55 protein-coding genes (1 of these 55 running past the window's edge) are annotated in these 56306 nt (G+C 70.6%); 31 read left to right on the forward strand and 24 right to left on the reverse strand.

Translation table 11 applies throughout. From position 1 onward, the window contains the following. Positions 1-78: 78 nt before the first annotated feature. From ACFVV1_RS00305 to ACFVV1_RS00320, 4 genes are all read left to right on the forward strand, one after another. Positions 79-708, forward strand: coding sequence for an RNA polymerase sigma factor (locus ACFVV1_RS00305; protein ID WP_389983840.1), 630 nt, complete (start codon positions 79-81; stop codon positions 706-708). Next, positions 705-1496 carry a hypothetical protein gene (locus ACFVV1_RS00310; protein WP_389982179.1) on the forward strand — a complete coding sequence of 264 codons (792 nt, stop codon included), beginning with the start codon at positions 705-707 and terminating at the stop codon, positions 1494-1496. Before ACFVV1_RS00305 ends, ACFVV1_RS00310 begins: the two co-directional genes overlap by 4 nt. Before the next feature lie 344 nt (positions 1497-1840). After that, positions 1841-2695 (forward strand): RNA polymerase sigma factor, encoded by an 855-nt coding sequence (locus ACFVV1_RS00315; protein WP_389983843.1) that lies wholly within the window; start codon positions 1841-1843, stop codon positions 2693-2695. After that, entirely contained in the window at positions 2695-4005 is a 1311-nt protein-coding gene (locus ACFVV1_RS00320; protein ID WP_389982181.1) for a hypothetical protein, read from the forward strand. The genes ACFVV1_RS00315 and ACFVV1_RS00320 overlap by 1 nt, the downstream gene beginning before the upstream one ends. Positions 4006-4235: 230 nt before the next feature. On the opposite strand, the gene ACFVV1_RS00325 is transcribed toward ACFVV1_RS00320, so the two are convergent. Next, complete coding sequence (locus ACFVV1_RS00325) at positions 4236-5162, reverse strand: L,D-transpeptidase family protein (RefSeq protein WP_389982184.1); 927 nt, start codon at positions 5160-5162, stop codon at positions 4236-4238. Between the two features lie 331 nt (positions 5163-5493). On the opposite strand from ACFVV1_RS00325, the gene ACFVV1_RS00330 reads away from it, so the two are divergent. The 3 genes from ACFVV1_RS00330 to leuE are packed head-to-tail and all read left to right on the forward strand — an operon-like array spanning position 5494 to position 8093. Continuing rightward, positions 5494-7074, forward strand: a complete 1581-nt coding sequence (locus ACFVV1_RS00330) for a methylmalonyl-CoA mutase (RefSeq protein WP_389982186.1) — start codon at positions 5494-5496, stop codon at positions 7072-7074. Positions 7075-7109: 35 nt separating this feature from the next. After that, entirely contained in the window at positions 7110-7367 is a 258-nt protein-coding gene (locus ACFVV1_RS00335) for a Uma2 family endonuclease (RefSeq protein WP_389983846.1), read from the forward strand. Positions 7368-7427: 60 nt separating this feature from the next. Then, positions 7428-8093 carry a leucine efflux protein LeuE gene (leuE, locus tag ACFVV1_RS00340; RefSeq protein ID WP_389982189.1) on the forward strand — a complete coding sequence of 222 codons (666 nt, stop codon included), beginning with the start codon at positions 7428-7430 and terminating at the stop codon, positions 8091-8093. Between the two features lie 93 nt (positions 8094-8186). Here leuE and ACFVV1_RS00345 read toward each other — a convergent pair whose 3' ends face one another. From ACFVV1_RS00345 to ACFVV1_RS00360, 4 genes are all read right to left on the reverse strand, one after another. Then, entirely contained in the window at positions 8187-8489 is a 303-nt protein-coding gene (locus tag ACFVV1_RS00345) for a hypothetical protein (protein ID WP_389982192.1), read from the reverse strand. A gap of 16 nt (positions 8490-8505) precedes the next feature. After that, positions 8506-9579 (reverse strand): acyltransferase family protein, encoded by a 1074-nt coding sequence (locus ACFVV1_RS00350; RefSeq protein WP_389983849.1) that lies wholly within the window; start codon positions 9577-9579, stop codon positions 8506-8508. Between the two features lie 285 nt (positions 9580-9864). Continuing rightward, positions 9865-11250: a polysialyltransferase family glycosyltransferase gene (locus ACFVV1_RS00355; protein ID WP_389982195.1), complete on the reverse strand. Its 1386-nt coding sequence runs from the start codon at positions 11248-11250 to the stop codon at positions 9865-9867. Next, positions 11250-12227, reverse strand: a complete 978-nt coding sequence (locus ACFVV1_RS00360) for a glycosyltransferase family 2 protein (RefSeq protein ID WP_389982198.1) — start codon at positions 12225-12227, stop codon at positions 11250-11252. Before ACFVV1_RS00360 ends, ACFVV1_RS00355 begins: the two co-directional genes overlap by 1 nt. 208 nt (positions 12228-12435) lie before the next feature. Between ACFVV1_RS00360 and ACFVV1_RS00365 the strand changes: the two genes are divergently transcribed. The 4 genes from ACFVV1_RS00365 (at position 12436) to ACFVV1_RS00380 (ending at position 17167) form a co-directional block, all read left to right on the forward strand. Further along, complete coding sequence (locus ACFVV1_RS00365) at positions 12436-13785, forward strand: DUF6716 putative glycosyltransferase (RefSeq protein WP_389982199.1); 1350 nt, start codon at positions 12436-12438, stop codon at positions 13783-13785. A 20-nt stretch (positions 13786-13805) separates the two neighbouring features. Continuing rightward, positions 13806-15041, forward strand: coding sequence for a cytidylyltransferase domain-containing protein (locus ACFVV1_RS00370; RefSeq protein ID WP_389982202.1), 1236 nt, complete (start codon positions 13806-13808; stop codon positions 15039-15041). A gap of 105 nt (positions 15042-15146) precedes the next feature. Then, the gene (locus tag ACFVV1_RS00375; RefSeq protein WP_389982205.1) at positions 15147-16100 is read left to right on the forward strand and encodes an N-acetylneuraminate synthase family protein; all 954 of its coding nucleotides are present in this window, start codon (positions 15147-15149) and stop codon (positions 16098-16100) included. An 11-nt stretch (positions 16101-16111) separates the two neighbouring features. Further along, positions 16112-17167, forward strand: a complete 1056-nt coding sequence (locus ACFVV1_RS00380) for a hypothetical protein (protein WP_389982208.1) — start codon at positions 16112-16114, stop codon at positions 17165-17167. Positions 17168-17201: 34 nt separating this feature from the next. Here the strand turns inward: ACFVV1_RS00380 and ACFVV1_RS00385 are convergent, their stop codons facing one another. Both ACFVV1_RS00385 and ACFVV1_RS00390 read right to left on the reverse strand, forming a co-directional pair. Beyond that, positions 17202-17576, reverse strand: a complete 375-nt coding sequence (locus ACFVV1_RS00385; RefSeq protein ID WP_389982211.1) for a type II toxin-antitoxin system VapC family toxin — start codon at positions 17574-17576, stop codon at positions 17202-17204. Next, positions 17576-17818: a type II toxin-antitoxin system Phd/YefM family antitoxin gene (locus ACFVV1_RS00390; protein WP_266748107.1), complete on the reverse strand. Its 243-nt coding sequence runs from the start codon at positions 17816-17818 to the stop codon at positions 17576-17578. The genes ACFVV1_RS00385 and ACFVV1_RS00390 overlap by 1 nt, the downstream gene beginning before the upstream one ends. 132 nt (positions 17819-17950) lie before the next feature. On the opposite strand from ACFVV1_RS00390, the gene ACFVV1_RS00395 reads away from it, so the two are divergent. The 8 genes from ACFVV1_RS00395 (at position 17951) to ACFVV1_RS00430 (ending at position 26883) form a co-directional block, all read left to right on the forward strand. Then, positions 17951-18079: a hypothetical protein gene (locus ACFVV1_RS00395; RefSeq protein ID WP_389982214.1), complete on the forward strand. Its 129-nt coding sequence runs from the start codon at positions 17951-17953 to the stop codon at positions 18077-18079. 186 nt (positions 18080-18265) lie between these two features. Beyond that, positions 18266-19492 carry an amidohydrolase gene (locus ACFVV1_RS00400; protein ID WP_389982217.1) on the forward strand — a complete coding sequence of 409 codons (1227 nt, stop codon included), beginning with the start codon at positions 18266-18268 and terminating at the stop codon, positions 19490-19492. A 138-nt stretch (positions 19493-19630) separates the two neighbouring features. Continuing rightward, the gene (locus ACFVV1_RS00405; protein WP_389982220.1) at positions 19631-20680 is read left to right on the forward strand and encodes a BMP family protein; all 1050 of its coding nucleotides are present in this window, start codon (positions 19631-19633) and stop codon (positions 20678-20680) included. A gap of 418 nt (positions 20681-21098) precedes the next feature. Beyond that, positions 21099-22682 (forward strand): ABC transporter ATP-binding protein, encoded by a 1584-nt coding sequence (locus ACFVV1_RS00410; protein WP_389983852.1) that lies wholly within the window; start codon positions 21099-21101, stop codon positions 22680-22682. After that, a complete protein-coding gene (locus tag ACFVV1_RS00415) occupies positions 22682-23800 on the forward strand; it encodes an ABC transporter permease (protein WP_389982223.1) in 1119 nt (372 codons plus the stop codon). Before ACFVV1_RS00410 ends, ACFVV1_RS00415 begins: the two co-directional genes overlap by 1 nt. Further along, positions 23797-25062 (forward strand): ABC transporter permease, encoded by a 1266-nt coding sequence (locus ACFVV1_RS00420; protein ID WP_389982226.1) that lies wholly within the window; start codon positions 23797-23799, stop codon positions 25060-25062. The genes ACFVV1_RS00415 and ACFVV1_RS00420 overlap by 4 nt, the downstream gene beginning before the upstream one ends. Beyond that, positions 25059-25472, forward strand: a complete 414-nt coding sequence (locus ACFVV1_RS00425) for a cytidine deaminase (RefSeq protein WP_389982229.1) — start codon at positions 25059-25061, stop codon at positions 25470-25472. Before ACFVV1_RS00420 ends, ACFVV1_RS00425 begins: the two co-directional genes overlap by 4 nt. Positions 25473-25605: 133 nt before the next feature. After that, positions 25606-26883 carry a thymidine phosphorylase gene (locus ACFVV1_RS00430; protein WP_389982232.1) on the forward strand — a complete coding sequence of 426 codons (1278 nt, stop codon included), beginning with the start codon at positions 25606-25608 and terminating at the stop codon, positions 26881-26883. An 81-nt stretch (positions 26884-26964) separates the two neighbouring features. Here the strand turns inward: ACFVV1_RS00430 and ACFVV1_RS00435 are convergent, their stop codons facing one another. Further along, positions 26965-30306, reverse strand: coding sequence for a S8 family serine peptidase (locus ACFVV1_RS00435; RefSeq protein ID WP_389982235.1), 3342 nt, complete (start codon positions 30304-30306; stop codon positions 26965-26967). A gap of 185 nt (positions 30307-30491) precedes the next feature. Between ACFVV1_RS00435 and ACFVV1_RS00440 the strand changes: the two genes are divergently transcribed. Further along, positions 30492-30884 carry an STAS domain-containing protein gene (locus ACFVV1_RS00440; protein ID WP_389982238.1) on the forward strand — a complete coding sequence of 131 codons (393 nt, stop codon included), beginning with the start codon at positions 30492-30494 and terminating at the stop codon, positions 30882-30884. 99 nt (positions 30885-30983) lie between these two features. On the opposite strand, the gene ACFVV1_RS00445 is transcribed toward ACFVV1_RS00440, so the two are convergent. From ACFVV1_RS00445 to ACFVV1_RS00455, 3 genes are all read right to left on the reverse strand, one after another. After that, the gene (locus tag ACFVV1_RS00445) at positions 30984-31970 is read right to left on the reverse strand and encodes a sigma-70 family RNA polymerase sigma factor (protein ID WP_389982241.1); all 987 of its coding nucleotides are present in this window, start codon (positions 31968-31970) and stop codon (positions 30984-30986) included. Between the two features lie 105 nt (positions 31971-32075). Beyond that, a complete protein-coding gene (locus tag ACFVV1_RS00450) occupies positions 32076-32792 on the reverse strand; it encodes a L,D-transpeptidase family protein (RefSeq protein WP_389982243.1) in 717 nt (238 codons plus the stop codon). Positions 32793-32902: 110 nt separating this feature from the next. Next, a complete protein-coding gene (locus ACFVV1_RS00455) occupies positions 32903-34225 on the reverse strand; it encodes an MFS transporter (protein ID WP_389982245.1) in 1323 nt (440 codons plus the stop codon). Between the two features lie 62 nt (positions 34226-34287). Between ACFVV1_RS00455 and ACFVV1_RS00460 the strand changes: the two genes are divergently transcribed. Then, on the forward strand, positions 34288-35241 hold the full coding sequence (locus ACFVV1_RS00460; protein ID WP_389982248.1) for a LysR family transcriptional regulator: 954 nt from the start codon (positions 34288-34290) through the stop codon (positions 35239-35241). Positions 35242-35345: 104 nt separating this feature from the next. On the opposite strand, the gene ACFVV1_RS00465 is transcribed toward ACFVV1_RS00460, so the two are convergent. Genes ACFVV1_RS00465 through ACFVV1_RS00475 form a run of 3 tightly spaced genes read right to left on the reverse strand, consistent with a single transcriptional unit; the run spans position 35346 to position 38040 of the window. After that, positions 35346-35843 (reverse strand): hypothetical protein, encoded by a 498-nt coding sequence (locus ACFVV1_RS00465; protein WP_389982251.1) that lies wholly within the window; start codon positions 35841-35843, stop codon positions 35346-35348. Next, positions 35840-37351: an ATP-binding protein gene (locus tag ACFVV1_RS00470; protein ID WP_389982254.1), complete on the reverse strand. Its 1512-nt coding sequence runs from the start codon at positions 37349-37351 to the stop codon at positions 35840-35842. Before ACFVV1_RS00470 ends, ACFVV1_RS00465 begins: the two co-directional genes overlap by 4 nt. After that, a complete protein-coding gene (locus ACFVV1_RS00475; protein ID WP_389982257.1) occupies positions 37348-38040 on the reverse strand; it encodes a response regulator in 693 nt (230 codons plus the stop codon). The genes ACFVV1_RS00470 and ACFVV1_RS00475 overlap by 4 nt, the downstream gene beginning before the upstream one ends. Positions 38041-38136: 96 nt before the next feature. Between ACFVV1_RS00475 and ACFVV1_RS00480 the strand changes: the two genes are divergently transcribed. The 4 genes from ACFVV1_RS00480 to ACFVV1_RS00495 are packed head-to-tail and all read left to right on the forward strand — an operon-like array spanning position 38137 to position 41808. Then, a complete protein-coding gene (locus tag ACFVV1_RS00480) occupies positions 38137-38829 on the forward strand; it encodes a hypothetical protein (protein WP_389982260.1) in 693 nt (230 codons plus the stop codon). After that, positions 38826-39902, forward strand: a complete 1077-nt coding sequence (locus tag ACFVV1_RS00485) for a peptidoglycan-binding protein (protein WP_389982263.1) — start codon at positions 38826-38828, stop codon at positions 39900-39902. Before ACFVV1_RS00480 ends, ACFVV1_RS00485 begins: the two co-directional genes overlap by 4 nt. Next, positions 39899-40618 (forward strand): ABC transporter ATP-binding protein, encoded by a 720-nt coding sequence (locus ACFVV1_RS00490; protein ID WP_389982266.1) that lies wholly within the window; start codon positions 39899-39901, stop codon positions 40616-40618. The genes ACFVV1_RS00485 and ACFVV1_RS00490 overlap by 4 nt, the downstream gene beginning before the upstream one ends. Continuing rightward, positions 40615-41808: an ABC transporter permease gene (locus ACFVV1_RS00495; protein WP_389982269.1), complete on the forward strand. Its 1194-nt coding sequence runs from the start codon at positions 40615-40617 to the stop codon at positions 41806-41808. Before ACFVV1_RS00490 ends, ACFVV1_RS00495 begins: the two co-directional genes overlap by 4 nt. A gap of 343 nt (positions 41809-42151) precedes the next feature. Here ACFVV1_RS00495 and ACFVV1_RS00500 read toward each other — a convergent pair whose 3' ends face one another. The 4 genes from ACFVV1_RS00500 to ACFVV1_RS00515 form a co-directional block, all read right to left on the reverse strand. Continuing rightward, positions 42152-42697, reverse strand: coding sequence for a hypothetical protein (locus ACFVV1_RS00500; RefSeq protein WP_389982272.1), 546 nt, complete (start codon positions 42695-42697; stop codon positions 42152-42154). Further along, on the reverse strand, positions 42694-42840 hold the full coding sequence (locus ACFVV1_RS00505) for a hypothetical protein (RefSeq protein WP_389982275.1): 147 nt from the start codon (positions 42838-42840) through the stop codon (positions 42694-42696). The genes ACFVV1_RS00500 and ACFVV1_RS00505 overlap by 4 nt, the downstream gene beginning before the upstream one ends. A 524-nt stretch (positions 42841-43364) precedes the next feature. Beyond that, positions 43365-43769 (reverse strand): cupin domain-containing protein, encoded by a 405-nt coding sequence (locus tag ACFVV1_RS00510; RefSeq protein WP_389982278.1) that lies wholly within the window; start codon positions 43767-43769, stop codon positions 43365-43367. Further along, entirely contained in the window at positions 43766-45214 is a 1449-nt protein-coding gene (locus tag ACFVV1_RS00515) for an MFS transporter (protein ID WP_389982281.1), read from the reverse strand. Before ACFVV1_RS00515 ends, ACFVV1_RS00510 begins: the two co-directional genes overlap by 4 nt. Before the next feature lie 57 nt (positions 45215-45271). Between ACFVV1_RS00515 and ACFVV1_RS00520 the strand changes: the two genes are divergently transcribed. Next, positions 45272-45940, forward strand: a complete 669-nt coding sequence (locus ACFVV1_RS00520) for a TetR/AcrR family transcriptional regulator (protein WP_389982284.1) — start codon at positions 45272-45274, stop codon at positions 45938-45940. Positions 45941-46107: 167 nt separating this feature from the next. Here ACFVV1_RS00520 and ACFVV1_RS00525 read toward each other — a convergent pair whose 3' ends face one another. Then, positions 46108-46869, reverse strand: a complete 762-nt coding sequence (locus ACFVV1_RS00525; protein WP_389982287.1) for an alpha/beta hydrolase family protein — start codon at positions 46867-46869, stop codon at positions 46108-46110. Positions 46870-46972: 103 nt separating this feature from the next. Here ACFVV1_RS00525 and ACFVV1_RS00530 point away from each other — a divergent pair, with 103 nt between their 5' ends. Together ACFVV1_RS00530 and ACFVV1_RS00535 are read left to right on the forward strand one after the other, a co-directional pair. Next, on the forward strand, positions 46973-48127 hold the full coding sequence (locus ACFVV1_RS00530) for an adenosine deaminase (protein WP_389982290.1): 1155 nt from the start codon (positions 46973-46975) through the stop codon (positions 48125-48127). Positions 48128-48262: 135 nt separating this feature from the next. After that, entirely contained in the window at positions 48263-48580 is a 318-nt protein-coding gene (locus ACFVV1_RS00535) for a hypothetical protein (protein ID WP_389982293.1), read from the forward strand. Between the two features lie 90 nt (positions 48581-48670). Here ACFVV1_RS00535 and ACFVV1_RS00540 read toward each other — a convergent pair whose 3' ends face one another. The 5 genes from ACFVV1_RS00540 to afsQ1 all read right to left on the reverse strand — a co-directional run bounded on the left by ACFVV1_RS00540 (position 48671) and on the right by afsQ1 (position 52534). Continuing rightward, entirely contained in the window at positions 48671-48871 is a 201-nt protein-coding gene (locus ACFVV1_RS00540) for a PspC domain-containing protein (protein WP_389982296.1), read from the reverse strand. Between the two features lie 94 nt (positions 48872-48965). Beyond that, a complete protein-coding gene (locus tag ACFVV1_RS00545; RefSeq protein WP_389982299.1) occupies positions 48966-49514 on the reverse strand; it encodes a VanZ family protein in 549 nt (182 codons plus the stop codon). A gap of 139 nt (positions 49515-49653) precedes the next feature. Then, positions 49654-50307 (reverse strand): hypothetical protein, encoded by a 654-nt coding sequence (locus ACFVV1_RS00550; protein ID WP_389982302.1) that lies wholly within the window; start codon positions 50305-50307, stop codon positions 49654-49656. Beyond that, the gene (locus tag ACFVV1_RS00555) at positions 50304-51860 is read right to left on the reverse strand and encodes an ATP-binding protein (RefSeq protein ID WP_389982305.1); all 1557 of its coding nucleotides are present in this window, start codon (positions 51858-51860) and stop codon (positions 50304-50306) included. Before ACFVV1_RS00555 ends, ACFVV1_RS00550 begins: the two co-directional genes overlap by 4 nt. Then, positions 51857-52534 (reverse strand): two-component system response regulator AfsQ1, encoded by a 678-nt coding sequence (gene afsQ1, locus ACFVV1_RS00560; protein WP_176729344.1) that lies wholly within the window; start codon positions 52532-52534, stop codon positions 51857-51859. Before afsQ1 ends, ACFVV1_RS00555 begins: the two co-directional genes overlap by 4 nt. Before the next feature lie 192 nt (positions 52535-52726). On the opposite strand from afsQ1, the gene ACFVV1_RS00565 reads away from it, so the two are divergent. From ACFVV1_RS00565 to ACFVV1_RS00575, 3 genes are all read left to right on the forward strand, one after another. Then, complete coding sequence (locus ACFVV1_RS00565; RefSeq protein ID WP_389982308.1) at positions 52727-53497, forward strand: SigE family RNA polymerase sigma factor; 771 nt, start codon at positions 52727-52729, stop codon at positions 53495-53497. A gap of 361 nt (positions 53498-53858) precedes the next feature. Further along, on the forward strand, positions 53859-54200 hold the full coding sequence (locus ACFVV1_RS00570) for a hypothetical protein (protein WP_389982311.1): 342 nt from the start codon (positions 53859-53861) through the stop codon (positions 54198-54200). Positions 54201-54389: 189 nt separating this feature from the next. Further along, on the forward strand, positions 54390-56306 hold the 5' portion of the coding sequence (locus ACFVV1_RS00575; protein WP_389982314.1) for a hypothetical protein. The gene runs 351 nt beyond the window's last position; 1917 of the gene's 2268 nt are visible here — the first part of the coding sequence; it begins with the start codon at positions 54390-54392; its stop codon lies beyond the right edge, outside the window.

Raw genomic sequence — 56306 nt, forward strand, 5'->3', positions numbered from 1 at the left:
GAGGGACCATGAGGGAACTGCCTCGGCAGGACGCGGGCACGGTGACCGGTGCCGGATCGGGTGTTGAGTAGGGAAGTGCTGGGCACGGGCGGGGAGCAGCGCCGCAGGGAGGCGTACGACGCCGAGCTCGGCGACGCCGTCGTACGCGCCCAGCAGGGGGACGAGGAGGCCTTCGCCGTCGCGTACCGGATGGTGCAGCCCGGTCTCCTCGGCTACGTACGCGGACTGGTCGGCGACGACGCCGAGGACGTGGCCTCCGACGCCTGGCTGGAGATAGCCCGCGATCTGGGGCGGTTCCGCGGTGACGGAGCAGGGTTTCGCGGCTGGACGGCGGTGATTGCCCGGCACCGTGCGCTCGACCACTTGAGGAAGCTGAAGCGACGGCCCAGTGTCACCTTGATCGAACAGGACGTGCTTCAGCTGCCCGGCGGCCACGACACGGCCGCCGCGGCGCTGGAGTCGCTCTCCACCCGAGCGGCGCTGGAGATCATCGGCAGGCTGCCGCGGGAGCAGGCCGAGGCGGTACTGCTGCGGGTGGTCGTCGGCCTGGACGGTTCCGCGACGGCGCGGGTGCTCGGCAAGCGTGCGGGGGCGGTCCGCACGTCCGCGTACCGCGGGCTCAGGAGGCTCGCGGGGCAGTTGTCCCCGGGCAGTGCGGCAGGTGCTGTGACAAACAGGGTGAGCCGGACGCTGGGAAATGAAGAATGAGATACGAATCGCAGCGGCCGCCCGAAGCGCCGGAGACACCTGAACTTGCCGCCCTGCTCGCGGCAGTGCGGCGTACCGGGGCGCTCGACCCCGGCGACGAGAAGCGCGCGACCGCCGCCTTCCTGGCCGCGCGGGACGCGGGCGCCCACGCCGCGGTGGTGCGGTGGCGGCGTCGACGAGACGACTGGCGTCCGGTGAAACGGCGGCGCGGCGTGCACTCGTTCCGGGTGATGCTCGGCGGCTTCGTGGCCGCGACGATGCTCGGCGGGGTCGCAGTGGCCGCCGGCTCGGGGGCGATCCCGGCACCTTTCGGTGGTGGGAAGCCCCACGGGGTGGAGTCCGCACGTCCTACGCACACCACTTCTGCACCACCCGGTGGGCGTCCCTCCGGCGAGGAGTCACTGCGGACGGACGCGGGCGGCACAGCGCCGGCGGCCACGAAGGCCCCGGGCGACGGGCGTCCTTCCGGCCAACCCGGTCGGACACAGGGCGATGTAGCGCTGTGCCGTGTCCACCTCGGCGACCGGGGCAGCGGGAAGGCCAAGGACGGTGCCGCCTTCGCGCGGCTGGAGGCGGCCGCGGGCGGTGCGTCGGAGGCGGCGGTGACGGCCTACTGCGACGGGCTTCTCGTGCGGTCGTCACCGGGAAAGTCGAAGAACGCCCAGGACGACCGGGACGCGCAGGGGAAGGCGGAGAAGGACGTGCCCGGGGAGAAGCAGGGCGGGCCGGCGCCGTCGAAAGGAAGCGGGACCGGGAGCGGCGGCAAGGACACGACCCCCGGCGGCTGAATCGCCGGCGCCAGACGGATCTTCATCAACGGCCGGACCATCGGGCCGTACCGAACAGGGAAATCCTGAGGATGAACGAAAGCTGAGGAAGAACGAGGACGACCGGGGCCGCCACCCCCCACAGGAGAGGCCCCGGTCGTCTTCCGCGGGGCCGTAGGACGACCCCGTACTCCTCTCAGCGCCGTCGCTGCGTTTTCTGTCACACCGCACCGTGTCGGAAGAATGTTGCAGCTTGTACAAGCCATGGACGCGACCCCCGCGAAGGACGTAGCGTGCTGAGTCGCGCAGGGTGGCGCGGCAGTGATGACCAGCTGCGATTCAGGACAGCAGGGCGGGTTGAGGGAGTGCTGGGGGACGACGCGGAGCTCACTGCCGCGGTGCTCGCGGCGCAGGACGGGGACGAAGACGCCTTCCGTACTGTGTACCGCGCTGTGCAGCCGCGGCTGCTGGGCTATATACGGACGCTGGTGGGGGAGCCGGACGCCGAGGACGTGGCGTCCGAGTCGTGGTTGCAGATAGCGCGTGACCTCGGCCGGTTCAGCGGCGACGCCGACCGCTTCCGTGGCTGGGCGGCGCGGATAGCCCGTAACCGTGCCCTGGACCATCTGCGGATGCGCGGCAGGCGCCCCGCGATCGGCGGCGACGAGTCGGAGCTGTCGGACAGGCCCGCCGAATCCGACACCGCCGACGAGGCGATGGAGGCCCTGGCCACCGGCCGCACGATGTCGCTCATCGCCCAACTGCCGCAGGACCAGGCCGAGGCCGTGGTACTGCGGGTGGTCGTCGGCCTGGACGCGAAGAGCGCGGCGCAGACGCTGGGCAAACGGCCGGGGGCGGTACGCACCGCGGCGCACCGGGGACTGAAGCGGCTGGCGGAGCTGCTGCGTGCCGAAAGTGCGGACGGTGCGGGCAGTGCGGGCGGTCCGGGTGGTGCGGACAACGCTGGTGGCGCGGGCAGTTCGGAACGGCGTCCCGGCGACAGGGACGGCGCGGACGGCGCAGTCCCCGACGGCGGCGCGGGCGTCGCCGTGGACCGGGCTCCCGCGGGCGATCCGGCGGATCCGGACGCCCCTCGCGAGAGCGCGGCAGGCCGGACGGCGGAACTCGGCGCCGTGCCCGCCCAGCGCCTCTCCCACAACGGTCTGGCGGCGCCGGCCGGTGTGACGCATTCGCGTCTGTCGACGCAGAAGGACATGTGATGGCCGACGAGCACTACGAATGGCTTGACAAGGACACGGCGGAGAGATTGCTCCGCGGCGAACCGGTCGATCCCGTCGGCGGCCACTCGTGTACGGAAGCGGAGATGCTTGCGGCAGCGCTGGACGCCGCAGCACGAGCCGCCCGCCCGGCCACCGGCGAACTGCCGGGCGAGGCCGCGGCGCTGGCCGCCTTCCGCACCGCCACGCACTCCGCGCGCGCGAGGACACAGGCGGCGAACCCACAGGCGAAGGGGTACGCCGAGCAGCCCGCCGAGCCGCCACGGACCGGCGTACTCGGCCCGGTACACATCCGGCCCGCCTCCGGCGGCACCGCGGCGAACACCTCGGCCGCGGGCCCCCGCCGTACCCGCCCGCTGCGCTGGAGCCGGCCCGTCCGCTTCGGCCTGGCCGCCTCCTTCGCGGGCTGCGCGCTCGGCGGGGTGGCCGTGGCCGCGGGCACCGGGATGCTCCCCGGACCGTTCGGCGGGCACGCCCCCGCACCGGCCACGTCCGTCTCGGTCGCGGCGACGCCCGACGAGCTCGGCTCGGGGTCCGGCACCGCCGCGAGCCCGCCGCCCGCCTCCCCGAAGACGGAGCCCTCCGTGCCCCCGGCGGACTCCTCCACCCCCACGGACGGCCGGGACAGCGGCAGAACAGGCAAGGGCGACAAGGACGGGAGCGGCGAGGACAACCGGAAGTCCGACGGCGCCGAAAGCGGGTCCTCGACCGGCACCGAGAGCGGCAAGACACCCAAGGACGCCGAAGGCGACACCTCCGGCGAGTGGTACGCCAAGACGCTCAAGGCCTGTCGTGACTACCGCAACGGCAAGCTGGACGACGACAGCCGGCGGAAGCTCGAAGCGCTGGCGGGGGGCGCCCGCAATCTGGACCGGTTCTGCGACCGGGTGGCGGTCAGAGCCGCGAAGGGCCAGAACGGCCAGAACGGCCAGGGCAACCAGGGCAACCAGGGCAGTGGCAACGGTAACGATGACGACCAGGGCGACGACGGCGATTCGAACGGGGACGGGGACGGGGTCGGGAACTCCCGCACGCTCCCGCCGATCTGGTTCACCACCCCGCCGTCGCCGTCGCCGTCGCTGTCGTCTTCTCCGTCGGCCTCGAACTCCGCCTCGAACTCCGCCTCGAACTCCGCCTCGAACTCCGCCTCGGACTCCGCCTCGAACTCGGCCTCGGACTCCGCCTCGAACTCCGCCTCGAACTCGGCCTCGAACTCCGCCTCGAACTCCGCCTCGGTCGTCCCGTCGGCGGTGGCCCGGGCGGTCGGCGCGGCCACGGGCCGACTCCGCTGAGAGCCGTCCGCGCCAGTCCTTTTCACGCCGTCCACCACGTGCGACATCCAGGTGCGACATCCGGGTGTGACGTTTTCCGAGGCCGTGACGCAGTACTGAATGAGCCGACTGGTCATCGGCAGCGCACAGAGCCGGGGTTCCCCCCGTACCTGCGGCTCAGCGCAATGGCGCGGGCGGGACACGTTCCCCCGGTCCCGTCCGCGCCCCTTTTCCCTCCGGCCGGGCCCGCCCTACCCGTGGACGACGACCTTGTCGCCCGTCCTCACCTGGGCGAAGAGCGAGGCGATCTTTCCCTCGTCCCGGACGTTGACGCAGCCGTGCGAGGCGCCGTTGTAGCCGCGGGCCGCGAAGTCCGCCGAGTAGTGCACCGCCTGGCCGCCGCTGAAGAACATCGCGTACGGCATGGCCGTGTGATAGATCGTCGACACGTGGTGCCGTGACTTCCAGTAGACGGAGAAGGTGCCCTCGCGGGTCGGCGTGTACTGGGAGCCGAAGCGGACGTCCATCGACGAGACGACGCGGCCGTCGATCATCCATGACAGCGTCCGGCTGTTCTTGCTGATGCAGAGCACCCGGCCCGTCATGCAGCGCTTGTCCGGCTTGGCGACGGGCACGGTGGTCGGCGGGTTCAGCTCGGCGGCCGTCGGCGCGTGCGTCATGCCGAGCAGCTTCTGCCAGGTGACGGTGTCCGTCCTGCCCGTGGTGGAGAGGCCGCGCTTGCCCTGGAAGGACCGGACGGCGGCGGCCGTGAGGGTGCCGTAATAGCCGGTGGGGGAGCGGTCGAAGTGGCCGATCTGCCGCAGCCGGGCCTGCAGCTCCCGTACCTGTTTGCCCTGGGAGCCGTTCGCCATCAGCGTCGTGCCCTGCGGGTCCGGCTTCGGTGCGGGCGTGGCGGGGGCCTCCGAGGACGGTGACGGTGACGGTGACGACGCGTCCGGCGTGGGCGACCGGTCGGCGTCGGGCTTGGCGTCATCGGTCGCCGCGGCCCTGGGCGGTGCCGACGGCGCGCCGGCGGCGGGCTGCGCCTTGCAGCCGGCGGTCGTGGCGGTCATGGCGGTCACGGCGAGAACGGCGAGCGCCGCCGTGGCCGCGTGCCGCGCCCGGCCCCGTGCCCCGCCCCGCACCTTGCCCGGCGTCCCACCGGGGGCCCCGTCCACCGCTGGCCCCGCCGTCCCACCAGGCTTCCTGCCCGGTGCCTTACCCGGTGCCCTGCCCCGTGACGCGCTTCCGCTGATACTGCGTACCATCTCGGCCCCCTGCTTCTCCGGGTTTCTCCGGTGTCCCATGGGACGGATTCCCGCTCTGCCCGGTTGCCAAAGCCCGCGCATGATGGGGAGAGCGGCGGCGCGGGCCGTCGGGAAGGGCTGTGAGCAAGGTCCCAGCCGGTGACTCTCCACCGGTCTCGTGCCCGCCGCTACAGTCCGTCGCGGGAATCCTTGATTACCAGTAAGTAGCTTTACCGAGCAGCTTCAGCGGAAGGCACAGCAGATGACGCGCGAGTCGGAGTCGGGACTGCCCATCGAGCCGGTGTACGGGCCGGACGCACTCGACGGGTGGAACCCCGACGACAAGCTGGGAGAGCCGGGCGCCTACCCCTTCACGCGCGGTGTCTACCCGACGATGTACACCGGCCGGCCGTGGACGATGCGCCAGTACGCGGGTTTCGGTACGGCCACGGAATCCAACGCCCGCTACAAGCAACTCATCGCCCACGGCACCATGGGCCTCTCCGTCGCCTTCGACCTGCCCACCCAGATGGGCCACGACTCCGACGCGGCGATCGCGTCCGGCGAGGTCGGCAAGGTCGGGGTCGCGATCGACTCGATCGACGACATGCGGGTCCTGTTCGACGGGATTCCGCTGGACAAGGTCTCCACGTCCATGACGATCAACGCGCCCGCCGCCCTTCTCATCCTCCTCTACCAGCTGGTCGGCGAGGAGCAGGGCGTCCCGGCTCAGCAGCTCACCGGCACCATCCAGAACGATGTGCTCAAGGAGTACATCGCGCGCGGCACGTACATCTTTCCGCCCAAGCCCTCGCTCCGGCTGATCGCCGACATCTTCAAGTACTGCCGGGCCGAGATCCCGAAGTGGAACACCATCTCGATCTCCGGGTACCACATGGCGGAGGCCGGTGCCTCCCCCGCGCAGGAGATCGCGTTCACCCTCGCCGACGGCATCGAGTACGTCCGTACCGCCGTGGCCGCGGGCATGGACGTCGACGACTTCGCCCCCCGTCTCTCCTTCTTCTTCGTCTCCCGTACGACGATCCTCGAAGAGGTCGCCAAGTTCCGTGCCGCGCGCCGGATCTGGGCGCGGGTGATGAAGGAGGAGTTCGGCGCGAAGAACCCCAAGTCGATGATGCTGCGCTTCCACACCCAGACCGCGGGCGTCCAGCTCACCGCCCAGCAGCCCGAGGTCAACCTGGTGCGCGTCGCCGTCCAGGGCCTGGCCGCGGTCCTCGGCGGTACGCAGTCGCTGCACACCAACTCCTTCGACGAGGCGATCGCCCTCCCGACCGACAAGTCCGCCCGCCTCGCGCTCCGTACCCAGCAGGTCCTGGCGTACGAGACGGACGTCACCGCGACGGTCGACCCGTTCGCGGGTTCGTATGTCGTGGAGAAGATGACTGATGATGTCGAGGCCGCCGCCCTGGAGCTGATGCTCAAGGTGGAGGACATGGGCGGCGCGGTCAACGCGATCGAGCGCGGCTTCCAGAAGCACGAGATCGAGCGCAGCGCGTACCGCATCGCCCTGGAGACCGACAGCGCGGAGCGTGTGGTGGTCGGCGTCAACCGCTTCCAGCTCGACGAGGAGGAGCCGTACGAGCCCCTGCGCGTCGACCCCGCGATCGAGGCCCAGCAGGCGGCCCGCCTGGCGAAGCTCCGCGCCGAACGCGATCAGGGCGCGGTGGACACGGCGCTGGCACAGCTGCGGAAGGCCGCCGAGGGCACGGACAACGTCCTGTACCCGATGAAGGAAGCGCTCAGGGCGCGGGCCACGGTGGGTGAGGTGTGCAACGCGCTGCGCGGGGTGTGGGGGACATATGAGCCGTCGGACGCGTTCTGAGGGGGTGTCCACCCGCGGGGGTGATCTCTCGCTGAATCTCCACGGCCACGGCGTCCACCAAGTGGTCGGACGGCCTCGGTCCCAAGGTCGAGGACTACGCCCAGGCGGGCATTCCGGTCTATGCCGTGGCCGATCGCAAGCACGACCAGGTGCTGCTGTTCAGCGATCCGCGGAGGGGTGAGTACAAGAACAAGGAGCCCCACAAGCGTGGGACCTCGTTCACCGTGCCGGACGTGGTCGGTGTCGAGATGAAGCTCTCCGTGGACCGTCTCCTCGGCGGCGACGAGGACTGAGCTCGGTTCTCACCGAACCCCCCGAACGGAGTGTCGTACCCACGTGCGACACTCCGTTTCATGCTGGGTGTCACGGATCTTCCGACCTATCTCGCCGGCCTGGTGCTGATCGTCCTGCTGCCGGGGCCGAATTCGCTGTACGTGCTGTCCGTCGCCGCGCGGCGCGGTGTGCGGACCGGCTATGTGGCCGCGGCCGGGGTGTGGACCGGGGACACCGTGCTGATGACATTGTCCGCGCTGGGGGCCTCGTCCCTGCTGCGGACGACTCCGGTGCTCTTCGCCGTCGTCAAGTTCGCGGGTGCGGGCTATCTGACGTGGCTGGCGATCGGCATGCTGCGGTCCGCGGCGGCCATGTGGCGTGAGCGGCACCGGCGGGTGGCCGAGCTGACCGAGGAGAGCGCCGGGCCCGAGGCCGCCGCCGCGATGGAGCGGCCGTACCGGCGGGCGCTGGTGGTCAGCCTCTTCAACCCGAAGGCGATCCTGTTCCTGATCTCGTTCTTCGTGCAGTTCGTCGACCCCGGCTACGCCTACCCGGCGCTCTCGTTCCTGGTGCTGGGCACCCTGCTGCAGATCGCCAGCTTCCTCTATCTGTCGATGCTGATATTCGGCGGCACCCGCCTGTCCGCCGTGTTCCGCCGCCGCAGGCGGCTGTCGGCGGGGGCCACTTCGGCGGCCGGTCTGCTGTTCCTGGGGTTCGCGGCGAAGCTCTCGCTCAGCAGCGTGTGAGCGCGGTGCGCCGACCGGGGCCGGAGGCAGGGCACCGCGAGGCACGGTACGGGGTGCGCTGAAGGCTCTCGTACCCCGTACCGACGCCGTGGGTCAGTTGTCGGACGGCTTGGGCAGGGCCCGGGCCTGGAACCGGGGTGCGTCCTGCGCGGTGTCCGCGGCGGTGCGTGCCAGGCCGAAGCTCTGCTGGACCTGGTGGACGCGGGTCTGGTTGTCGGCGGCACGGAAGGTGCAGGCCCAGGTCGGCCGTTGCTGTTGGTGCGGGTGAACGCGGTCGGCACGGTGGCGGCGGCCTCGGACGACGGCTGCTGCCAGGGGCGCCAGGTGCCACTGCCCTGGGTGGTCTCGCCGGTGTTGTGGATGGCACCGTCGGTGCCGCGCGCGGTGATTGGCCACCCCGTCGCGCCTCCGCTCACGCCCCCATGCGCAACGCCGCGCGCAACCGGGCGCTCTGGGCGGTCATGGCTCGTTTCAGGCGAGGGCCGACCGGCTTCTCCACGTACCGGTGGATCAGCCAGGCGAGGATCAGCAGCGAGCCGACCGCGCCGAGCAGTGTCGGGACCGGGGGCAGGCCCCAGCCGCGGTGCAGGATCCGGATGGCGAACCAGCCGAGATGTTCGTGCACCAGGTAGAACGGGTAGGTCAGGGCGCCGGCGACCGTCAGCCAGCGCCAGTTCGCCCACCGCAGCCACCCCAGCGCCACCGCGGCGACCGAGAGGAACGCGGCGGCGACGATCAGCTGGATCACGTACGGGGAGCGATGGAAGTCGCCGTCCATGCCCGGGTGCCAGAGCGCGGTGACGGAGTAGCGCTGGCCGAGGAGAAAGCTCATCGCGACGATTCCCCACAGCAGCAGGTCGCTGCCGTACCGGTGGATCAGGTACAGGGCCAGGCCGCCGATGAAGAACGGCGCGTGGTCGCGCATGACCAGTTCGTCCGTCAGCGGGGTCTGGGCGACCCGGGCGAGCACCCCCGCGAACGTCCACAGACAGCAGAAGGTCACCACCCTGCGGTAGGTGACACCACGCCAGACGACGAAGAGCGCGAACAGGACGTAGAAGCGCAGCTCGACCCAGAGTGTCCAGCACACGCCCAGCACCCGGTCCGCGCCCATGGGCTGCTGCAGCATCGTCAGGTTGAGCAGCAGCTCGTCCGAGCGCAGTGGCTTCACGACGACCGGCAGGACGATCGCGGCCGCCGTCACGAGGACGATCGCGGCCCAGTACGCCGGGTAGAGGCGGGCGACCCTGGACCGGAAGAAGTCGCCCAGCGACCGCCCCCAGCTGCTCATGCAGATGACGAAGCCGCTGATGACGAAGAAGAACTGCACCCCGAGACAGCCGTAGACGGCCGCCTGGGAGAGGGTCGGGAACATCTGGCCCGGCGACTGCCCCCAGGACTGAGCGACCGGGCCGTCCTTCCCCGCGAAGTGGTACAGGCAGACCATGAGGGCGGCCAGGATGCGCAGTCCGTCCAGGGCCCGCATCCGGCCTGCGCCCGCGCCGGAGCGCGGATTGCGCGGGGCGGGGGGTGCGGACGGGGCGGGCAGCACGGCAGCCGCAGCGGACCGGGTTGTCGTGGGCGCTTCGGCCACGGTGATGCTCCTCTCCCGGAACGGACCGGGACGTGTGGAATCTGGAACCGGCCGCCCCGGGCCGCTCGCGCGGACGGCCGGGCCTGCTGCCGCGCCGGGGACGGCCGGAGGATCGCCGTCATCGCGGCGGCGGAGCACGGACGGCCCGCCGGCCACCTCGTCCGACGGCAGGGCGGGTCAGCCCGCCGCCGCCCGCTTCAGGGTGCGGGCCCTGCGGGCGATCCGGCGCACCGTCGCGTTGCGCGGGATGAACGCGAGCTGTGCGGGTACGGCTCCGGGCAGCCCCAGCGCGGTCAGCCGACGCCGTTTGAAGTAGCGCCAGAGGTTGTCGCGGTGCCCGGTGAGATACCGCTCGGCCTCAGGGCGCAGCGCGGCCTGGATCTGCGGTTGCATGGCGTAGCCGACCGCGCTGACCAGGCCGGTCGGCTCGCCCCGGACCTCTTCGGCGGAGGGCAGCGACCAGCCGGAGACCGCGGACGGGTCCTCCAGGTCGGGCAGGAGCGCGTCGACGATCGTCAGCGGGATGCGGTTGCTGTTCTGGTACGGGGCGAGCCGTTCCAGCAGGGAGCCGGTGCCGACGCGGGCGACCGGGAGCCCGTAGAACGAGGCGGCGGTCAGCAGCGCAGTGGAGAAGCAGCCGACGACCAGGGCGGGGCGCATGGTTTCGAACAGCGTCTCGGCGAGGACCGGGCTGTCGAGAACGGTGAGGTCGGCGCCGAGCCGTTCCGCCTCCTGCTCCAGCGACCGCGCCCAGTGGGCCGGCGCGCTGGGGTGCGGCTTGAAGACGACCCGGGTGTGGCCGAGGGCGACGGCGCCGCGCAGCATCCGCGCGTGCAGGTCCTCCTCCTGCTGGGGCGTGAGAATGCCCAGCGTGGAGAGGTACTGACCGAGCAGCAGGGCCGGGGCGGGGCCGCCGTCGGGGCCGGGGACGTCCGCCGATCCGGCGAGCTCGTCCAGCACCTTCAGGAAGACATCGGTCGGTACGATCTCCGACTCGACGCCGAACTCGGTGAGCAGCAGCGGCCGCAGGCCCGGCACCAGGTCCAGGTGGAGCAGCCGGCGGATGCGGGTGCCGACCAGCTGGTCGAGCTTGCTGCGGGTCGGCCCGTAGCTCATCAGCCCGTCGGCGTAGATGTGCACCGGGCTGTCGCCGAAGATCACCGCGAGGGCCTGGGAGGGGTTGGCCTGGATGGACTCGCAGGCGATCTCGACCGGTTCGTCGCCGAGGTGCCACGCCCGGCGTACAGCCCGCTCCCACAGCGAGGCGTCCTGTTCCCGGGGCGACCAGCCCGCCGGGTGGAACGGCCGGATGAAGTCGTTCCAGGAATGCACCGTGTCGAATTCGGACTCCAGTTTCTCGAATCCTGGCCTGCGATGGAGCGGTGTGCCCAGTTCGGGAGAAGGCGAGGTGTCGCTCACGACGAGGATGCGCCGGTGCTCCGAGCGCGGACCGAACTGGCCCGCGCGCAATGCCGCGACAAGTGTGGCGGCGGCGTACTGCGTGCACGCGGAGAAGATCTGGGTGGTGGACCGGCCGACCGGCGCGGTGTACATGCCGGACATCAGGCCGCGACCTCCCGGGAAACGGAACGGCGGCGTACTCGGCGCAGCTGGTCCGCACGGCGGTCGCCCAGCGAATTCAGCGTATCGGCGAGAATGTCCTGGGGCATGCGCCGCAGAGAAGCCGCACTCATGGAGCGCAATTTCCGTGCCACTGCTGGTTCGAACCTTTCGATGGATTCCAAGTGGTGCGCCATGACCGCGCAATAGGTGCGCACCGCCTTCGGCAGCAGCCGGTCCGCCTCCGGATCCCTCGCCGTCTCTTCGAGGACCAGGTCGAAGGCCCGGATGAAGTCGAGCTGGCGCACGTCGCCGATCTGGGTGAGCGACGACGCCACCCCGCGCCGGTAGAAGACCCCCGGCAGGCCGACCACCGCGAACGATTCGGCCTCGCGGTGCAGGCGCCAGATCCAGGGCCGGTCCTCGGCCGTGCGCAGCCCGTCGCGGAAGCGGAGCAGCCCCGACTCCACGAGCCTGCGGTGATACGCACCGGCCCAGGCGTAGGCGTAGTCCACGGGCGTCGACCGGTCGGACGGCAGGATTACGTCGCGCGGCCGCATGACGGTGTTGCGCAGACCGTGCGGGACCTGATGGACGGTGCGCGTCCGGTCCGTGAACTGCACATGGTCCGTACGGACGAAGTCGCACCCCAGATCCGTGATGGCGGCCAGCAGCCGCTCGTAGTGGCCGGGAACGACCCAGTCGTCGCCGTCGAGAAAGGTGAGGTACTCGCCGCGCGCCGCATCGATTCCCGTGTTGCGTGCGGTGGCCAGGCCCCCGTTCTTCTCGTGTCCGACCAGGACGGCACCGGGGATCTCGCGCTCGGCGCGCTGGAGGATCTCCAGAGTCCCGTCGGTCGAACAGTCGTCGACGAAGATGAATTCGAAATCATTTCGGGCATTGGCCCGCAGACTTCGCAAGGTATCGGGGGCATATGTCCGCACGTTGTAGAACGGCACGATGACGGAGAGCTTAACCACGCGTCACACGCTAGGCGGAGGCCCGTCATTTGCCTTGGCCCCGGAAGGGACGGCAGGTGAACGAAGAATGTCGAAATGATGAACCGGTCGATCCCTTGCCCCGTGTGGGGCTTTTGTGCGGGCGATTCGCCAAGCGTCGTCGGGCTGTTAACCAGCTGTTGCCGTCACGTTGGGCTGCGAATCGAAATGCCTTCCTAAGTTCTGGGACGTGCCCCCACGTACAGATAAGACGACCGCCCTCCGGGTAGCCGTACTCGCCGACTCCGACACCCGGTGGAAATGGGGCGCGCTCACCGCGCGCCGCCTCACCACCGGTGCGTCCGGAACGTCGGCGCAGCACGTCGAGATCACCGGACTCCTGCTGCGCGGCCGGGCCACCCCGACCCCGCGCCAGCTCGCCGAGGTCGGCGACGTCGGGGTCGACGCCGAGCGGGTGCGCGAGGTGACGGCCGTCGAATTCCTGCACACGGTGCGTGACGAGGGATACGACGTGATCGTCCTCGCCCTCGTCGGGGGAGCCGTCCAGGCGATGCTGCACGGCCTCGCCGCGCTGCAGCTGCCCGCCAGGCCCGTCGTCGTCACCGGCTATGTCGGCGTCGTCTACGAGAAGCTCGCCGACGGACTGCTGCTGCGGCACGGCGCGGACGTCGTCCTCGCCAACTCCCGCCACGACGCGGAGCGTTTCCGTGCCGTGTACGAGGGAGTGGGCGCCGATGCCTCGGCCGTCACGGAGGCCGCCCTGCCGTTCCTCGGCGGCGAACCGCACCGCCCGCGGGAGGGCCGCGACACGGTCGTCTTCGCCGCCCAGCCGTCCGTACCGGCCTCCCGCGCCGACCGTACGTATCTGCTGCGCCGGCTCGTCGAGCACGCCCGGCTGCACCCGGACCGCGAGGTGCTGCTGAAGCTGCGCTCCAAGCCGGGCGAGCACACCACGCACATCGAGGAACTCCCGTACCAGCGGCTCGCGGAGAAGCTGGCCGGCGGACTGCCACCCAACTTCCGTCTGGTGTACGGGCACATGGGCGAGGTCCTGGACCGCACCGACCTGCTGGTCACGGTCTCCTCGACCGCCGCGCTGGAAGCCCTGCACCGGCGCATCCCGACCGCGATCCTCACCGACCTCGGTGTTCGCGAGGCCCTCGGCAACCACCACTTCATCGGTTCCGGCCTGCTCACCTCCTGGGACCACCTGGACGGCGGCCACCGCCCGGAGCCCGACGGCGCATGGCTGGCCGGCCAGGGCGTCGCCGCCGACGGCACGTACGCCACGGCCTACGACAACGCCCGCGCACGCGTCGACACCCTGCTCGCCGCCGCCCGGCTGCCCGACCTCGCCCCGTACTACACACCCGCCACCGCCCCCGGCTACCTGCCCGGCATCCTCGCCCGCCACCACCTGGCCCCCGACGGCCACCCGCTGCCGGGCACCGACCGGCCGCGCGAGACCGGCGGGGTGCGCGGCGCGGTCCGCGACGCGGTACGGGAGGCGGCGCGGGGCGCGTACCGGCAGGGCGTCCAGCGGGTCGCCCCGGTGATCCGACGGATGGGCGAGCTGTGAACACCACTTCAGGAGCAGAGATGACCCCGACCCCGACCGTGCTCGCCGTGATCCCCGCCCGCGGCGGATCCAAGGGCGTCCCCGCCAAGAACCTCGCCCAGGTCGGCGGCGTACCGCTGGTCGCCCGTGCCGTACGCGCCTGCCTGGCCTCCCGCGAGGTCACGGACGTCGTCGTGACCACCGACGACGCGGCCATCGCCGACGCGGCCCGCGCCGCGGGCGACACGCTGGGTGCCCCGGAGCGGGTGCACATCGTCCAGCGCCCCCAGGCCATAGCGGGGGACAAGGCGAGCAGCGAGGACGCGGTGCTGCACGCCCTGGACGTGTACGAGGCGATGCACGACCGGACGGCCGACGTGGTGCTGCTCGTCCAGTGCACCAGCCCCTTCGTCGTACGGGAGGACATCGACGGCGTCGCCAGGGCGGTCGCCCGCGACGGCGCCGACACAGCGGTCACCGTCGCCCCGTTCCACGGCTTCCTCTGGCGCGACGGCAGTGCGCCGGAGGAGGGCAACCACGGCGTCAACCACGACAAGTCCGTCCGGCAGATGCGCCAGGACCGCCCCGAGGACCTGCTGGAGACCGGCACCGCGTACGCCATGGACGCCGCCGGCTTCCGTACCCACCGCCACCGCTTCTTCGGCCACACCGCCCTGGTGCGCACCGACGCCGCCCGGGTCCTGGAGATCGACGACCCGCACGACCTGGCCCGCGCCCGCGCCCTCGCCCCGCTCCTGGACCCCTTCCCGCTGCCCACCCTCGACGACGTCGACGCGGTCGTCCTCGACTTCGACGGCACGCAGACCGACGACCGGGTCCTCATCGACGCCGACGGACGCGAGATCGTCGCCGTCCACCGCGGCGACGGCCTGGGCATCGCGGCCCTGCGCAAGGCCGGATTGCCGCTGCTGATCCTCTCCACGGAACAGAACCCGGTCGTCGCGGCCCGCGCCCACAAGCTCCGCATCCCGGTCCTGCACGGCATCGACCGCAAGGACCTGGCGCTCAAGCAGTGGTGCGACGAACAGTCGATCGCTCCGGAACGCGTCCTCTACGTCGGCAACGACGTCAACGACCTGCCGTGCTTCGCGCTGGCCGGCTGGCCCGTCGCGGTCGCGAGCGCCCATGACTCGGTACGTGCCGCGGCGCGCGCCGTCACGACCACCCCCGGCGGCTTCGGCGCCATCCGCGAGATCGCGGCCTGGCTGCTGGGTCCCACCCTCACGACCACGACTCCCACCCGGTCCCCCGAGTGAACCGGGGCCCCCAAGCCCCGAGCAACCCTCAAGTCCCCCAAGCACCACCCGAATCCCCCAAGTCCCCCAAGTACCGCACGTCCCCCGAGTAAGGAATCAGGACACATGAGCACCTCCCGTCTGCGCACCCTCGGCACCCGCACCGCCGGCCCCGGCCACCCCGTCTACATCACCGGCGAGATCGGCATCAACCACAACGGTGACCTCGACAACGCCCTCGCGCTGATCGACGTGGCGGCCGAAGCCGGCTGCGACGCCGTCAAGTTCCAGAAGCGCACCCCGGAGATCTGCACCCCGCGCGACCAGTGGGACATCGAGCGCGACACCCCCTGGGGCCGGATGACGTACATCGACTACCGCCACCGCGTCGAGTTCGGCGAGGCCGAGTACCGGGCCATCTCCGAGCACTGCGCCGAGCGCGGCATCGACTGGTTCGCCTCCCCGTGGGACACGGAGGCCGTCGCCTTCCTGGAGAAGTTCGACGTCCCCGCGCACAAGGTGGCCTCGGCCTCCCTCACCGACGACGAACTCCTGCGCGCGCTGCGCGGAACCGGCCGCACGGTCATCCTCTCCACCGGCATGTCGACCCCGCGCCAGATCCGCCACGCGGTGGAGGTACTGGGATCGGACAACATCCTTCTCTGCCACGCCACTTCGACGTACCCGGCCAAGGCCGAGGAGCTGAACCTGCGGGTCATCAACACCCTCCAGCAGGAGTTCCCCAACGTTCCGATCGGCTACAGCGGCCACGAGACCGGCCTCCAGACGACCCTCGCCGCCGTCGCCCTCGGCGCCGCGTTCGTCGAGCGTCACATCACCCTCGACCGCGCCATGTGGGGCTCCGACCAGGCCGCCTCCGTCGAGCCGCAGGGCCTCACCCGCCTCGTCCGCGACATCCGCACCATCGAGGCCTCGCTCGGCGACGGCATCAAGAAGGTGTACGAGTCGGAGCTCGGCCCGATGAAGAAGCTCCGCCGGGTCGCGGGCGTCGTCGCTGAGAACGCCGAGAACGACGAGAGCGCCGAGGCGGCCCCGGCCGCCGAGCCGGTCGCGGTCTGACGGGCCGACCGGTGAACCTCGCCTTCGTCGAGAGCCCGGTCCAGCTCCTGAACGTCCTGGAGTGGGCCTACACAGAGGGAGGCGACGACCACGTCTTCACGGACGTAACGGTCGTCGTCCTCCCCCCGGTCGACCCGATGTCGCGCGGCCAGCTGCGCCGGATGGCGGAGCTGGCCCGCGACGAGGGCGTCAACGTCCGCTGGCAGGAGGCGCGCGGCGGCGCGGGCGCGCCCCTGAAGACCCTGCGCTCACTGGCCGGACTGCTGCGCAGGGCGGAGCGGATCGTCATCGGCGACCCCTTCTCCCGCTATGTCCAGCTCCTGCTCACCATGGTCCGCGCCCGCCGCCTCACGGTGGTCGACGACGGCACGGCCACCATGGAGTTCGTCGCCCAACTGGCCCGTGGCGAACGCCTGGTGCGCTGGCACCGCAGGGGCAGCTCGGGTCCGCGCGAACTGGTCCTGGCCCCGGTCACGGCCCGCGCCCGCAGCCGCTTCACCCCGTCCGCCACCCGTACGGTCGAGGTCTTCACGGCGATGCCGGTCGAGGCTCCGCCCGGCGTCACCGTCACCCGCAACACCTTCGCCTGGACCCGCGCCCGCTTCGGCCCGCCGCGGCTCACCAAGGGCGCGGACCTGGTCGGCACCTCACTGGTCGAGACGGGCGTGGTCGACCAGGCCCAGTACCTGGAGGCCGTCGCGGCCCTGGCCCGCACCCATGGGGCCACCCGCTACTTCGCCCACCGCCGCGAGTCCACCGACAAGCTCCACGCACTGGAGGCCGCCACCGGCCTGGAGATCGTCCGCCCCGACCTCCCCCTGGAACTCATCGCCCGCCGCGGCCCCATCGGCCGCACGGTCCTGAGCTTCCCCTCCACGGTCGTCCACACCCTGCCCCTCGCCCTCGTCGGCACGGACGTCAAGGTCGCGGTCTGCGACATCGCCCCGGAATGGCTCCGCGACACGGCGTCGCCGCGCGCCCAGGGCTTCCTGAGCGGCGTCACGGAGACGGCCCGGGATGTGCAGCGGCTGGCGCCCTGGCGGGCGACGGCGGTGACGGAGGCGTAGGGGGCGAAAGCCCGGCGGGTGTGGCGCAGAGCCGTCAGACGGGCATGACCTGCACGTCGTAGGAGGGGATCCACTTGTCGCGGGTCAGGATGGTCATCCCCTCGGTCTGAGCCTGTGCGATCAGTATCCGGTCGAACGGATCGCGGTGATGTGCGGGCAGTCTGCCCGCCCGCACGCCATGTCCCGCGGTGACCGGGAGCGAGGTGAACTGGCTGTCCCGTACCCGTTCCGCCAGATCCTCGGGGCCCTCAAGCTTTCCGAGAGACTGCTTGATCGCGATCTCCCACGGGGTGACCGCGCTGACGAAGACCGAGGGCTCCGTGTCCAGCAGGTGTTTGATTTCGTCGGTGAGCTCGGTGGAGTCGTCGAGCCACCACAGGACGACATGTGTGTCGAGCAGCATTTTCATCAGCGCATCCCGAAGGCGTCGGCCAGCTCGTCCGGCAGGTCGTCGAAGTCCTCCCTGATGTGGATCTGTCCCTGGAGCGAGCCGCGCCCGGTCCGCTTCACCCGGGCACGGAGCGGCACGACCTTGGCCACCGGTTCTCCCGCTTTGGAGATCACCACTTCTTCACCCGTGGCCACCTGTTCCAGGATGCGCGAGAGGTGGGTCTTGGCCTCATGGACGTTGTACTGACGAGCTGCTTCCACGGCTGCCTCGCAGGGGCGGATCGACGGGTGGGCTAACCACTGGACTAAGTCTACCCCGCGATCCGGAGGCGTGCGCCGATGACGGCTCCTGCCTGCCGTGGCAAGGGGTCGAGCGGGCGCGCGTGGCGGCCGATGCCGTACGCAAGCGTGAGCGTGCTGGCCGGGATCGCACTGATGGCCATGAGCCTGGACCTGCTGCCGGCCGGAGCCCTGTGCGTCGGGGCGGCGCTGGTTCCGGTGCGCCGGGGGCTGCCCGGCTGACGGAGCCCCTCCGGGACGTCGTGCGGCTGGTGGGCGGCCGATGAGTGAAATGGGCGAGTTTACCCACCTCGCTGCCGCCTCACACGCGACGACCCAGTCATTTATTCGTCTATGTGGCTGAACTTTTCTTGTTTCATGGTCAGTTGACGGGGGAACGGCCTTACCCTTCACCAGGTGAACCCGTTGATGTCCCGCGATTCCGATGCCCAGCTGCCCGGGGGCGAGGCGCTGTCCGGCACCCTGCCCGAGGCCTTGCGTGCCGAACTGATCGCCTTCCGGCGTGATTTGCACATGCACCCCGAGCTGGGCAACCAGGAGTTCCGTACCACCGCGGCCATCAAGGCCCGGCTGGAGAAGGCGGGGCTGGAGCCCTGGGTGCTGGACACGGGGTCGGGGCTCGTCTGTGACGTGGGCGGGAGGGACGGCGACCCGCGGCCCGTGCTCGCCCTGCGCGCGGACATCGACGCCCTGCCCATTCCGGACACCAAGGCCGGCGTCCCGTACCGCTCCACCGTCCCCGACCGGGCGCATGCCTGCGGGCACGACATCCACACCACCGCGGTCCTCGGCGCCGGACTCGTGCTCGCCGAACTCGACCGGCAGGGGCTGCTGCCGCGGCCGGTGCGGCTGATCTTCCAGCCGGCCGAGGAGGTGCTGCCCGGCGGGGCGCCCGACACGATCGCGTCCGGGGCGCTGGAGGGTGTCGGGCGGATCATCGGGGTGCACTGCGACCCGAAGGTGGACGTGGGGCGGATCGGGCTGCGGGCCGGGGCGATCACCTCGGCCTGCGACCGGCTGGAGGTCGGTCTCGACGGCCCCGGCGGGCACACCGCCCGGCCGCATCTGACCACCGACCTCGTCACCGCCGCCGCCAAGGTCGCCACCGAGGTGCCCGCGCTGCTGGCCCGCCGGGTCGACGCACGGGCCGGGCTCGCCGTCACCTGGGGCCGGCTGGAGGCCGGGCACGCCTGCAACGTGATCCCGCAGCACGCCGAGCTCTCCGGCACCGTGCGCTGCCTGGACATCGCGGCCTGGCGGGAGGCGCCGGACCTGGTGCACGAGGCGATCGACGAGGTGGCCGGGATGCACGGGGCCAAGACGGTGATCAACTACGTCCGGGGCGTCCCGCCCGTCGTGAACGACGCCGACGTGATCGATCTGCTCGCGAGGGCGATGACCGCACGCCGCGGTTCGTCCGCGATCGAGGACACCGAACAGAGCCTCGGCGGTGAGGACTTCTCCTGGTACCTGGAACACGTCCCGGGAGCCATGGCCCGGCTCGGGGTCCGTACGCGCGGCGACACCGCCCGGCTCGACCTGCATCGTGGCGATTTCGACGCCGACGAGGAGGCGATCACGGTGGCGGTGGAGCTCTTCACCGCCTCCGCGTTGCTGGATGGCAACCATCCGTAACCGGACAGGTCACCCCTGGTTCGCGACGATCCGATAACAGCTTCCGTACAGGGCTTTATCTGACATCTACGCGCGTTACGATCGCCGCGAAACCAGCGCCGGAAGAGGCGCTTCGGTCAGGTTTGAAGGAGCCTTCCCTTGCGCCGGATCACCCGGATTGCCACCGTGGGCCTTGCGTCCGCGGCGCTTGCGCTCAGTGCCACCGCCTGTGGCGGTAAGTCCTCGTCGGATGCTGGCTCCGACTCCAAGGAAGCCAAGACCGCCCTCGCGTACGACATCGGGGGCCGCGGCGACCAGTCGTTCAACGACGCTGCCTACGCCGGACTGGCCAAGGCCGAGAAGGAACTCGGCTTCAAGGGCACCGAGGCCGAACCGTCCGACGGTGAGTCGGACGCCGACAAGGTGCAGCGTCTCACCACGCTGGCCCGCGCCGGCAACAACCCGGTGATCGGCGTCGGATTCGCGTACGCGCCCGCCATCAAGAAGGTCGCGCCGAAGTTCCCGAAGATCACCTTCGGCATCATCGACGACGCCTCCGTGACCGGCAAGAACATCGCCAACCTGGTCTTCAACGAGGAGCAGGGCTCGTACCTCGCCGGCGTCGCCGCCGCCAAGGTCACCAAGACGAAGACGGTCGGCTTCATCGGCGGTGTGGAGACCCCGCTGATCAAGAAGTTCCAGGCGGGCTTCGAGCAGGGCGTCAAGGACACCGACCCGTCGGTGAAGGTCCTGTCGCAGTACCTGACCCAGCCGCCGAACTTCGACGGCTTCTCCAAGCCCGACCTCGGCAAGGCCGCCGCCCAGGGGCAGCTCGACAAGAAGGCCGATGTCGTCTACGCCGCGGCCGGTCTCGCCGGCTCGGGCTCGATCGAGGCCACGGCCAAGGCGGGCAAGTGGGCCATCGGCGTCGACTCCGACCAGTACAACCAGAAGGGTCTGGCGGCCTACAAGGCGCAGATCCTGACCTCGGTCACCAAGGACGTCTCGGGTTCCGTCCTCAACCTGATCAAGTCGGTCAAGGACGGCAAGCCGCAGAACGGTGAGATCCGCTACGGCCTGGACAAGGACGGTGTCGGCCTGGCCGACTCCAACCCGGCCTTCACCAAGATGACCGAGGTCATCGCCGCTGTCGACAAGGCGAAGAAGGCCATCGTCGACGGCACGGTCACGGTCAAGACCACCCCGTAACAGCAACTGCCGTACGGCTGGTTACCCCGGGGCCCGGAGCGCGCAGTCCTGCCGCTCCGGGCTCACGGGGTGTTCATCGAAGAAGTTCCGCCCGTCGCAGCGTCCTGGTGCCCCTCCCGGCACCAGGGCCTGTCCGGCAGATCATGGCCGGGGTCGCGACGCCTGGCACGGCACCTTGCGGCGTTGCCGAAACGCCCGAATAGCTCCGCTATTAGGACGCTCCGGCGCCTTGCGATGCACCGCACCAGACGCCGCGCCCTGTCCGACCCCGATCCGCCGGACAGGCCCTAGCCGCACAGGCCCAGGACCGAGTCTTTCGCGATGCTGTGTGCGCTGCCTTACGATTCGGCAGCACTACGCGTGTAGACGGCCCTCCGGCGCGATAGCTTCACCCCGCCCCTGCCCCTTTGCCCCGCTCCTGTCCGGCCAAGGAGAGTGCGTCATCAACGCGTCCACCAGCCCCCCCGCCGTAGAACTGCACGGCATCACCAAGCGATTCCCCGGCGTCGTCGCCAACCACAACATCGACATCACCATCCGTAAGGGAACCGTTCACGCCCTCGTCGGTGAGAACGGCGCCGGCAAGTCCACCCTGATGAAGATCCTGTACGGCATGCAGAAGCCGGACGAGGGCACCATCACGGTCGATGGGGCCGAGGTGGCGTTCGGCAGCCCGGCCGACGCCATCGAGCGCGGCATCGGCATGGTGCACCAGCACTTCATGCTCGCCGACAACTTCACCGTCCTGGAGAACGTGGTTCTCGGCGGCGAGAAACTGCACGGCATCGGCTCCGCCGCACGCAAGAAGATCATGGAGATCTCGGACGCGTACGGTCTGGGGGTCCGGCCCGACGCGCTCGTCGAGGACCTCGGCGTCGCCGACCGGCAGCGCGTGGAGATCCTCAAGGTCCTCTACCGGGGCGCCCGCATCCTGATCCTGGACGAGCCGACGGCCGTGCTCGTTCCGCAGGAGGTCGACGCGCTCTTCGACAACCTGCGCGAGCTCAAGGCAGAGGGCCTGACCGTCATCTTCATCTCGCACAAGCTGGGCGAGGTGCTGTCGGTCGCCGACGACATCACGGTGATCCGCCGCGGCACGACGGTCGGCACCGCCGACCCGGCGAACACCACCACCAAGCAGCTTGCCGAGCTGATGGTCGGCAGCGAACTGCCCTCGCCCGAGACCCGGGAATCCACGGTGACGGACGTTCCGATGCTCCGTGTCGAGGATCTCGCGCTCGGCGTCACCGACCCGGACGGCGTGGTACGTGACGTGCTGGCCGGCATCGACTTCACCATCCACAAGGGTGAGGTGCTGGGCATCGCCGGTGTCGAGGGCAACGGCCAGACCGAGCTGATCGAGGCACTGATCGGCATGCGGGACCCCGACCGCGGGGTGATCACCCTCGACGGCGACGACATCTCGCACGCCCCCACGCGCAAGCGACGCGAGAGCGGTATCGGTTACATCCCCGAGGACCGGCACAGGCACGGCATGCTGCTGGAGGCCTCGCTCTGGGAGAACCGGATCCTCGGCCACGTCACGGAAAAGCCCAACAGCCGGGGCTGGCTGCTGGACATCAAGGCGGCCCGCGCCGACACCGAACGGATCGTGCGCGAGTACGACGTCCGCACCCCGGGCATCGAGGTCACCGCGGCCTCCCTCTCCGGTGGCAACCAGCAGAAGCTGATCGTCGGCCGGGAGATGAGCCACGCTCCGAAACTGCTGATCGCCGCGCACCCCACCCGCGGAGTGGATGTCGGTGCACAGGCGCAGATCTGGGACCAGATCCGGGAGGCGCGCCGCGAGGGTCTCGCCGTCCTGCTCATCTCGGCGGACCTGGACGAGCTGATCGGGCTCTCCGACACCCTGCGCGTCATGTACCGCGGCCGGCTGGTCGCCGACGCCGACCCCGGCACCATCACCCCGGAGGAACTGGGCTCGGCCATGACCGGCGCCGCCACCGGTCATCTCGAGGCAGCACCGGAGGACGAGGCCTGATGAAGAAATTCGACAAGGACCGGCTGATCCTGGGCTTCGCCGGCCCGGTTCTCGCCCTGGTCGTCGCCTTCGCGCTCACCACCGTGGTGCTGCTCGCCTCGGGCAAGAACCCGTTCGAGCCGTACAGTCTGATGTTCGACTCGGCGACGTACGCCGACGTACAGGTACTGATCATCAACCAGGCCGGTACGTACTACCTCGCCGCCCTCGCGGTCGCCATCGGCTTCCGGATGAACCTCTTCAACATCGGTGTCGACGGCCAGTACCGGCTCGCCGCGATGGTGGCCGCACTGGTCGGCGCGAGCGTCCATCTGCCGGGGCCGCTGCAGATAGCACTGATCGTGATCGTCGCGATGCTGGTCGGCGCCTTCTGGGCGGGCATCGCCGGTTTCCTCAAGACCACCCGCGGGGTGAGCGAGGTCGTCTCGACGATCATGCTCAACTCCATCGCGACCGCACTGATCGCCTGGCTGATCCTGCCGAAGAACTTCGGTGAACAGCCCGCCGGCTCCAACAACCTGACCACCGGCGACATCCCGGAGTCCGCCTGGTTCCCCGGTCTGTCCATGGGTGCCGAGGCGGGGGAGATCTACGGGTTCACCTTCGTCGCGGCCGCCTGCGGTGTCGTCTACTGGTTCGTCCTGAACCGCACCCGCTTCGGCTTCGACCTGCGGGCCACGGGCGAGAGCGAGAGCGCCGCCCAGGCCTCCGGAGTGGACGCCAAGAAGATGGTGCTCACCTCGATGCTGATCTCCGGAGCCGTCGCCGGCCTCGCCGGCATGCCGACGCTCCTCGGTGACACGCACACGTACAGCCTCGACTTCCCGACCGGCATCGGCTTCACCGGCATCACCATCGCCCTGCTCGGCCGGAACAACCCGATAGGCATCGCCTTCAGCGCCCTGCTGATCGCCTTCCTGGACAAGACGTCCGCCTCTCTCGACCAGTTCGGGTACGAGAAGGAGATCGCCACGATCATGCAGGGCCTGATCGTGATCTCGGTCGTTGTCAGTTACGAACTCGTCCGCCGTTACGGAACCCGCCGCCAGCAGCAGAAGGTCGGCGAGGAGCTCGCCGCCGGTCATGCCCTCACGACCGAGAAGGAGGCCGCACTGTGAGCGCCAGCAAAGTCGCCGCCGCAAGCGTCGCCCCCAAGAAGGGCGGCGGTCGCCGCAAGCTCACCCTGCCCGTCGTCCTGCTGATCGTCGCGGGCGGCCTCGCCCTGGTCTCGCTGGTCCGCCTGATCAGCGGCGCCAACGACGTGACCTCCGTGGGCCAGGTCGCCGGTGCCCTCGAACTGGCCGTCCCCATCGGTCTGGCCGGGCTCGGCGGTCTGTGGGCGGAGCGCGCGGGTGTCGTCAACATCGGCCTCGAAGGCATGATGATCCTGGGCACCTGGTTCGGCGCCTGGGCCGGGTTCCAGTGGGGCCCCTGGGTGGGTGTCCTGTTCGGCATCCTCGGCGGCGCCCTCGGCGGCCTGCTGCACGCGATCATCACCGTCACCTTCGGGGTGAACCACATCGTCTCCGGTGTGGCCATCAACATCCTCGCCGTCGGGCTCACCCGCTACCTCTCCAACTTCGCCTTCGACGGCGTCGAGGGAGGTTCCTCCAAGCAGTCCCCACGTATCGAGGCGATCGACCGGATCACCATTCCGGGCCTGTCGGACTGGCTGATCGATCTCCAGCAGAGACACTGGTTCCTCGTCTCCGACATCGCCGGAGTCGTCGGTGGCCTGATCACCAACCTGTCCTGGCTGACCGTGGTCGCACTGCTGCTGATCCCCGGCACCTGGTGGGTGCTGTGGCGCACCTCGTTCGGTCTGCGGCTGCGCTCCTGCGGCGAGAGCCCGGTGGCCGCCGAGTCGCTCGGCGTCAACGTGTACAAGTACAAGTACATCGCCGTCATGGTGTCCGGCGGCATGGCCGGACTCGCCGGTGCCTTCCTCGCGATCGTCTCCACCGGCATCTACCAGGAGAGCCAGACCGGCGGCCGCGGTTACATCGGTCTCGCTGCGATGATCTTCGGCAACTGGATGCCGGGCGGTATGGCGCTGGGTGCGGGCCTCTTCGGCTTCACCGACAGCCTCAAGCTGCGCGGCGGCGCCGAGAACGTACACGCGATGCTTCTGCTGCTGGCGATCCTGCTGGTGGTCGTGGTGCTCTGGAAGCTGTACCAGAAGAAGTACGTGGCCGCGGTGATCTCGGCAGCCGTCTCCGCGCTGCTCTTCACCTGGTACGCGCTGACGGACCAGGTGCCGAGCCAGTTCGTCGACGCGGCCCCGTACGTCACGACGCTGCTCGTGCTCGCGCTCTCCGCGCAACGGCTGCGCATGCCGAAGGCGGACGGCCTCATCTACCGCAAGGGTCAGGGCAAGTGACGGCCGCCGCGGAGGTCGACTGGGCGGCGCTGCGGAGCGCCGCACGGTCCGCCATGACACGTGCGTACGTCCCCTACTCGCACTACCCGGTCGGCGCGGCGGCCCGCGTCGACGACGGGCGTACGGTGTCCGGCTGCAACGTCGAGAACGCCTCGTACGGCATCGGGCTGTGCGCCGAGTGCGGCCTGGTCTCCCAGCTCCACGCCACCGGCGGCGGCCGGCTGACCCACTTCACCTGCGTGGACGGGGCGGGCGAGATCCTGGTGCCGTGCGGCAGGTGCAGGCAGCTGCTGTACGAGTTCGGCGGGCCGGAGCTGGTCCTGGAGACGCCGGACGGGCTGCGCACGCTCGACGAGATGCTGCCGCAGGCGTTCGGACCGGACCATCTGAGGCCGGACCATCTGAAGTAGGCGGCATTCGCCGCAGAACCACCGTGGCCCTCCCGCCCGCCGGGAGGGCCACCCCCCTCTCGACTCTCTATGCGCGTAGAGTCATACGGGACTCTTGCGTACGTCACGTACCGGCCGGAAGGACTTCCAGGACATGGACGCCATCTCCGTCATCCGCACCAAGCGGGACCGAGGCGAGCTGACCCCCGAGCAGATCGACTGGGTCATCGACGCGTACACCCGCGGTGAGGTCGCCGACGAGCAGATGTCCGCGCTGGCCATGGCGATCCTGCTGAACGGCATGAACCGCACCGAGATCGCCCGCTGGACCGCCGCGATGATCGCCTCCGGGGAGCGCATGGACTTCGCGTCGCTCTCCCGGCCCACCACCGACAAGCACTCGACCGGCGGCGTCGGCGACAAGATCACCCTGCCGCTCGCCCCGCTGGTCGCCGCGTGCGGCGCCGCCGTGCCGCAGCTCAGCGGGCGCGGCCTCGGCCACACCGGCGGCACGCTCGACAAGCTGGAGTCCATCCCCGGCTGGCGCGCCCACCTCTCGAACGAGGAGATGCTGAGCGTCCTGGACACCACCGGCGCGGTGATCTGCGCCGCCGGTGACGGGCTCGCCCCCGCCGACAAGAAGCTGTACGCGCTCCGCGACGTCACCGGCACCGTGGAGGCCATCCCGCTGATCGCCAGCTCGATCATGTCCAAGAAGATCGCCGAGGGCACCGGCGCACTCGTCCTGGACGTCAAGGTCGGCTCGGGCGCCTTCATGAAGACGATCGACGACGCCCGCGAACTGGCCTCCACCATGGTCGCGCTGGGCACCGACAGCGGGGTGCGGACGGTCGCGCTGCTCACCGACATGGCCACCCCGCTCGGCCTGACCGCGGGCAACGCCCTGGAGGTGCGCGAGTCGGTCGAGGTGCTGGCCGGCGGCGGCCCGAAGGACGTCGTCGACCTCACCCTGGCCCTCGCCCGCGAGATGCTGGACGCGGCCGGGCTCAAGGACGCCGACCCCGAGAAGGCCCTCGCCGACGGCTCCGCGATGGACGTCTGGCGCCGGATGATCTCCGCCCAGGGCGGCGACCCCGACGCCCCGCTCCCGGTCGCCCGCGAGCAGCACGTCGTGACCGCCCCGGCCACCGGCGTACTGATCCGCCTGGACGCGTACGACATCGGCGTCGCCGCCTGGCGCCTCGGCGCGGGCCGGGCCCGCAAGGAGGACCCGGTGCAGGCGGGCGCGGGCATCGAACTGCACGCCAAGCCGGGTGACACGGTCACGGCCGGACAGCCGTTGCTGACGCTGCACACCGACACCCCCGAGAAGTTCGACTACGCGCTGAAGGCCCTGCCCTCCTCGTACGACATCGCCCCGGAGGGCACGGAGTTCACGCCGACGCCGGTCGTGCGCGAGCGCATCGCGTAACAGTTTCGATCGCACCGCACGCGAACGGCCCGCCGGGGCGGAGGAATCCGTCCCGGCGGGCCGCTCTCATGCGGTCGGCGCCTACTTGCCGAAGTACGCGTTGTAGATCGACACCGAGGACTTGTTGCCCTGCTTGTCCGTGACATTGGCCCGGTAGGAGATCGACTTGCCCTTGGCCGGGTTCTTCACGGAGATCTTGCCCGACTTGACCGTGGTCTTCTTCCAGGTCTTACCTGCGTTGTAACTGACGTACACGGTAAGCGACTTGAGGTTCGTGCCGGCGGCCGAACCCTGCACCGTCACCGGTACCGAGGCGGTCCTGCCCGCCGTCACCCTGCCGTCCAGCGTCACGTTGGGTGTGAAGCGGACCGTGGATGCCGGGAGCTTCGCGGAGCCCGCCTTCCTGGACTTGAAGGTCCAGCTCGCGTCGATACGGCTGGACAGGGTGCCGATCCTGGCGCTGCGCCGGACCGAGGTCGTCAGCTTGTAGTCCGCCGAGGCGGCCGGGAGGATGAACGGCTCCAGCCCGAAGAGCGGATCCTGGTTCTCGGCGAACTTCTTGCCGTTGCGGTAGAGGACCGTCTTCACCGAGGTGTAGTCCATGTAGCCGTCGTTACCCTTGCCGTCGGCGTGCAGCGGAATGGACGCGGACAATTCGTTGCCCTCGCGGATGATGCCGTCTCCCTTGGCCAGCCGCGGTCCGAAGACACCGGTGTTCACGGTCTTCGCGTACGTCCTGCCACCGGTGAACGCCTGCTCGGCACCGAGCGAGTACATGGAATCGACGATCGGGAAGCCCTGGGCGTCGTGACCGCCGACCTGCATGAAGTCGAATCCCCACCTGGCCTTGTCGGCGGTGGAGACATGGACCGTGCGGGTGCCGGGGAGCTTCTGCTCCACCGGCATGAGGGACAGTGTCCCGCCCTCGCCGGGGAGGCTGCCCCACGCGCTGATGGCACCGCTCTTACGGCTCACACCGGGCGTACCCATGGCCACCTTGACCGCGGCGAACTGCTTGGCCGTCAGCTTGCGGGTGTAGCCGGTCGAGAGCTGGGTCACCGGGCCGCCGAGCATGATGTCGTACTCGCTCGACGCACCGTTGTACCAGGTGCCCGTCCAGTGCTGGGACAGCGAGCGGTCGGTCAGCTTCGGGCCTACGTGCGCCGTGCGGAAGTTCTTCTGGTCCGGCACGGAGTAGCCGAAGCCCGCCGAGTAGTTCTTGTCCTCGATCGTGTAGTCGGTCGCGACGTAGCCGGGCTTGAGCCCCTTCACCGGCAGGGTGATGCTGACCGGCTTGGTCTTGCGGGCGTCGAACGTCACCGTGGTGTTCTTGGTGACGTTCAGCTTCGGCTGGACGAACCAGTCGCCGCCCTTGTAGACATCATCCGAGCCCAGCACCTGGTCCGCGCTGAGCGAGTACAGGCCCTTGGGCACCCGCACCTTCACCGAACCGTTGGTGATCTCGGGCATGAGCCACATGTCGGAGACGGAGTCGTCGAGGCCGGAGAGATCGGCTCTCGCGTTCGCGGGCGCCTTGCCGTCACGGCCGATGGCCTTGAGCGTCACGTCGTACGACTCGATCTCGCGCTCCACCGCGGCCGCCGTGCGGACGGTCTGGCCACCACCGGTCGCCACCACGTAGGCCGAGTACGAACCGTCCACCGTGCCACCGAGCCGGGTGTCCGCCGTCAGCGGCACGTCGGCCGTGCCGCCCGCCGGAACGGTGACCTCGTTCGCGCCCAGGGTGAAGAAACCGGCCGGGGCGGGCTTGCCCTTCGGGCCGAGACCCGTCACCGACAGGGAGAGAGTGACGTCCGTCGTCCCCAGGTTGCGGTACGTCACCTGCTCGGTGACCGGGGTGTCATCGGTGTGCGGCCACTGCTGCACACCGAGGTTCACCGAGACGGGGTCGACGACGACGGTCTGGGCGATCGCCCGGTCGACGGCGATCCGCCCCGAACCCTGCTCGAACGGGGTGTACGCACCCGGCTTCGTCGAGGCCGTGAGCGCCCCCTTGAGCTCGGTGTACTTCCACTCCGGGTGCTGCTGCTTGAGGAGCGCCGCCGCGCCCGCGACGTGCGGGGTCGCCATCGACGTACCGGAAATGGTCGTGTAGCCGGCCGGCTTCTGGCCGTACTCCCGGTCGATGAGCGAGCCCGGCACCGCGGCTGCCGTGATGTCCACGCCCGGGGCGGTGACATCGGGCTTGATCGCGCTGTCGCCGACGCGCGGGCCGCGGCTGGAGAAGTCGGCCAGCTTGTCGTTGTCGTCGACCGCACCGACGGTCAGTGCGGCGTCCGCACTGCCCGGCGAGCCGACCGTACCGGCGCCGAAATCGCCCTCGTTGCCCGCCGCGATGGCGAACAGGACGCCCTTGTCGGCCGACAGCTTGTTGACCGCCGCTTCGAGCGGGTCGATCTCCGGGGTGTCCAAGCCGCCGAGGCTCAGGTTGATGACGTCGGCGCCCTGCGCGACGGCCCACTCCATGCCGGCCAGGATGCCGGAGTCGTCGCCGTAGCCGTCGTCGTCGAGCACCTTGCCCTCGAGCAGCTTGGCGTCCGGCGCCACGCCCTTGAACTTCCCGCCCGACTTGGCGCCCGTACCGGCCACGATCGAGGACACATGCGTACCGTGCCCGACCCGGTCCTTCGTGTCGGACGACGTGCTGAAGTTCTCCGTCGCCAGGATCTGGCCCTTGAGGTCCGGATGGGTGGCGTCCACACCGCTGTCCAGGACGGCGATCTTGACGCCCTTGCCCGTGTAGCCGGCCTTCCACACGGCGGGCACGCCGATCTGCGGCACGCTCTTGTCGAGGCTCGCCTTGCGTACGCCGTCGAGCCAGACCCGGTTGATTCCCGGGGCCGTGGTGCGCTGGGGGCTGCGCTGCGGTTTGGTGGTGAGTGCGTGCCAGATGTCCCCGGCATCGCGCTCGGGCGTGACCACCGACTCGGCGTTCAGGGACTTCAGCGTCCGGCTGACCGCGGTGCCGCCGGCATCCCTGACGTCGGCCCGGGCGGACGAGGTCTGTGCGCCCTGGTAACCGACGATCAGCCGCAGGCCCTTCTGCTGGGACCTGCGTATCTCCGGACGGTTCAGCAGAGTGACGTCGAAGAGCCGCCGGTCGAGCTTGCCGGAGCCGATCAGCCCGCGGGCGTCCGACGGAATGACGAAGGTGTGACCACCGTGGTCCTGCCGCTGTACGGGTATCTGCGCACGCCCCTTCGCGGGCTGGAAGCCCACGACCCGGCCCTTGGCATCCACCGAGACGCGGTCGCCGGTGATGAGCGTCAGCTGATAGCGGGGCAGGGACTTCGTCCCCGTCGGCCGGACCTGATCCGGCTGTGCCACGGCTGGGGTGGTCATACCGGCCGCGAGCGCCACGGCGGCTGCCGTGGCGATGGTCGAAACACACGCGTTTCTCACGTGTCTGCGCAACTCTCCCCCTGGAGAATCAGGCGGCCCCCGAGGGGCCACTGGACAGTCGGTACCGATGAGATGTCGGTGCTGACCGGTTCACCTGCCTAGAGGGGGAATTGATCGAAAAGGTTCACAGGAACCGTGCAGATGGCCGCAGTTGACGGACGTTCACCGTGCGGAGGCGGTCAGCGATGAGTTTCGGCCGCCGGGTCGGTCTCCCTGGTGTGGAAGCCAGGACCTCGATCGTTCTTGTCGTCACCGGCCGCGTCACGCGGGCCACGGTGCCGGGACTCTGTGCCGAGCTGGAGTCGCTGCTGTACGACCCCGGGGGCGTCGTCCGTGAAGCCGACGCCGGGGTGGACTGCGATGTGGGCGGGGTCGTACAGGCGGACCTGGCCCTGGTCGAGGCGATAGCGCGGCTGGGGCTCGTCGTACGCCGGGCGGGCGGCGGCCGGCTGCGACTGCGGCTGCGCAACGCACCGCCCGAACTGCGGGCCCTGCTGGACCTGGTGGGGCTGGCCGACGTGGTGGACGTCGGGTGCGGGACCGGGGCCGAAGCCGAAGCCGGGGGGAGTGGGGCCTGAGGGTGCGGGGTCCGGAGGGTGCGCGCCCGGCGCGGGCGCTCGCCCGCGCCGCCCGCCCGCGCCCCGTTCCCCCTCAGTCCCGCCCTATGGCTTCCCGCCTCACGCCGCGTCGTCGAGATGATCCGGCAGGCCGAACAGCGGGAACCAGCGCGGGGTGTCCAGGAAGCAGTGCATCCCGGTGACGGAGCCCTCCGAGACGTCGATGACCTGCACCGCCCACGGCACGAACCCGGGCCCGTCCGGATCCGGCTTGTAGTGCGCGAACGCCGGGGTGCCGTTCGCCGACGTCGCCACCAGGCGGGAGCCCGCGCAGCCCGCGCCGATGGAGAGCATGAAGCCGGTGATGTCGTCGTGCCCCTGGAGCCAGAGGTCGAACGGCGGCATCGTCATCACGGCGTCCTCATGGAGCAGCGCGGTCAGCGCCGCCATGTCGTAGCCCTCGAAGGCCGCTACGTACCGCTCAAGCAGCTTGCGCTGCTCCTCGTCGAGCGGATTCGCGGTGTCGACGGCCTCGCCCTCGTGTTCCGTGAGGGTCGCGCGCGCCCGCTGGAGGGCGCTGTTGACCGAGGCGACCGAGGTGTCGAGCAGCTCGGCGACCTCGCTCGCCCTCCAGGCCAGCACCTCGCGCAGGATCAGCACGGCCCGCTGCTTGGGCGGCAGATGCTGCAACGCGGCGACGAACGCGAGCCGCACCGACTCCCGCGCCACCGCGGCCTCCGCCGGGTCCGTGACCGTGGGCAGGATCCGCCCGTCCGGCATCGGCTCCAGCCAGGTGTTCTCCGGCAGCGGGTTGAGCGCCGCCCGGGCGAGCGGCGTCGGGCCCGTCAGATCGACCGGACGGGCCCGCTTCTTGCCGGCGTTCAGCATGTCCAGACAGACGTTGGTGGCGATGCGGTACAACCAGGACCGCAACGAGGAACGCCCCTCGAACTTCTCGAAGTTGCGCCAGGCACGCACCATGGTGTCCTGCACCGCGTCCTCCGCCTCGAAGGCCGAACCGAGCATCCGGTAGCAGTAGCCAGTCAGCTCGACCCGGTGTCCCTCCAGACGGCTGTCGATGTCCGCCGCCGCTGTCAGATCACTCATCGCTCCACCCCTGTTGCGCTGTGACACCGCTCACTCAGCACTTCGGAAGCTACCGCAGGCCACTGACAACGGGGACGGGAAGCACTGAAGCCGCACACCTTCCGGTCACGTTCCGGGCTTGCGCCCGTACACGTACACGTCGTCGCCGTTCTTCAGCAGATTCCAGTACGACTTCGCGTCGGCGGGACGCATGTTGACGCAGCCGTGCGACCCCGGCGGGTTCCACATCTTCACGCCCACCGAGTGGAACGCCTGCCCGCCGTCGAAGAACTGGGAGTACGGCATCGACACGTGGTAGATCGACGAGACGTGGTTGATGTGCCGCCAGTAGATCTTCTTCGCCCCGGTGCGCGTCTCGTACGTGTCCCGCCCGGTCCGCACCGGCACAGGGCCGAACTTCAGCTTGCTGCCGTCCTGGATCCAGCTCAGCTGGCGGGTCAGGTCGACGCACGCGATGCGCCCCTTGTTCGTGGGGCACTTCTTGGCCTTGTTGGGGTTCGTGCCGGCCGCCTTCTGGGCCGTGAGCGTCTTCATGGTGCGCCAGGTGACCGGTCCCGCGTAACCGATCGTGGGCGTGACGCCGTAGGTGGTCTGGAACGACCGGATCGCCTTGCAGTCGGCGGCCGACTGCCTGCCGTCGACCGGCCGGTGGAGATACTTCTCGACCTGCTTCTGGTACGGCCCGGTGGACGTCGTGCAGGACGCCGCCTGCGCGGATCCGCCGGTGCCCACGACGAGGGCGGGCGCCGCCATCAGACCGGCGACGGACAGCGCGACCGCGCGCCGCGACCCGCCCCCCCGTATGTTTCCTGCGATTCCCATGTACGCCAACTCCCCTTCGCGCGCCGTGAGGTGATTCCGTCTGCTAGACGCGCGTCGGGGAGTGGATGGTTGTGCGCCGTATGTCTCAGTTCTGTACGGACGCCACGATGTCAGCTCTGCACGGATGCCACCGGCACGAGCCGCCGCCGCTCGGCGCGCGCGGCCCGCGAGCCGTACAGCGTGACCGAGACGACGCCGAGGACCGCGAACAGCCCCAGCGACACGGTCCCGGCCCAGCCCCCGGCGTGGAAGGCGACCGCGCCGAGCGTGCCGCCCGCGCTGGAGCCCAGGTAGTACGCGGACTGGTACAGCGCCGACGCCTGGGCCCGGCCCTTCGTCGCCGTACGGCTCACGGACGAGGAGGCGACCGCGTGCCCGGCGAAGAATCCCGCCGTGATCAGGACCAGGCCGAGGAGTACGGCGGCCAGCTGGTCGGCGAGCGACAGCAGCAGACCGGCGGCCGTCGTGGAGACGGCCAGGTACAGCGCGCCCCGTCGGCCGAGGCGGGCGACCAGCTTGCCGGCCGCGGCGGAGGAGACCGTACCGACGAGATAGACCAGGAAGATCGAGCCGACGACGCCCTGCGGGAGGTTGAACGGTGCCTCCACCAGGCGGTAGCCGATCACCGTGTAGACCGCGCCGAACACCGTCATGAACAGCGCGCCGATCGCGTACAGCCGGCGCAGCAGCGGGTCGGCGAGGTGCCCGCCCACCGTCTTCGCGAGGGCCTTCGGGTTCAGCGAACCCGGGGTGAAGTGCCGGGCCCTGGGGATCATGAAGTGGAAGACGACCGCGCAGGCCACGGCCAGCAGCCCGACCGCGCCGAGCGCCGCCCGCCAGCCCCACAGCTGCGCGATCCAGCCGGTGAGGATGCGGCCGCTCATCCCGCCGATGCTGTTGCCCGCCACGAACAGTCCGATCGCGGCGACCAGTGCCTTCGGCCGTACCTCCTCGGCCAGATACGCCATCGCGGACGCGGGGAGTCCGGCCAGCGCCGCGCCCTGGACGGCGCGCAGCGCGATCAGCCAGCCCAGCGAGGGCGCGAACGGCACGAGCAGCCCGACCAGTACGGCGACCGTCAGCGACGCGGTCATCATCTGCCGCCGCCCGAACCGCTCGGACAGCGCACTCATCGGCAGCACGCACAGCGCCAGCGCGCCCGTCGCGGCGGAGACCGTCCAGCTGGCCTGGCCGGCCGTGGCGCCGAGGGAGGCGGAGACGGCGGGCAGCAGGGCCTGGGTGGAGTAGAGGAGTGCGAACGTCGCGACACCGGCGGCGAAGAGCGCGAAGCTCATCCGGCGGTAGCCGGGGCGGCCCGGTTCGAGACGGTCCGGCGCGGCGGTGCCGGTGGTGGTGGCAGCGGCGGCGACGGGGGACGGCTGGGGTGAGGCGACCACGGTGAGGGTGGACGCCCCGGTACTGGCAGGAGGCATGGTTCGAAAGTAGGCCGCCCGGCTTCATGCGTCCAATGCACGAAGTGACGATAATCAATCCCATGGTGCATGAACACAGGTCACAGCCACGGCTGTCACCCAGTAGTTACGAAGAAGACATTCGCGCCGTCCTCGCGCCGCGACTGGCCCACTTCGAGGCGGTGGCCCGCCACGAGCACGTCACCCGCGCCGCGCACGAGCTCGGCGTCCCGCAGTCGACGCTCTCGCGGTCGATGGTCAGGCTCGAACAGGACCTGGGAGTCGCCCTGTTCGCCCGCAAGGGCCGTACCGTCTCCCTCACGCCCGCGGGCCGCACCTTCCTGGGCTCCGCCGAGCGTGCCCTCGCCGAGGTCGAGAAGGCCGCCGACTCGGTACGGGCCGACGCCGACCCGGCCACCGGCAAGGTCGCCTTCGGCTTCCTGCACACCATGGGCTCCGAGACCGTGCCCGCCCTGATTCGCGCCTTCCGCGCCGACCACCCCCGGGTCCGCTTCCAGCTCGTGCAGAACTACGGCGAGGCGATGATCGAACGCCTCCGGGCCGGCGGCCTCGACCTCTGCCTCACCTCACCCGTCCCGGACGCCCCCGACCTCGTCGCCCGCCGCCTCGACGAGCAGCGACTGCGTCTCGTCGTCCCCGAGGACCACCGGCTCGCCTCGCGCCGCCGCATCCGCCTGGCGGAGGCCGCCGACGAGAAGTTCGTCACCCTCGAACCCGGGTACGGCCTGCGGCGGATCACCGACGACCTGTGCGCGGAGGCGGGTTTCACCCCACGTGTCGCCTTCGAGGGCGAGGAGGCGGAGACCCTGCGCGGCCTGGTCGCGGCCGGCCTGGGCGTGGCCCTGCTGCCGCCGCCCGCCGTGGCCCGCCCCGGAGTCGTCGAACTCACGGTGACGGCCCCGAGGGCGGCCCGCGAGATCGGCGTCGCCTGGCTGGACGGCCACCCGGACACCCCGCCGGTGGCCGCGTTCAAACGGTTCCTGCTGTCGCGGCGGGGGCATTTGCTGCCGGAGTGAGCTGGGCCCGGGACTCCAGGCAGGACCGCCGAGCGGATCGGCGGGGGCCGGCGGGGGCGTCCGTCGCGGACGACGACACCAGGAGGACGCGCCCGGCGCGCGCCTCACCCGTTGAGGAACTCCGCACACCGGTAGGGGCCCAGCGCGGCGCCTTCGGACGGCCGCAGGGTGACCTCGACGTCGTCGGTCCTGACCTTCGGGTCGAGTACGGACTGGGCGCGCGCCAGTGTGCACACCAACTGCCCCGTGCCCAGGTCGCGCGCAGTTTCTGCATAGGGGCCGTCGAGGCGCAGCGTGACGCGGGTGTCCGTGCCGGTCGCCGAGAAGCCGTCGAGGTGGACGAGAGAGGTGAGCCCGTCGCGCTGCGCGGCGAGCGACGGCCCCTCGGCGAGCAGCAGCTTCACCACCGCGTCGAGGTTGTCGACCTCCCTGTCGAGCAGCGGCACTGCGCGCAGTCCGCTGTCGGACGCGAAGTACAGCCGCATCCCGCGCGTCGGCCCGGACGCGGGCTCGCCCGCGTCCATCACTCCGGTCGGCTGGACACCGCAGCCCATGAGGGCGATCCCCAGCGCGGCGACCACGCCCGCCTGCCGAACCTTCACTCCGTGCCTTCTCCCGAACGTCGCAGGGGCAGCCGCAGCGTGAACACCGCGCCGCGCTGCGGTCCGTCGGCCACGTCGATCGTGCCGCCGTGCAGCCGTGCGTTCTCCAGCGCGATTGCCGTGCCGAGGCCGCTGCCCTGTCCGCTGTCGTCGGCCGCGCCACGTGTGCGGGCCGCGTCCGCCTTGTAGAACCGGTCGAAGACCCGCTCCCGAGCCCCCGGCGGTAGCCCGGGACCTTGGTCGGCGACCTCCAGCGTCACCCACTCCCCGTCCGTCGCGAGGGTCGTCCCGAGGGTCACGGTGACCGGTGGGGCTCCGTGCCGCAGCGCGTTGCCCACCAGGTTCGCGACGATCACGTCGACGCGGCGCCGGTCGACCACCGCCCGTACGCCCTCACGGAGATGCGTCCGCACCCGGTCCGTCCAGCCGCGCAGCGCCAGCGACGCCCGTACGGTGTCGGCGAGGTCCATCTCGGCCCCGTTCAGCCGGACCGCCTTGGCGTCGAAGCGGGAGATCTCCATCAGGTCCTCGACCAGCCGGCACAGCCGCGCCGTCTCCGCGCCGACGGTACGGGCCGCCCGCGCCGCGTCCGGCGGCAGCTGGTCGGCGTCCTCCTCCAGGACGGTCGCCACCATCGTCATCGCCGCGAGGGGCGTGCGCAGTTCGTGTGACACGTCCGCCACGAAGCGGCGCGCCTTCGCCTCCTGCCCGCGCAGTTCCGCGTCGGAAGCCTGGAGCGCGTCGGCGGTCTCGTTGAACGTCCTTGCCAGGTCGGCGAGTTCGTCGTGCCCGGTGACGGCGACCCGGCTGCCGAGATCTCCGGCCGCCAGCTCGCGAGTGGCCCGGCCCAGCTTCCGCACCGGACGAAGGACGGTCCCCGCGGCCAGCAGCGCCAGGGCGGCGGCCAGCAGCATCACCGGCACGGTGCCCGCCCGTACGGAGTCCAGCAGGGCGGCGGTGTCGTCGCGCTCGGCCCGCAGATCGGCGAGCGCGAAGACCTCCAGGCCGGAGGTGCGGCGGTCCCCGTCGGCGTACGTCACGGGCATGCCGACGACCAGATAGGGCTCGCCCCGCCACACCACCCGCTGGAACCGGGCTCCGTCGCCGGCGCGCACGGCGGTGCGCAGATCGATGGTGATCAGGTCCTCCGTGCCGGCGAGCGAGTCGGAGACCGCGACGAGGTCCTGGTAGCGGGCGACCACGGGGCGGACGCCGACGCCCTCCGAGACCTTCGCCGCGAACCGGGACAGCGACTGCTGGTCGGGCGGCAGGTCGAAGTCGGCGGCTACCGCGGTGGCCCGCTCCCGGAGGTCGTTCACGGCGGCGTTCTGGGTGCGCTGGAGGATGGCGGTGCGGGCCTCCCGGTAGGCGAGGGCGGTCGCGGTCACCGCGCTGATGAGGGCGACGGCGACGAAGGTGGCGACGAGCCGGGTGCGCAGCCCGCCGACGAGCCGCCGGGAGCGCCTCGTCGAGGCGGCGCCGTGCCTGCCCCGGTCCGTACGGTTCACAGCGGACCGAAGCGGTAGCCGAAGCCCCGCACCGTCTGTACGTACCGCGGCTTGGCCGGTACGTCCTCGATCTTGGCCCGCAGCCGGCCGACCGCCGCGTCCACCAGCCGGGAGTCGCCCAGGTAGGTGTGGTCCCAGACGGATTCGAGGAGCTGCTCACGGCTGAGGACCCGGCCGGGGGAGGCCGACAGCTCCAGCAGCAGCCGCAGTTCGGTGGGCGGCAGCGGGACCGGTGTGCCGTTCCTGGTGACGGTCAGGCCGGCGCGGTCGATCACCAGCCCGGCGAGATCGGCGTCCGGACCCTGTCGTGCGGACGGCTCCGCGCGCCGCAACGCGGCCCGGATGCGGGCCTCCAGGACGGGCGCGGTGACCGGCTTGACGACGTAGTCGTCCGCGCCCGCCTCCAGGCCGGTCACGATGTCCGAGTCGTCGCCGCGCGCGGTCAGCATGATGACAGGCAGCGTCGCCGAGCGAGCGCGGATGCGGCGGCACACCTCGAAGCCGTCCATTCCGGGCAGCATCAGGTCCAGTACGGCCAGCTCGACCCGCGCGCCCCGCTCCCCGGCCAGCAGGGCGAGGGCCTGCTCGCCGGTGGCGGCGGTGTCCACGCCGTACCCGTGACGGCGCAGCACGAGCTCCATTCCGTCGCGTACGGACGCGTCGTCCTCGATCAGAAGCACATGCGGCATGGGGCCGATTATGAGCACGCCGGGACCGTTTCCGCCTACTCCGTACGGGGGCGGACGCGCAGGTCGGGGGCATTGTTACGTTCCCATCATGTGGCCATGGACGGGCCATCATCCGCGGCGGCGAATGTGCAGCGCATGAGCTTCCTCAGGACGAAACCCCGCACCACCGCCCGGCTGCGCGCGGCCACCCTCGTGGCCGTGCCCGTACTCGCCTTCTCCGTCGCCTGCGGCGGCGGTGACGACAGCGCCGACGGAGCGAAGAAGGACGACGCGATCGCCGACGTACCGGACGCGCCGACCGCGAGTGCCGCGAAGGGCGGGAGCGGGCCGGGCACTAGGCCCGCGGGCAAGAGCGCCTTCTACGACGCCCAGATGAAGTACGTCCAGTGCATGCGCGTCAAGGGCGGCTACAAGGACTTCCCGGACCCCAAGCTCAGCGGGTACCTCGACTGGGCGAAGGTCAACGAGATCGGCTCCCAGCCCGGCCGCAACGACGGCATCAAGGGCGGCAAGAACGGCGTCTGCGTCGACGAACTCCGGGCCGCCCTGTCGGCCGAGCCCGAGCGCGACCAGCAGAAGGCCTACGAGTCGATGCTCGCGCACGCCCGGTGCATGCGGGACAACGGCGTCTCCCAGTTCACCAACCCGACCATGAGCGGCGGCAACGCGGTCCCCGGCGGCGACCCGAACCCGGGGTCCCCGTCCATCGACCCGAAGTCACCGTCGTACAAGCGGGCCGCCGAGGCGTGCAAGTCGAAGCTGCTCGACGGTCTGGACGGCATGCAGTGAAGCGCCGCAGCGCCATCCTCGCGCTCGGCGCGGTGACTGTCACCGCCGCCGTCACCGGGGGAGTCCTGTTCCTCGGCGACGGCGGCGACGCGGACGCCTCCGGGAAGGGCGGCGACCTGCCGCCCGCCACCGCGACCGTCGTACGTACCGACCTCGTGCAGTCCAAGACGGTCGACGGCAAGCTCGACTTCGCGCGGCGCCGCGCAGTCAAGTCCGCCGTCGAGGGCACCGTTACGGTGGCCGCTTCCGAAGGGAAGACGCTGGCCATGGGGCAGGCGCTGTACGAGCTGAACGACAAGCCCGTCACCCTCCTCTACGGGCCGGTCCCGATGTTCCGCGAGATGAAGCCGGGCGACCACGGCAGTGACGTACTCCAACTGGAGCGCAGCCTGCGCGACCTGGGCTACGGGTCGACGCTGTACGTCGACACGCGGTACGACAAGGACACCGAGGCCGCCGTCAAGCGGTGGCAGAAGTCCCTGAACCGCGAAACCACCGGCAGGGTCGGCAAGGGCGACGTCGTCTTCCAGCCCGGCCAGGTCAAGGTGGTCTCCGCCGACGCGGCGCTCGCCGACCAGGTCGGCCCGGGCGAGCCGGTCCTGACGATCGCCTCCACCAAGCCCGTCGTACGGGCGCAACTGGAGCAGACCGACGGCGCGCTCACCTCGAGCGGCACCAAGGTCGAGGTCACTCTGCCGAGCGGGAACACCGCGCCCGGCCGGGTCGCCGGGACGGTGCGCCCCGAGGAGCCCGGCTCCGGGGGCGGAGCGGCCCAGCAGGGCATCACCGTCGAGGTCGTCCTGGACGGCGGGGAGAGCGCCGCGTCCGGCGAGGACACCAAGGTGTCGGCGAGCGTGAAGTTCGTCAGCGAGGCGCGCAAGGGAGTCCTCGCGGTCCCCGTCGAGGCGGTCGTCGCCCTGCGCGGCGAGAACGGCGGCTACGGCCTCCAGATCGTCCAGGGCACCACCTCAAGGATGGTGCGGGTGGAGACGGGCATGACCGCCGACGGGCAGATCGAGGTATCGGGCCCGGACGTGCGCGAGGGCATGACGGTCGGAGTGGCGAAGTCATGACGTCGGCCCCGGTGATCGAGCTGCGGGACGCCACCAAGTCGTACCCCGGCGGCGTCCACGCCCTGCGCCGAGTGAACCTCACCGTCGAAGAAGGCGAACTGGTCGCCGTCGTCGGCCCGTCCGGCTCCGGCAAGTCCACGATGCTCAACATCATGGGCACCCTCGACAAGCCCACCACGGGCGCCGTCCGGGTCGCCGGGTACGACGTGTCCGAACTCTCCGACTCCCGGCTCTCCGCACTGCGCGCCCGCCACATCGGCTTCGTGTTCCAGCACTTCCACCTGGCGACGGGGCGCGACGCGGTGGACAACGTCGCCGACGGGCTGCTGTACGCGGGCGTATCGCTGAAGGCACGGCGCGCGCGGGCGCGGGAAGCGCTCGCCAGGGTGCGACTGGACCACCGCAGCTCGCACACGCCGAACGAGCTGTCCGGCGGCGAGAAGCAGCGCGTGGCCATCGCCCGCGCCCTGGTGGGAGATCCCGGGCTGCTGCTCGCGGACGAACCGACCGGGGCGCTGGACACCGCGTCCGGCGAGATCGTCATGGAGCTGCTGCACGAGCTGAACGCGTCCGGCACCACCATCTGCGTGATCACCCATGACAACGAGATCGCGGACTCGCTGCCGCGCCGGGTCCGTTTCAAGGACGGCGAAATCGTCTCGGACTCGCGTTCCGGCGCGCGCTCCGACTCCCATACGGAAAAGGGCAGTTCATGAGGAACGATCTCAAGCCTGCCCGCCTCTCCCCGCGTGACATACTCCGCGTCGGTGCGGTCGGCCTGCGCGCGCGTCGCGCGCGCGTGGTGCTCTCGGCGCTCGGCATCGCCATCGGCATCGCGACCATGGTCGTGGTCGTCGGACTGTCCGAGTCGAGCCGCGCGGACCTGATGGCCCGGCTCGACCGCCTCGGCACCAACCTTCTCACCGCCGAGGCGGGCGAGGAGGCCATGGGACAGGACGTCAAGCTCCCCAAGAGCGCGGTCGCGATGGTCGAGCGCATCGGCCCGGTGCAGCACGCCACGGCCACCGCCGACGTCGATGCCCGCATCCGCCGCAGTGACGTGGTCCCCGAGGAGCGCACCGCCGGCGTCATCACCCAGGCGGCCCGCCTCGACCTGCTGTCCACGCTCGGCGGCGAGGTCGACAAGGGCGCCTGGCTGGATCCGGCCGGCGAACGCCTCCCGACGACGGTCCTCGGCGCGGTGGCGGCGGAGCGTCTTGGCATCACCCGCACCGGCGAGACGATCATGATGAACGACACACGCGTGGTCGTCGTCGGCATCCTCGAACCGATCGAACTGTTCCCCACCCTGGACCGGGTGGCCATCGTCGGATTCCCCGCCGCCGAACGCTACTTCGGCTTCGACGGCCATCCCACCACCATCTTCGAGCGCTCCACGGACGCCTCGGTGGAGGATGTACGGGCCGTCCTGGCCCGTACCATCAGCCCCGGAAACGAGGCGGACGTCAAGGTCTCCCGCCCCTCGGACGCGCTGGCCGCCAAGGCCGCAACCGACGAGGGCCTGACGACCCTGATGCTCGGCCTGGGCGCGGTGGCTCTGCTGGTCGGCGGTGTGGGTGTCGCCAACACCATGGTCATCTCCGTCCTGGAACGCCGCCAGGAGATCGGCCTGCGCCGCTCGCTGGGCGCGACCCGCAACGCGGTCCGGCTCCAGTTCCTGACCGAGTCGCTGCTGCTGTCGGGGTTGGGCGGGGCGACGGGTGCGCTGCTGGGCGCGGCGGCGACGTACGGCTTCGCGCGGTTCCAGGGGTGGACGGTGGTGGTCCCGCCCTGGTCCCTGGCGGGCGGCCTGGCTGCCACCCTCCTGATCGGCGTGGTCGCGGGCCTCTATCCGGCGATCCGCGCCTCCCGTCTCCACCCGACGGTGGCCCTGAACGCGACGTGAGGTGGCGGCGCGGGGCCCCTCGTTCCGCTTCGGGGCCGCCCGCCGTACCGCACGGACCCGGGCGCCGCCGGAAATTGAACTGCGGTGCGGTGCCGGCTGTGACAGGGCGACGCGCCCACAGCTCGGTCCCGCAGCAACCGCAGGTCTGGCCGGTCACCTGCCCGTCGAACCCGGCACCCCCGAGTACCTCGAACTGCTGCGTCGGCTGCATACCGGCCTGAAGCACCTCTGAGGGAAATCCCCCGCACATGACACCCTGCTGGACAGCCGGACCACGGCACGTCGGCGGACGTAGTGCGGTGGCGGGGCTCGCCTCCCTGCGTAGCCCCCGCTCGGCCGGGCGTCACCGTTCGCCGGACGCCCTGCCGCCGGCCGCGCGTACGGCCCGCTCGAAGTACTCGCGTTCGCGCGAGCCTTCCGGCGCGCCGAGGAGACCGAGGCCGCGGTCGGCGAACGGCCGGAACAGCCGACCGTGCCGGAGCAGGGCATCGAACGCCGGGTTGTCGGTGTCGACGACGGTGGCCAGAGGCAGCGTGCGCGCGGCCCCCACGGCCATCGTCACCGCCCACCTGGCGATGTCGTCCTCCTCGACCGGGAGCGGAGTGAACCTGACCCCGCCCACCTCTGCCCAGGCCGCGCGTCGGCGGTTCCAGGGCCGGACGACCGTGATGCCGACGTCGTCCAGGCATACGGCGAACCGGCCCCGCAGCGCGAAGTGCAGCACGACCGGCAGCAGCAGGCACGTGGGGATGAACCACGCCTTCGGATGGTCCCCCAACGCACCGAAGACACCCGCGACGGTGACGGAAACCCAGGTGAAGGCCGTTTCGGCACACAGCCACTGCACCCGAAGCGGGCCCTCCAGCACGCGTACCCGCACCGCGGTCACGACCGCCCCACCAGCCACGACCCGGTCGGCGAAGTCGCGTACACCGCACGGCCGGCCGAGCAGCTGTCCGTCGCGAAGACGGACACGCAGAACGCGATCGCGTTGATCAGGAGGCTGGACGCGGTCAGCACGTCCACCGCCACCGGATGGACCGTGGGCCACCTCCCGGAAGTGCTGACAGCCGCGCTGCAGACACCGGCACTCATGAGCCCCCCTCACGCTGTCGGTGTTCATGGATGTTCATCGTGTGATGAGCCTATGAGTCACGGCGGCGAAGCGGCATGAGTGCGCGTACTCAACTCCAGCTGCCGCACACCCGGTTCCTCGGTCGGCCGGGTGAAATGACACCTGCAAGAGCTGCGGCACGGGTGCCAGGCATGCATCAGCAAAGGCCCCGGTGCCCTTCGGGGTCCCGTGCCGTCACGGTGGCCGCTACCGAGTGCGTTTGGGGTCCCGGCGGTCGTGATCCGGCTCCGGCCGCTCGCTGGAGGGCCGGTTCCCGGAGCTGCTGGAGCGCGGAGCATCGAGCCTCCGGGCCGGACCCGGATCACGAAAGTGCTGGTCGCGGCCCGCAACCGGTGGGAGAGGGCGTTCTGCGCGCGGACCATCGAGCGCCTGGGCGAGGCTTGTGGTGGCCCGGCAGCGCATCTGCCGGGCCACCTTCCGGTCAGCGGGTTTCGGTGCGCTTTTCGAGGCGGGTGCCGTGGCGAAGGGTGATCGACATCAGGTCGCTGGGAGCGTCCAGCTCCAGGCGGTGCCAGCGGCCACGGGGGACGATCACGGCGGTGCCTGCCTGCAACTGCACCATGTCCTCGCCGCCGCCGGGCCCGGCGGGACGGAAGTAGAGGCGGACGCCACCGGTCAGGCAGCACACCGCCTCCTCGGCCTCCGGGTGCATCTCCCAGTAGTCGGCGTGAACGTCGGCGTCGGTCTCCACGTGGAACGTCGCGATCTGCCAGGCGCCGGAGTCGCTGCTCGTCATCCGCCGTTCGGCGACTCGGACATCGCCGTCGGGGTGGACATGCAGCGCCGAGGCGAACAGGTCGATGGATGAGATGGGTGTCGTCGTCATGACGGCGTTCCTTCCAGTCGGTTCTCTGCGGGGGCGGCGGGTTGCGGGTCAGGTGTTTCGGCCCGGCGGCGGGGCAGCAAGCCGATCGCCACGACCGCCGCGAGAACGAAGAGGGCGGCGGCGACGACCAGGCCCAGGGCGTAGCCGTCGTTGAGCGCGGCGGGGTCGGTGGCCGTGCCGGTGCGGTGTGCTGCGAGGGTGGCCAGGGCGGCCAGACCGATGCAGCCGCCGAGTTGGCGGGAGCTGTTCATGAGGCCGGAGGCCATGCCGGCCTCGCGGGGGGCAACGCCGGTGGTTGCGGCGGCGACGATCGGCGCTATGACCAGTCCGACGCCGACGCCGGTGATGATGCAGGGGCCGAGCACGTCGGTGAGGAAGCCGCCGTCGGGACTGATGAAGGCGAACCAGGCCAGGCCCGCGGCGGCCAGCAGGGCGCCGGGAACCAGGGACGCACGGGGGGTGCGTGCCGCGGTGACGCGGGTCGCGACGAGGGTGCCCGCGACCAGGCTCACGGAGAAGGGCAGGAACGCAGCGCCGGTCGCTGCGGCACCCATGCCCAGAACCTGCTGCATATACAGGGACACGAAGTAGAACGCCGCGAACTGCCCGGCCGTAGAAAAGAAGACCAGCACGTTGGCGCCGGCGACCCAGCGGCTGCGCAGCAGGCCGAGGCGCAACAGTGGTGCGGGAGTCCTGGATTCGGCGAAGACGAAGGCGGCCAGGAGCATGGCCGCGGCGACGAGCATCGCCAATGTGGCCGGTGATCCCCACCCTTGGGCGTCGGCGCGGACGACACCGAGCACCAGCAGCCCGACTCCGCCGGTCGCCAGGACGGCGCCGAGCACGTCCAGCCTCTCGCGCCGGGCGGGGCGTGCTTCGGCAGGCACGCCTGCGCGAACCAGCGCGAGAGCCACCGCCACGATAGGCAGATTGATCAGCATCACCCAGCGCCAACCCGCGTACTCGGTCAGCAGCCCGCCCGCCAGCACGCCCAGCGCTCCCCCCGCGGCGTTCACCCCGCTCCACACCCCGAGCGCGCGCACGCGCTGCGGGCCCTCGGTGAACGTGGTGGTGAGCATCGCCAGCGCGGCCGGGGCGGCCGCGGCGGCCCCCAGGCCCTGACCGGCGCGGGCGGCGATCAATTGCCATGGCGCCTGAGCCAACCCGCCCGCCAGCGAGCACATCCCGAATACGGCCAGGCCCAGCACGAACAGCCGACGCCGTCCGTACAGGTCGCAGGCGCGGCCCCCCAGCAGCAGAAATCCGCCGAGCGTGAGGGCGTATACGTGCACGACCCACGACAGGTCGAGCGGCGCGAACCCCAGCGCGGCGCGGATCGCGGGCAGTGCGACGTTGACCACCGATAAGTCCAGGGCGACGGCGAACTGGGCGACGGCCACCGCCGCCAGCACCACTCCGGGGCGCCCCCTTGAGTTTTTATACATGTACGGAAACTAGCCTGAGGGGATCCCCGTTGTCGACACCTGGGGGATGATGAGGGCATGCCGCAACCGTCCGCACCGCGCAAAACCCTCGGCCGACCTCCCCGCATCTCCCGCGAGGAGGTCGTCGAGACGGCCCGCCGGATCGTGGCCGCGGAAGGCGTGGACCGGCTGACCATGCGTCGGCTGGCCACAGAGGTCGGCAGTACACCCATGGCGCTCTACCACCACGTCCGCAACAAGGAAGAACTGCTCGTCCTGCTGATGGACGACTACGCCGCACGGGCGCTGCGCCGACCCGAACTGCCCGCCCGGCCTCGCGAGCGGATCGTCGTGGCCGCCGCCGCGATCCACGAGGCGCTCGCCGCCTGCCCCTGGATTGTGGAGGTGCTGACCGCCGACGACCTGATGTCCACGTCCGCCCTGTGGTTCGTCGAGCAGATCGTCGACGGCCTGGTCGAATGCGGCCTGCCCCCCGAGCGGGCCGTGCACGGTTACCGCACGATCTGGTACTACACCGCCGGAGAGATCGTGGTCCGGACGACAGCGGCCCGGCGGCGCACCGACGGTGACCGTGCGACCTACCGGGAGCGGGTCTTCGCCGATCTCGACCCGAGCGAGCTACCCCGCTTGGCGCAGGTCGCGGACCACTGGGCACCGCTGACCGCCGAGGACACCTATCTGGATGGGCTCCGAGCCCTGGTGGATGGCCTCCTCGCCACCCGCTGACGGGTTGCCGGTGACGATGTGCGCCTGGCCCCGGTACACCGGGGACCGGCCCGGCCGAGCTCCGGTTGCGAACAAGGCGGGCCCAGGCAGGCAGTGATGTGACTGCCTGGGCTCAGTCCCCCGGGTTCGGTGCAAGCGCTGCCTTCCCGGTCTCGGGGCCGCCCCCTTCACCCCCGCAGCGACTTCCCGAACCCCGCCGCCAGCGGCATCCGCAGCCCCAGTGGCGGCGGCGCCGCCAGCGCGTCGGCGACCGGGCGGGCGTAAGCACGCCCGAACAGCGATCCGCGGACGAAGTCCGTGGCCAGGGCCGCTACTTCGGCGCGGTGCTGGCGCAGCCCGTGGCCGTCGGAGTGGACCTCGAAGCGGCAGGTGTCGCGGTTGGCCTTCTTGGCGCGTTCGGCCAGGCGGAAGGAGAGCTCGGGGTCGGTGCGGGCATCGTTCGTACCGTGGACGAGCAGGACCTGCCGACCGAGCAGATGCTTCACCGGTTCCGGCTCGCCCGCCGCGTTCTCGGGCAGCCAAGGGGCCATCGCCAGAACGGAGTTGACCGCCGCGTGACCGCCCGCGCGGAGGGCGGCGCGGCCGCCCATGCCGTGGCCGGCGAGGCAGACGGGGACGTCGCCGTAGCGTCGTACGACCTCGTCCACCGCCCACCGGGCGTCCGCCGCGAGCTGCGCGTCGGTCGCGTTCCAGCCGCGGCAGCGGTAGCGCACGACATGCGCGGTGAGCCCGTCCTCCCGGCCTGCGCGGGCCAGGGTCCGGGCCAGCGGAAGTTGGAGGGCGTACGAGAGGGGGGAGGGGCGGCGGTGCGAGTCGGCCTCGCCGTCCGGGAGCAGCAGAACCACGCCGCTGACCGCAGTTGGTGCTCCGGCCGTCCTGACGGCCCGTCCCAGCCTTGCAGCAGGCAGGGGGAGTGTGCGCTGTGCCATGACGGAACAGTGTCAGAAGGAGAGGTGTACTCCACCCGTATTCGCGGTCACTGTTACGCATCGACAAGCGACAATCTACGCGCGTAGGCGCTAGAGTGCCCCAATGATGAGCCCGACCCTCCATGTGCCCGGCCAGGATCAGATCCGGCGTGCCCCCAAGGCCCTTCTCCACGACCACCTCGACGGCGGCCTGCGCCCGGGAACGATCGTCGACCTCGCCGTCGCGAGCGGATACGACGGACTCCCCGAGGCCGAGCCCGACAAGCTCGGCAGCTGGTTCCGCGAGGCGGCCGACTCCGGATCGCTGGAGCGCTACCTGGAGACGTTCGCCCACACCTGCGCCGTCATGCAGACCCGTGACGCCCTGGTCCGGGTGGCCGCCGAATGCGCCGAGGACCTGGCGGCGGACGGTGTCGTGTACGCCGAGGTGCGGTACGCCCCCGAGCAGCACCTGGAAGCCGGGCTGACCCTCGAAGAGGTTGTCGAGGCGGTCAACGAGGGCTTCCGGGAGGGTGAGCGCCGGGCCCGCCTGGACGGCCACCGCATCCGGGTGGGCGCCCTCCTCACCGCGATGCGGCACGCCGCCCGTTCCCTGGAGATCGCCGAACTCGCCAACCGCTACCGCGACCAGGGCGTCGTCGGCTTCGACATCGCGGGCGCGGAGGCGGGCTTCCCGCCCACCCGGCACCTCGACGCGTTCGAGTACCTCAAGCGCGAGAACAACCACTTCACCATCCACGCGGGCGAGGCCTTCGGCCTGCCGTCGATCTGGCAGGCCATCCAGTGGTGCGGCGCCGACCGGCTCGGCCACGGCGTCCGCATCATCGACGACATCGAGGTCGCCGAGGACGGCTCCGTGAAGCTCGGCCGGCTCGCCTCCTACGTACGGGACAAGCGCATCCCGCTGGAGCTGTGCCCGACCTCCAACCTCCAGACCGGCGCCGCCGCCTCCTACGCCGAGCACCCGATCGGGCTGCTGCGGAGGCTGCATTTCCGGGCCACCGTCAATACGGACAACCGGCTGATGAGCGGTACGAGCATGAGTCAGGAATTCGAGAGGCTGACCGAGACCTTCGGATACACGCTCGACGACATGCAGTGGTTCACCGTCAATGCGATGAAGTCGGCATTCATTCCTTTCGATGAACGTCTGGCGATGATCAACGATGTGATCAAGCCCGGATATGCCGAGCTGAAGTCCGAGTGGCTCTTCGAGCAGACCGCTACGACCAGCATTTCTTCCGCTTCCGCGGGCTGAACGGCACCCGTCCGGAAAGCGGCCGGGACGGCGGATTCCCGGCCGTTTCCCGTATCCGGCAGGTTTGCGGGACGGGTAGTGGGCTGACTACGTTTCAGACCCCCCCACATTCCTCTCCCCAAGGATGAATTTCACATGAAGCAGTCTGCTGTCAGGACTCTCGGCGTCGCCGCTGTCGGTGCCGCTTTCGCCGCTGCCGCCGCGGGTACCGCCTCCGCGGCCGTGCTGCCGGCCGACGCCGCGGCCACCGCCCTGCCGGTCGCCGGCTCGGCGCTGGAGACCGCGACCCGGTCCCTGCCGGTCCAGGACAAGGCCACCAAGCTCCTCGGCACCGGCCGGCAGAAGCTCGTCGGCGGGGCCACCACCCCGGTCAAGGGCCTACTCGGCGGCCTGCCCGCGGGCGGCATGCAGACCAGCGGCCTGACGACCAACGGTCTCCCGCTCGGCGGCTGACCCCCGACCCGGGGCCGCTCCCCGTACACACGCCTGTGGGCGGACACCCGGTCCGGGTGTCCGCCCACAGGCGTGTGGTGCGTACGCGGGTCACCAGGCGGTGGACGCCGTCTTCTCGGACGGGAACAGCACCCACAGCGCCAGGTAGAGCAGGAACTGCGGTCCCGGCAGCAGGCAGGAGACCAGGAAGATGACGCGCATGGTTCCCGCGGAGGTGCCGAAGCGCCTTGCCAGCGCTGCGCACACTCCGCCGATCATGCGTCCGTCACGGGGGCGGGCAAGTGCGGCCATGGTGGGCTCCTTCGCGAACCGTTGCTGTGGGAGCAGCTCCGTCGTGCTCCCGATGCGTCCATGGTCGCCCGACGAACGGGGGCAAAGCGTCGCTCTACGGTGCGATACCGACCCTGGGAATCGTCGGGGTCGTGCCCTGAGGTGCTTCGTCCCTGGGGTGGGGCAGCACCCTGATCCGCTGCTGCTTCCTGCGGCGCAGCCGCGCCCGGCACAGGGGTACGAACAGCAGATGGGCGAGCGCCACGCCGGTGGTGTTCAGCAGCAGTGAGTCGACGTCGACGACCTGTCCCGGAACGCCGGTCTGTGCCAGTTCGATCGCCAGCGAGATCAGCGCCCCCGCCGCGACGGTACGGGCCAGCGAGGCCCACGGGGAGACGAACAGCCGGCCTCCGGCCATCGGCAGCAGTACGCCCAGCGGGGCGAGCAGCAGCAGCCCTTCACCGATGCGGCGGGCGGCCTCGACCGGGCCGAGGGACAGGTCCGCTCTGATGCCGGCGAGCGGATGAAGATTCGAGGCGGTCGTCCACGGCACGTCGAGGGGGCGCAGAGTCAGCCACCCGACAACCAGCAGATGCGCGAGAAGGAGAAAGACCCCGGCCGCGCGGAAACGGATGACAGTTTGACTGCCCGAACCTTGACGCACGCACCCCAAGACGCGCCGGGCGGCAGGATCGGTTCCGCCCGGCCGGAAGCAAGCCCGGCCCCGGCCGGAAGCAAGCCCGGCCCCGGCCGGAAGCAAGCCCGGCCCCGGGCGGAAGGACCGCTCCCCGCGCTCCTCCCGGTCAGGCCCCCGTCCCCGTCCCCATCCCCGTCACGGTCCCCGTCCCCGTCACGGTCCCCGGCGTCGGTACCGTCTTCGGTCTGGTCTTCGTCTCCGTGGTGCACAGATATCCGTGCGGCCGGTAGCTCCCGGGCCCGCCCAGCACCACCCTGCCGTCCGGGGCGAGCGTCTTGCTCTCCGCGTACGTGCACACGATCTGCGCCAGCGCCTCGGCCGGCAGGTCCTCCGGCTGTTCGCTGAGCCGCAGCGTGCCCCGTGGGTCACCGCCGCGGGCCGCGCTGACCTGCAGGGTCGCCGGGACGGTGGTGGAGAAGCCGGCCTGCCGCTCATCGGCGGGCGGCTTCTGCTCCAGCTCGTCGAGGAGGGCCTGCGCGATCCGGACCCGGTCCGACTTCGCCTCGTCGACCTGCACCGTACGGTCCACCGTGACCAGCTGCGAGGAGCAGACCAGATAGATCTGTACGGGGACGCCCTGGAGGCTCTGGGTCGGGACGTCCTTGGCGGACATGGAGCACGGCACCTGCGACGGTGCGGCGCCGGCGTCCACCGGTACGGAGGTCGTCCTGATCCCGCAGCCCGCGGCCAGCACGGCCACGGTCACGGCACCGGCCAGCGCCACGGCCGAACGGCGCCCCCGGCGATTGCTGCCCCTCACGTCGCGTCGCCCTCCTCGTCCTGGACCCCCGCGTCGTGATCCCCGGCACTCCCGGCGCCCCCTGCGGAACCGGTGAGCGGCTCGGCATCGCGCGGCAGCCGCAGCACGAACACCGCGCCGTCGCCGTCCGGCGAGTTCGCGGCCGTGATGTCACCGCCGTGGATGTGCGCGTTCTCCATGGCGATCGACAGACCGAGACCGCTGCCCTCGGAGCGGGGGCGGGAGGCGCTGGCCTTGTAGAACCGGTCGAAGACATGCGGCAGGACGTCCTCGGGGATACCGGGGCCGTGGTCGCGGACCTCGATGACGAGTTCGTCGCCCTCGGTCCGTACCGCGACCCGTACCGGCGAACCGCCGTGCTTGAGCGCGTTGCCGATCAGGTTCGCCAGGATCACGTCCAGCCGGCGCGGGTCGAGGCGGACCATCATGCCGCGCTCGGCGTCCAGATCCACCGCGTCCAGCCACGCACGGGCGTCGATGCAGGCGGTGACCTGGTCGGCGACGTCGACGGTGTCGAGGACGAGCCGGGCCGTCCCCGCGTCGAAGCGGGTGACCTCCATCAGGTTCTCCACCAGGTCGTTGAGCCGCCGGGTCTCGCTGACCACCAGGTGCACGGCGGGCGCGATCATCGGGTCGAGGCTGTCGGCCTCGTCCTCCAGCACCTCGGCGACCGCGGTGATTGCGGTGAGCGGGGTCCGCAGTTCGTGCGACATGTCGGCGACGAACCGGCGGCTGGACTCCTCCCGCGCGCTCATGTCCGCGACCTTCTTCTCCAGCGAACTGGCGGTCCTGTTGAACGTACGGGAGAGATCGGCCAGCTCATCGGTGCCGGACACCACGAGCCGGGTGTCGAGCTTGCCCTCGCCGAGCTTGCGGGCGGCGTCACCGAGCCGCTGCACGGGCCGCAGCACGGTCGTCGCCGCGGCCTGCGCGAGCAGCGCCGAGCCGACCAGGGCGAGCCCGGTGGCGATCCCCAGCGACCAGGCCAGGGAGTTCAGATCCTGCCGCTCCTGGTCGAGGGACTTCAGCATGTAGCCGGTCGGGCCACCGCCGATGATCTTCGTACCGCCCACCAGGTACGGCGTACCGCGGATGCTGACCCGCTGCCAGAACAGGTGGTACTCGTACTTGTTGCCCGCTTCGACCGGCTGCTTCTCGTTGACGGCCTTCTGCAGCGACAGCGGCACGTTGTCGAGCGTGAAGGTGTCCAGATCGGAGTTGCCGACGATCGGCTTGCCGGTGTCGCGCTCGTCGACGAGCAGCACGCTGTAGCCGGGGGAACTGCTCGCCATCTGCACGGCGGCGTTCTGCAGGTCGTCCTTGGTGGGCCGCAGCGGCAGCGACGCCGCCCGGCTCTGCATCTCCTGGCGGAAGTCCCCGAGCGCCGAGTCCTGGGTACGTGTCAGTACGGTCTCGCGGTTCAGCCAGTACGCGATCCCCGAGGCGGACACCGCGGCGGTCAGAGCCACCAGCGCGAACACGACGACGAGGCGCAGTCGCAGACTCGTCCAGCGGAGCCCGGTGAGCAGGCTCCGCCTGGTGGCATCGCTCACTGAGGCGAATCCAGTCGGTAGCCCACACCCCGAACGGTACGGATCAGGGTCGGCGAGGACGGTACGTCCTCCACCTTGGCGCGCAGCCGCTGCACACAGGCGTCCACGAGCCGGGAGTCGCCGAGGTAGTCGTGCTCCCAGACGAGCCGCAGCAGCTGCTGCCGCGACAGGGCCTGGCCCGGCCGGCGGCTCAGTTCCAGCAGGAGCCGCAGCTCCGTCGGTGTGAGCTGCAGATCCTCGCCGTTCTTGGTCACGGTCATCGCGGAACGGTCGATCACCACGTTCCCGAAGGACGCGGAGTCGGTGGACTCGCGCTCACCGCGGCGCAGCACCGCCCGGATGCGGGCGTCGAGCACCCGGCCCTGCACGGGTTTCACCACGTAGTCGTCGGCGCCGGACTCCAGCCCGACGACGACGTCGATGTCGTCGCTGCGCGCGGTCAGCAGAATGATCGGCAGCTGGTCGGTGCGCCGGATGCGCCGGCACACCTCGAAACCGTCGATACCGGGCAGCATCACATCCAGCACGATCAGGTCGGGCCGCTGCTCACGCAGCAGTTTCAGGCCGTCCTCTCCCGTCGCCGCGGTGGCCACACGGTGGCCCTGGCGTGACAGCGAGAGTTCGAGGGCCGTGCGGATGGCGTCGTCGTCCTCGATCAGCAACAGGAAAGGCACGCTGGTCATTCTGACCCATGGTGGAGCCCCAGTTCGACAGTTGGGGGCGACTCATACATCCCGCGCCCCGTCGGCGCACCGACGGCAGGCCCTGTGACAGGCCTGTGACAGTCGGCGGACAGCCCCATGAAACTGCCCCGGCAAGCTCATAGGCACAAGGAACGAACGGACTCCACCGATGGGGGGCGCGAGATGAACGCGATTCAGAGCACCACCGCAAGCGCAGTTGTCACGCGTCTCCACGATGTCGGCCGGAGCTCCGAGAAGTCCGGCGTCGGGGGGCGGGGGTGCGTTCGAGGCGCCGGGCGTCAGCACACGTCGTACATGACGGTGGTCGACGCGCCTGTGGGGGCCAACGGGGGAAACAGCGGGGGAAGCAACGGGGGATCCGCGTACGGGGAGGTCATGGGGGAGCGGAAGGCCCCGGCGCAGTCCGAGGACGCCGAAACGGCGTTCACGGCCTACGTCCAGGAGCGCCGCGCCTCCCTGTACGCAACCGCCTACCACCTGACCGGTGACCGGTTCGAGGCCGAGGATCTGCTGCAGAGCGCCCTCTTCTCGACGTACCGGGCATGGGACCGGATCAGCGACAAGGCGGCGGTCGGCGGCTATCTGCGCCGCACCATGACCAACCTGCACATCAGCGCCTGGCGCAGGCGCAAGCTCAACGAGTACCCGACCGAGGAGCTGCCGGAGACGGCGGGCGACACGGACGCGATGCGCGGCACGGAACTGCGCGCCGTGCTCTGGCAGGCGCTGGCGCGGCTGCCCGAACTCCAGCGCACGATGCTGGTCCTGCGGTACTACGAGGGCCGCACCGATCCGGAGATCGCGGCCATCCTCGACATCAGTGTCGGCACGGTGAAGTCCAGCATCTGGCGGTCGCTCCGCCGGCTGCGCGACGACGAGGTCCTCAGCTTCGGCCGTGACCAGGAGGAGTCCTTCGGCGAGCTGGTGGCCTGAAGGCGTACGGGGGGACACGGGGGAACGGGGGAAGCGCAGCGGGGTCGGACGGACCGGAGGGTCCGGCCGACCCCGCTCGCCGTGTGCGCGATGCCTGTGCCGATTCCCCGACCCGGCCGGGCCCGCATCCTTCTCCGGCGTCCCATCCTTCACGCATCGCCGCGCCGCAGTGCGGAAGAAGGCGCTTGTTAGTCTGAGGAGACCACGTCCGGCGTGGGCCGTCGAGGGAACTCATGGGGGACGAGTGAACAGTCAGGCAAGCGAGCCGATACCGACGACCGCGGGGGACGGTGCGTCGACCGCGATGCGGCTCAACCGGATCCCGGACGATCCGCCCTCACCCCCCGTGTACGGCCCCTTCGTGCCCGGCAGCAAGGATCTGGTGTCCACCCCGGCGCAGAAACACGCCGCGGCCAACGCCATAGAGCAGCATCTCGAACCCGAGACCAGGAATTCGGGTGACTGGGCGCGGGAGGAGACCTCGGCCGCAGTCAAGGCGCTCGCCGCCAAGGACGGCCAGGGGTGGATCACTTCACGCGCCCTGAAGAACGCGCACAAGGCCTGGGGCGAGCAGGTGCAGAACCTGATGAACCGACTCGGCGCGGAGAAGCTTGCCCTGCGCGATGCCCATACGATCTTCCAGAAAACCGAGTTGTCGACCGAGGGGCAGATCCAGTCGGTCTCGCCGTTCCACGGTTACTGACGGCTGTGGCACGGGAAGACCGACGCGGCGTGTGCACGCGATGCTCCGGCACCGGTCGTGCTCCCCGTACCGGCCAGGACGCCCGTAGAGCGCGTGTTCATCGACAGCCGCAGTCCACACGCGCGCTGACGCAGGGCCGTCTCCATGCATGCAACATCATCAGGCATACCGGACAACGGGGATAAGGGCATGCCCACCTACCACGAGATCATGAGCACGGACCTGGCTTGTCTGACCACTGCCGCAGGCAAGTGGACGGACATGGCGGGTGAGTTCCACAAGCGCGAGGAACAGTACGACAGGGACGTCCACGGCATCACCATGGGGCAGACCTGGCTCGGCCTGAGCTCCACCGCCGCCAACGTGATGTTCGGCGTCACGCTCAACGAGTACAAGGCCGCCCAGGCCGAGGCGAAGGCGATCGCCTCGCTGCTACGGGACGCGCACTCCCAGTTCACGGATCTGAAGGGCAAGTTGCAGGGGGCGAAGGACGGTGCCGTGGAGGCCGGGATGGCGGTCTCGGACACCGGCAGGGTCACCTTCGACACGGCGAGACTGAGCGAAGGCGCGCGGAACACGTATCACCACGACCCGGACTACCAGAAGTCGGCACGTGAGGCGGTCAGCTCGTGGCAGCAGCAGATCGACCGCCTGGTCGCGGCGATGACGGACGCGGACACCGGGGTGGAGATCGCGCTGAAGGCGGTCGTGCAGGACAGCGACATCCTGGACGGCACGATGCACGGTTTCAACGGCAAGCCCCTCGGCGACATCGAGGAGTACGAGGCACGCAACTCCGAGGAGATCGCGGAGCGCCTGATCGACGGCAAGAAGGTCTCCGACGCCGACCTCGAGGAGCTGGCCCGGTCGGTGCGGGACAACGCCGACGACAAGACCTTTGCCCAGTCCTTCCTGGGCAAGCTGGGCCCCGAAGGCACCGTCAGGCTGAGCGACGTCCTGTCCGACCGCGAGCAGCACGCGGGATCCTCCGACACCCAGTACACGAAGCTGCTGGGCGGACTGGCCAACACGGTCGCGACGGCCACCCACGTCCCCGGTTCGATGGCGGAGGCGGCACCGGGCTCCGCGAAGTTCCAGACCTGGCTGAACAGCGGCGACGGCGCGTTCTACCGGCAGTTCACGGAAGGGCTCAAGAAGGCCGGGGCCAAGAACTACGACTCGAACACCAACCCGCTGTACGGATACCGCCCGTTTGTCGAGATGATGACGCACGCCGACGTGCCGTTCGACGACCAGTTCCTGAACCAGCTCGGCGACGACATGATCGCCGCCGAGAAGAAGAACACCGCCATGTTCGCGCAGTGGGGCGGCAACCACACCGAGGGCCGGGCCGACGCGCTCGACAGCCTTCTCGGCGTGATGAGCAAGAACCCCGACGCGGCCACCGCCTTCTTCGACCCGGAGCTGGACAAGGGGCAGTCGCATCTGGACTACCTGGTGGGCAGCGGCGACGGGGCGCGGGAGTGGCCGCAGACGACCATCGCGGCCGGCCCCACGGTGATCACGCAGGAGGACCCCCTCAGCCGGCACGGCCTGGGGGCCGCGCTGGAGGCCGGAACGACGGGGCAGGAGCCCGGCACGCCTCTGGGCAAGCCCGGACCCCACAGCGAGAGCCAGGCCCGAGTCATGCAGGCGGTCATCGCGGTGCTGGACGAGGGAGCCAGAGGCGACACCGTTCCGGAGGGTCTCAAGGTGCCTCTCGGCCGCGCGCTGAACGACTACACGGCGGACACGCACGCCATTCTGGGCGGCTACGCGCCGGGCAGTCCGGTCGGCCAGGACCACGTCGCCGGATCGGGCGACAGCGCCTCCATCACGAACAGCAAGGACAGTCTGCTGCGGGTGATGCGCGGTGTGTCCGACGGTGTGATCGGCACGGATGCAGAGGGGGACCCCGTACGGGTCTTCGACGCCCTGTATGAGGGGCAGCGTCGCTATGCAGTGGACTACCTGGACACCGGTCGGCACGTACCCGAGAGCAGCCTGACAGAGAACGTGACCGACTGGGACGTCAGGTCGCGCGACGTGGGTGAGGCATTCGGCGGTATGAACGCCATCGGCACGGACATGGTGCTCGACGTCCGT

The sequence above is a fragment of the Streptomyces sp. NPDC058092 genome (assembly GCF_042884935.1).
Taxonomy (GTDB): domain Bacteria; phylum Actinomycetota; class Actinomycetes; order Streptomycetales; family Streptomycetaceae; genus Streptomyces.

What these genes read in the sequence shown, in the direction of transcription:
- ACFVV1_RS00310 (WP_389982179.1), top strand. Translation starts at nt 705, where the DNA reads ATGAGATACGAATCGCAGCGGCCGCCCGAAGCGCCGGAGACACCTGAA.
- ACFVV1_RS00320 (WP_389982181.1), top strand. Translation starts at nt 2,695, where the DNA reads ATGGCCGACGAGCACTACGAATGGCTTGACAAGGACACGGCGGAGAGA.
- ACFVV1_RS00330 (WP_389982186.1), top strand. Translation starts at nt 5,494, where the DNA reads ATGACGCGCGAGTCGGAGTCGGGACTGCCCATCGAGCCGGTGTACGGG.
- leuE (WP_389982189.1), top strand. Translation starts at nt 7,428, where the DNA reads ATGCTGGGTGTCACGGATCTTCCGACCTATCTCGCCGGCCTGGTGCTG.
- ACFVV1_RS00350 (WP_389983849.1), bottom strand. Translation starts at nt 9,579, where the DNA reads ATGCGGGCCCTGGACGGACTGCGCATCCTGGCCGCCCTCATGGTCTGC.
- ACFVV1_RS00355 (WP_389982195.1), bottom strand. Translation starts at nt 11,250, where the DNA reads ATGTCCGGCATGTACACCGCGCCGGTCGGCCGGTCCACCACCCAGATC.
- ACFVV1_RS00370 (WP_389982202.1), top strand. Translation starts at nt 13,806, where the DNA reads ATGACCCCGACCCCGACCGTGCTCGCCGTGATCCCCGCCCGCGGCGGA.
- ACFVV1_RS00375 (WP_389982205.1), top strand. Translation starts at nt 15,147, where the DNA reads ATGAGCACCTCCCGTCTGCGCACCCTCGGCACCCGCACCGCCGGCCCC.
- ACFVV1_RS00385 (WP_389982211.1), bottom strand. Translation starts at nt 17,576, where the DNA reads ATGAAAATGCTGCTCGACACACATGTCGTCCTGTGGTGGCTCGACGAC.
- ACFVV1_RS00395 (WP_389982214.1), top strand. Translation starts at nt 17,951, where the DNA reads ATGCCGTACGCAAGCGTGAGCGTGCTGGCCGGGATCGCACTGATGGCC.
- ACFVV1_RS00400 (WP_389982217.1), top strand. Translation starts at nt 18,266, where the DNA reads ATGTCCCGCGATTCCGATGCCCAGCTGCCCGGGGGCGAGGCGCTGTCC.
- ACFVV1_RS00415 (WP_389982223.1), top strand. Translation starts at nt 22,682, where the DNA reads ATGAAGAAATTCGACAAGGACCGGCTGATCCTGGGCTTCGCCGGCCCG.
- ACFVV1_RS00430 (WP_389982232.1), top strand. Translation starts at nt 25,606, where the DNA reads ATGGACGCCATCTCCGTCATCCGCACCAAGCGGGACCGAGGCGAGCTG.
- ACFVV1_RS00440 (WP_389982238.1), top strand. Translation starts at nt 30,492, where the DNA reads ATGAGTTTCGGCCGCCGGGTCGGTCTCCCTGGTGTGGAAGCCAGGACC.
- ACFVV1_RS00445 (WP_389982241.1), bottom strand. Translation starts at nt 31,970, where the DNA reads ATGAGTGATCTGACAGCGGCGGCGGACATCGACAGCCGTCTGGAGGGA.
- ACFVV1_RS00450 (WP_389982243.1), bottom strand. Translation starts at nt 32,792, where the DNA reads ATGGGAATCGCAGGAAACATACGGGGGGGCGGGTCGCGGCGCGCGGTC.
- ACFVV1_RS00455 (WP_389982245.1), bottom strand. Translation starts at nt 34,225, where the DNA reads ATGCCTCCTGCCAGTACCGGGGCGTCCACCCTCACCGTGGTCGCCTCA.
- ACFVV1_RS00460 (WP_389982248.1), top strand. Translation starts at nt 34,288, where the DNA reads ATGGTGCATGAACACAGGTCACAGCCACGGCTGTCACCCAGTAGTTAC.
- ACFVV1_RS00475 (WP_389982257.1), bottom strand. Translation starts at nt 38,040, where the DNA reads ATGCCGCATGTGCTTCTGATCGAGGACGACGCGTCCGTACGCGACGGA.
- ACFVV1_RS00480 (WP_389982260.1), top strand. Translation starts at nt 38,137, where the DNA reads ATGGACGGGCCATCATCCGCGGCGGCGAATGTGCAGCGCATGAGCTTC.
- ACFVV1_RS00490 (WP_389982266.1), top strand. Translation starts at nt 39,899, where the DNA reads ATGACGTCGGCCCCGGTGATCGAGCTGCGGGACGCCACCAAGTCGTAC.
- ACFVV1_RS00495 (WP_389982269.1), top strand. Translation starts at nt 40,615, where the DNA reads ATGAGGAACGATCTCAAGCCTGCCCGCCTCTCCCCGCGTGACATACTC.
- ACFVV1_RS00510 (WP_389982278.1), bottom strand. Translation starts at nt 43,769, where the DNA reads ATGACGACGACACCCATCTCATCCATCGACCTGTTCGCCTCGGCGCTG.
- ACFVV1_RS00515 (WP_389982281.1), bottom strand. Translation starts at nt 45,214, where the DNA reads ATGTATAAAAACTCAAGGGGGCGCCCCGGAGTGGTGCTGGCGGCGGTG.
- ACFVV1_RS00520 (WP_389982284.1), top strand. Translation starts at nt 45,272, where the DNA reads ATGCCGCAACCGTCCGCACCGCGCAAAACCCTCGGCCGACCTCCCCGC.
- ACFVV1_RS00525 (WP_389982287.1), bottom strand. Translation starts at nt 46,869, where the DNA reads ATGGCACAGCGCACACTCCCCCTGCCTGCTGCAAGGCTGGGACGGGCC.
- ACFVV1_RS00530 (WP_389982290.1), top strand. Translation starts at nt 46,973, where the DNA reads ATGATGAGCCCGACCCTCCATGTGCCCGGCCAGGATCAGATCCGGCGT.
- ACFVV1_RS00535 (WP_389982293.1), top strand. Translation starts at nt 48,263, where the DNA reads ATGAAGCAGTCTGCTGTCAGGACTCTCGGCGTCGCCGCTGTCGGTGCC.
- ACFVV1_RS00540 (WP_389982296.1), bottom strand. Translation starts at nt 48,871, where the DNA reads ATGGCCGCACTTGCCCGCCCCCGTGACGGACGCATGATCGGCGGAGTG.
- ACFVV1_RS00565 (WP_389982308.1), top strand. Translation starts at nt 52,727, where the DNA reads ATGAACGCGATTCAGAGCACCACCGCAAGCGCAGTTGTCACGCGTCTC.